The following is a 57,671-nucleotide window of genomic DNA, read 5'->3' on the forward strand; positions in this document are numbered from 1 at the left end:
AGTCGCCATTATTGCCTGTATAAGAAAGCTCGTAGTGATCATAAATTCGATGGTGAGAGATGGTGTCATGTGGAACCCTAAAATGGTTTAACATTAGGAATTGACACCATAGTCACTTGTTATGTAACTATTGCACCGCAATATGGATTTCTATTTCATTGTCGTTTGGGTAATATTCAAAGTCTGTTGAAAACAACCTTTGATGCTCACAGCTTTCATTAGAGAAATATTCCCAAACCTCTGTCCATGCATCGATGGCGATTTGAGGCATTTCCCCTTTATGTATGAACACTAGGTACTTACCTTTAGGAATGGTTATTTGCTCAATATCTACATTTGACGGATATGACTGACCATCAAAACCTGCGAGAACCGTAAACATCCCGTTATGGTCTGATTCGTAGTTGTAGTAAGCGCCGTAAACACGTTCACCATTTTTATAGTCAACAGGAATACTTTCATAGAAAGATTGCCACAATGCGGGTATTTTTCCATTTGGACTCATTTCTGCCGCATTATTTGTTCTAGTCGATATTCCGTTAATAGTTTTTTCTGAAACGAGCCTTAATTCCATCACAATACTCCTGTAGTTACATAACATTCTAATAATGCTCATGCGCGTTTAGACAATTTGAAAAACTTCTTAAAAACCTTATAAGCAACTGAAATATAATATTTTTATCAGTCTATCCACAAATCCAAAACAGGAAAAGCGAGCGTGCGCGTTTTTACATATTTATCCACGGCTTGTTATTTCTGCTGAGGAGGTTGCTATCCATTGATACTAAAAGATCTTTTGCTTCCTTTCCAGCACAAACATGCAACATTGTGATTGTTTTTTAGACAAAACGAGCCAATTATTGGCAACGTAAAAAACAAACTGCTCGATAAATCATTGGGAGATTTAGGGGTTCAGTATGCTCAGCAAGGTAGGCGATTACCTATTATTTTAGACGCTAATGAAAAAAAGTTCAGAAAAAAGTTCAGGACACCCAAGAAAAAAATTCAGGACACCCAATAATATACAGTCAAAAAAGCCTCCCACATTTAATCAATTACACAGAGGCAGATACAAAAAAATAAGCAGATAACAGACATGATCATACTCTAATTTCAATAAAATCATGTTTTTTAAACGATCAAGGTTGCTTACGACGTGATAAGAAAGGGGTTTTCAATATAAGATTAAATGAAACTTAGATTACGAGAGTAATGCGCAACAGCGTTTATTTGGTCTTGCTCTTGGTTGGCTGTTTTTGTAACGCTCCATACTCTGGGTTTGACCGACGACACCATGCGTATTCATTTCAAATTTCGTAGCAATTTCCATCCAGTTTTCTGAATCGATGCCAAGCCGTTGAAGTATTGGAGACAAAGACAGATCAATCGCACCACGTTTATCATGTCGGACAATACGCCCTGTCAGATAAACCAGTTGCAGATAATCTGTTAGTTTAAATACAATGCCTTTTGGCGTGTTTTTTGAAGAGTCTTTTACATTGTCTTTGCGCTCGTTACCAACAAACGGATACAAGGTTTTGGGTTGCCTGCCTTTTTCAGCCGACTCCACCCTCTTTTTGATACTGGTGAATTCTGACGTTTCAGGTGTAGCCGCAATACCTGCTCGGATAGGATTCAAATCCACATACGCCATACAAGCCAGAATCGAGGCTTCGTCTAACAAGGCTTGAGATTTAAAACGCCCTTCCCAAAATCGACCAGTACAGTCATCCTCAAAATTGGCTTGTCTCGCAATCGGCTCGTTCAGCTCTCTCATAAACCAACTGATATCAGACAATCTCTGGCGGTAAGCCTCCGCAGACCTTTCAGCCAACTCAACCGCATACGCAGGCATGGTTTCGCCACGAGAATACTGTTGAGTAAATAACGTGCCTTTATGAAGAGAATGCCAGCGCTTCAATACTTCGTGTGTAAACCAAATTTTGGCTTGTTTATCATCAACATGCAACACGATATGAAGGTGATTGCTCATCACGGCATAGGCACAAACATCAATAGAGAAGATTTGAGATAGACACAGCAAACGCGCTTCAATCCAACCACGACGGTGTTCGAAACTTTTTCCTGTAACGACATCTTCGCCACATAGAAAAGCACGACGAACGCATCGGCTGATGCAATGATAATACGGAGTATCAGACAAACTGACTTGCTGACTTCTGGCCCTTGGCATAATTCTCACCTCATCCTTGAGTTTGTTTTCTTAGTTTAAACAGTGATTAGAAAAATATCCATCAAGTAATGGATGTCTCGTATCGCCTCAGGAGTTGTCCGCAGGGATTGGATAAGCCTAAATACTATGGCCGAGTCACTTGGATTAGCACAAGACGACTTAGATAACCTGTTTATTTTAGGAGGGACTCTTTGATGCCTAACGGATGTGGCCCAAGCTGGATACCACGCTGGCTGACTTGGCTATTCTTCGGCTGGTTCTTCGAAGCATCATGTGACAAACACGACGAAGGCTATCAAGAGGGTGGTGACGAAATCCGCCGCTTTGAATGCGACTGGAAATTTCTGCAAGCAATGCGCCGCGACGTCAAACGTCTCACATGGTACTGGCGACCAGTTGCGTGGATAGTTTCTATTGTGTTTTTTGTACTTGTCAGGATGTTTGGATGGCTGTATTTTACGCGTTCAAAATCAACGACACAGGGGTAGAACATGAGTCTTATAGGAAATATTATTTGGTTTTTACTTGGCGGTTTCTTAATGGGACTGCTTTGGCTTTTCTTCGGTCTTTTAGCGGCGATAACGATAGTTGGTCTTCCATGGGCTAGAAGCTGCTTCATGATTGCCAAGCTCACTTTCTTTCCATTTGGGAAGCAAGTTATCTCACGTAAACTGCTAAATCAAAAAGATGATATTGGTACGGGTGGGTTAGGTTTGATTGGCAATATCATCTGGATCATTTTTGCTGGTCTATGGTTAGCCATCGGTCACGTCATCAGTGCAGTATTGTGCTGTATCACCATTATTGGTATTCCTTTCGGGATTCAGCATATCAAACTAGCAGCAGCGTCTCTTGTTCCCGTCGGTCAAACGGTTGTAACAAATGAACTCGCAACAGCAGTCAAAAGAGACCAAGCAGAAAGCCAACTATCTTCACTAAGATCTAAGTAGCATCAAGCAATAAAATGGGGGGCAACGCCTCCCATTTTATTGGAATATCATTTCAACATCTTAACCAATTTTAACCTGCCATTTATCGCGCAAAGCTGTGCCAAAAATCGCGCCGCGTTACAAAATTCGATATTTGCTTCATCAACGATTAATATATAATCGTCGCTGTATAGATTGTTAATGATTGACTCTGGAGAGAGATATTCCCCAGTTGGATTGTTTGGGTTACAAAGATAAACGATCTTAGTATTTGCTCTAATAACGTGCTTGAATTGCTTTAGATTAAGGTATATTTCATTTTCCATAGAGACATAACTAATAGCTGCACCACATAATTTTGCTGTAAACATCATATTTGGAAACGTTACTTGCGGTAAGACGACATGACTTGAAATAGTTAATACTGCTCTACTTATTTCTGCAATTAGTCCATCAATTCCATTCCCTAATAAAACATTGTCTTCATCTAAATTTAATTTTTCTGCAATTTTCTTTTGTAATTTTTTTGGTTTGTTCAAAAGGATATGAAGAAATGTTCTTGTCTGCTGGCTCTGTTTCGATAGTCGGGCTAGACCCATAAGGGTTAGTCGTTAACGTCATACTGATTGGCATGGCCTTTTTTGATGCGTAGACGCCATCACCAGACTCATCAAACTTTACTAAATAGGGGCAGAAAAAACGTTTAAAGTCAAGTTTTTTCTTAAGAGAATAGTCCATTTGAGCTCCATGTTTCCTTTGAAAACGACAGTTAATCTGTATTTTCTTTAATTAAGGGATAGAAGGCTATCTTAAAGTTATGAGTTTTATGACCGCTACACACAACCAAAAACAAGGATGCGGGTTATATCGTTTATCCACAAAGCGTTATTTATGAAAAAGAACAGTCCATGAATTTTTATTCATTGATACTAAAACACTTTCCATACATCTGCTAATACAATTTGAGCACATATACGGTTATTGTTTAGACAAGACGCGCAGCGTAAGACGATCAAATTGATGGCTTTGTTAGGCAATTTTTTGCGCCACTATATATGTGTGCAGCTCTGGGTACTGGTCAAACTGTAAGTGTTTGATGGTACAGTCATTATCGAGAAACACTTGTATGAAGCCATTTGTTCCTAGAGATGAGTAATACATCATTGGCCCCATAGCATCATCAGTATGATCTCCCTTTTCGTTAACCCCACCAAACGAAAATATCATGACGCCATTGGGGTTTAACGCACTTACCAGTTTTGATATCACACTAACTTGCTCATCTAATGGTATATGCCAAATGCTATCCCAAGCAGTTATGAAGTCATATTTTTCTGATAAAGGATAGGAACAGATATCCTCTTGATAGAAATTCCATTCTGGATTACGGCTTCGAGCTAGCGCGATCATTTTCTCTGAGATATCTAAGCCTTCAGGCTTAAAGCCTTCTTTGGCCAGCAAATCCATTATTCTCCCAGTTCTTCCGCAACCAACATCAAGGGCCTTGCCTTTCGACTTTACAAAGGATATCGCTCTTTTGTGTTGATCGATTCCGTTTTTCATATTGAATCGATCATCAGACCAAAGGTCTGTAATTGTGTCGTAGTTTTTGCCTATTTGTGCAGGATTCATAGTGTGTTGCCTAACATTTTAATAATGCCCATGCGCGTTTTTTACACATTTATCCACGGCCTGTTATTTCTGCTGAGGAGATTGCTATCCATTGATACTAAAAGATCTTTTGCTTCCTTTCCAACACAAACATGCAACATTGTGATTATTTTTTTTAGACAAAACAAGCCAATTATTGGCAACTTAAAAAACAAACTGCTCGATAAATCATTGGGAGATTTAGGATTTCAGTATGCTCAGCAAGGTAGGCGATTATCTATTGTTTTAGACGCTAATGAAATTCAAAAAAGACTAAGCTGTTTGAATGACCGAGATCATTTAATATTTTCATTGCTTTATGGATTGGGGCTTAGGATTAGTGAATGTTTACGAGTTCGTATTCAAGACATTAATTTGGAGCGAGGCAGCTTGTCGGTAAGATGCAGTAAAGGTAATAAAGAGAGAACGACTATTCTAATTCGGAAACTAACCGAGGCTTTAAATAGGCTGAAAAGACGAAGGCCTTTTGTGTGTTCCAAAATAATGAAAAGGGGTTAGATCGTATGACAGAGTTTAAAACTGGCGACTTTCCCCCCGATGACACTTTTTTTATAGGTGGGATTCCGCCTATTTTCCAAATAGAAACAAACTCTATTTATTTTTAGTTTTTTAAAATCAATACGTTATTATTTTTTAACAAAGTGGCATTGATTGTGCTGTTACTATCACAGCCAATGTCTTTTGACTTGCCTTATCGTTTTCAAAAAACACAATAATAATGATCGAACTCGGAGCTATAAAACAATGAAAAAAATTAGCCTTGCACTTTCTACTCTTGCCCTAACACTTGCAGCGGGTACAGCATCCGCTAGCTGTGAACCAGGTGAAACCGTTGCCAAGCTGAGTCATGTAACAGGCGGTACAACACACCCAAAAGTGGTTGCAGCAAATAACTTAGCAGAACGAGTCAATACCGAAATGAACGGTAAATTGTGTATTGAAGTGTACCCAAATTCCACATTATTTGGTGATTCAAAAGAATTGGAAGCACTGTTATTAGGCGATGTTCAGTTACTGGCACCGTCACTGTCTAAATTTGGTTCTTATACTGAAAAATTTGGCGTGTTCGATCTGCCTTTTATCTTTAAGGACATGGATGCGGCCATTCGTTTTACTAAATCGCCAGCAGGCAAAGGCCTACTAAACGAAATGGAAGAGTCCATTGGGTTTGTTGGTTTAGGTTACTGGATGTCTGGAATGAAATACTTCTCTGCTAAAAAAGCATTGATCGTGCCGAGTGATGCTGAAGGCATGAAGTTCCGAGTGCAAACATCTGATGTCGCGAAGAAGATGATCAGCGCGATGGGGGCATCACCACAAGCAATGTCGTTTTCTGAAGTATACGGTGCCTTACAAACAGGTGTTGTTGATGGTCAAGAAAATACCTGGTCTAACATCTACACCAAGAAATTCTTTGAAGTGCAAGACAGCGTAACAGAAACTAACCACCAGCTATTGGCGTATTTGTTTATGACGTCTTCTGAATTCCTTGATGGTCTAGACGACGATGTTCGTACGCAATTTCTTCAAATCGCAGACGAAGTGACTCAAGCAGCCAATGAGTCGGTTAAAGCAGCCGAAGCGGCAAACAGAGCCAACATCTTGAAAGCAGGCGGTAAAATCAACGAACTGACACCCGCTCAACGTCAAGAATGGGTCGACACAATGAAACCTGTTTGGTCTGAATTTGAAAGAGACATTGGTAAAAAATTGATTCAATCCGCAGCAGAAGCGTAATCAATTGTTAATCAGTTCCTTCTCTCATGAATAAATGGACTGAATGTGTTATCGCATTCAGTCCATCTAACCCTATGATTTATATGACTTACATTATCTAATTTAAGTTAGAGACCCCATTACTCTCTATTTATCTGGTTAACGATCAATATTCGTCATTACGTGCGAATGCGGATTCGTTTAGGAGACTGTCACATGCCATACTGGCCGCATTTTTATCTGCTTATTTTAATTGCCATCATTTGGGGATTAGAAAAAGCTTACCCTCAAAAAATGGAACGTTTTGAAGAAAATTTCATGGTGATCATACTTGCCTCTATTATGGCGGTTTCATTTGGTCAAGTCATTGCTCGCTATGGTTTCAATACAGGTTGGTCTGCGGCATTAGAGTTTAATACCTTAGCGTTCTCTTGGCTGATTCTTTTAGGCATGAGTTACGGTATAAAAACCGGCATTCACCTTGGTGTGGACATTGTCTTAAACGCCGTTCCCGCACGCATCAGCAAGGCACTGTCTTTATTTGGCGCTGCCTGCGCTTGCTTGTACGGATTGATCCTTTTGGATTCCACATGGATTGCCTTATTAGGCGTAGAAATTCGTGGTGGTGCCATCGAGTACTGGGTAAAAATGTTCAAAATAGGCATTGGCACCGAAGAGTTACGCTACCCTATTTTCATTCAAGATATGTTTGATATCCGACCTCGTGTTCAACGTTGGCTTGTCTTAGTCATCTTACCAATCAGCTTAGCACTATTGTCATACCGCTCTATACAGGCATTTTACGATATTTGGACAGGCAAACGCACTATGCTGATCAGTGGTCATGAAGCACAAGACCTTGTCGAAGAAAACAAAAACATTCTTAAAGATTAGCCCTGTTAGGAGAGCCTCGTGGAATCCATTATTTTATTCACTCTAGTATTGGCTTTGCTCTTTATCGGATTACCCGTTGGTATATCCCTAGGGCTATCATCCATTCTATTTATTACTTTCTTTTCGAATGATTCATTGTCATCCGTTGCTATTTCATTGTTTGGTGTTGGCACACACTACACCCTTCTAGCCATTCCTTTCTTTATTGTGGCCTCGTCCTATATGTCGACAGGCGGTGTGGCGAAACGATTAATTAACTTTGCTATTGCTAGTGTCGGTCACTTTAGAGGTGGCCTTGCAATGGCGTCTGTACTTGCTTGTATGATGTTCGCGGCTCTATCTGGTTCATCACCTGCCACAGTGGTTGCCATTGGTACCATCGCCATTGCAGGTATGCGACAAGTTGGTTATTCGAAAGAGTTTGCGGCTGGCATCATTGCAAATGCGGGTACATTAGGCATATTGATTCCTCCTTCTATCGTGATGGTCGTTTATGCGGCGGCAACCGATGTGTCTGTTGGCCGTATGTTTTTAGCGGGGGTTATTCCTGGTTTAATGGCTGGCGGTATGTTGATGTTGGCGATCTATGTTGTTGCCCGTATCAAAGGGCTGCCTTCAGAAGAATGGAAAGGCTTTGGGGCCATTGTCCAAGGTGGTAAAGAAGCTGGGTGGGGGCTGTTCCTCATCGTCATCATCATGGGCGGGATTTATGGTGGTGTTTTCACGCCGACGGAAGCGGCCGTCGTTGCGGCCATCTATTCCATGTTTATTGCACTGTTTGTTTATCGAGACATGGGGCCACTGAAAGACACACCTTGGGTCATTGAATCCGATTCTAAGGTTGCCAAGATTGGCTTTAACGGCCTGGTCTACGGCGTGTCTTTCTTCTTAGTGTGGGAGATTCTGTCTTTCTTTGCGCTTTCTGATAATGAAACCATTACTGGGGGAGACCGTGCTATTTGGGGATTAATCATGTCCATTGGCATTGCTGTTTTCTATGTGTTCGTACGCGGCAAGCAGGTTTCTGAATCCATTCTTACTTGTCTGCTTTCAGGCATTCCAATATGGGGACGTAATTTGAGCCTTATGGGGCGCTGCTTCTTCCCTGCATTGCTTGGAGAAGAGTCGCGTAAAGTCATGTTTGAAGGCACAAAAACAACCATCATGTTGATGTTTATTATTGCCAATGCCTTCTTATTTGCACACACCTTATCCTCAGAACGTATCCCTCAAATGATCACTGAATGGATGTTAGGAGCTGGGTTTAACTGGTTCACGTTCTTGATTGCCGTGAACATCTTGCTGTTGATTGGTGGGCAATTTATGGAGCCTTCCGGCTTATTAGTGATTGTTGCACCTGTTGTGTTCCCAATCGCAATGCAACTGGGTGTCGATCCCATTCACTTGGGTATCATTATGGTGGTTAACATGGAGATTGGTATGATCACGCCACCGATAGGTCTCAACTTGTTTGTCACATCCGGCATCACTGGAATGAGTTTAGCGAAAGTGGTTAAAGCGGCCATGCCTTTTGTCGCCGTGCTAATGGTATTTTTAGTCCTTGTCACCTATATTCCTGCGATCTCAACCTTCTTGCCTTATGCGGTGATGGGACCTGAGATCATTAATTAAGTAGAGTACATTCCAAGAGCATTAGCCCCGAGTAGATTACCTTGTCTGCTTAGGGTTGCTTTTGAACTCAATGCTCACTAGATATGCGCACTAAATATTCAGCTAACTCCGCAAAGACCTTCTCTAACCTCTGCTTTATATCACGTTCAAACTCTCCCTCAAAAATCCTATTCTCATGATGTTTTAGGCACTACCGAAAGCGTATCAATTAGTGTTGAACATTAACCAAATCAGCAAAACGAATCAGATGTATTGGGGGATACAAATCGATTAATTTTGCAGTAGACATATTAATTGAAATAGAGAACTGGCTTAATGAGGCCACTTCTAAGTCCCCAGGAGTATCACCATCCACCAGTATTTTCTTCGCTTGACTACCTGCAAAACGCCCTACTCGGTAGTACTTATTAGAGACTGAAATTAATGCATTGGAGTTGGTAACCATAGAATCATAAGCACTTGCAACAGGTATTTTGTACTTTAATGCCGCACTGGTGAACTCATCAGCATGATCCAAGTTATAAGAACTGGAACCAACATACACAACGTCAACATTCTTCTCCGATAAAGAAGACATTAAAGTATCAAACTGATTAGGATACGGCTTTCCTTTGTCGTCTAATTTGTATAGCTCTTTAAAAAGCTCAAACTTCATCGTTTTAGACAGCTTTTGTAAGTTATCAGTGTTTAACGTTGAATTTAACTCCGCTTCCGAATAAATAACGCCTATACGCTCGACGGGAAAATATTCTCTCATTGCTCGAATCTGCACTTCATCAGGAACCCTGTTACGAATTCCCGTCACCGTTTTGCGCCCGCTGTGTTCATAAGAATCCACTATATTTGCGCCAATAGGGTCTGCTACGATCATAAACAAAACTGGAATATCGCCCAACTTTGTTGTTTCCCCAAATTCTTCAATAGTACCAATAACGCCTTTACTAACAGTCGTTCCCCAAGTGACAACAAGATCTGGATTTAAAGCCTTTGCTTCTTCAACAAACCCACTTAGATTACTTTTACTTCGATTAGCATTACGCACAATCACATTTGCAGCAACGCCTGATTCTTTTAAATAGCTTTGAAAACCTTTACAAGCATCTTCGCATCCTCGCCATACAACCATATAAACAGTTTGAGGCGACGCATCTTGTTGAAGAGAATCGTTATTAACCACGTCATCAGCAAACGTAGAAATTGATACTATGCTACCAAAAAGCCAAGCAAGACATAAAATTAGTTGTTTCATGGTGCGACCTCTTCTACAGCGTTTTCAGACTTCCTTAAGAATAGCATCATCATGACACCAGAAAGCACTATTCCAATACCAATAACCATCATAGTTTCACCAAAGTCATAAAATGCCAATAAAACCGCCACAATAACAGGCCCAAGAACACCTCCAATACGTTCTGATGTTCTAAGAGTACTGAGCACTGTTGTCTTTCCTACTTCTGGTGTGTCTTCGGCAGCTTCAAGAGCAGACGCAATCAAAGGTGCTTTCAGTATAGAGTGAGCAACCCCCATCAAAGCAACAGCAAGCAATACTTTAAAGAAAGACGCCTCACCATAAAGAGAAATTAATATACCGCCTGATAATAGAGTTCCTAATACAACAAGCTCTTTCATTTTCTTAGTTCTATCTGCGATACCAGATGCAATAGGGCTTAACGGAATAATGATTAATGAATAAATCATCATAATACGGCCTATTTCTGACTGGCTCGCTTCTAAAGAGACCAAATACAGAGGAACCATGAAATATAAGAAACCTGTTAATACGATTTTTGCCGGAATCGCACAACAAATAACAAGCGAGACAAATTTCACATTTTTCGCTAGTGACCATAAACCCGACTCGCCATTTGCAGACACTTTCTTTGGCTCAACGCTAACGGATCCAGAAAACATTCTCCACGCAAGAAGCCCTGAGAACGAGGCTAATACAGCAGATATTAAAAATACCGGTTGATAGCCTATTCGATCGGCGATGATTGCACCTAATGCCGTACCACACATGGTTGCCGTCATTAGTACACCAACAAATATTGCCATGCCTTTTGCCCTGTTTTCAGACGAAACAACCGCCGCTATATAGCTCTGGCAACTAATGGTAATTAATGCATAACCAAAGGCGGTAATACCACGAGAGATAACAATGCCCATACTGTCTTGAGCAAATGCACAACCTAGATAACCAGCGATAGCAGGAATAAGCCCCATTAAGAACAAAGGCTTTTGCCCAAACTTATCGACCCATTTAGCAAAAAAAGGCGTAGATACCGCAATGACTAACATAAAAACAGATATAGGTAAGCCAAGCATGACATCACGAGAGATCCATTGATTCGGCTCATAGAACTCTGAGACAAACAAAGGCATAAAGGACTTTTGTAATTCTTCCGCAAACGAGAAAACAAACAAAGGAATTCGAGCATCTAGAATGTCTCCATTCTTCATACCCAATTTTGTTTGCAAATTAAAACGTTCAGCAATTTTTTGCAGGCGTGTTTTTTTTTCCTCTATTTTAACTTCGTCCGTATTCTCTTCAGAAACGCTAATACATGTTTTTACGAACTTCCCTTGTAGGTCTTTCGAATCATCATTTAATTTGGCTATAAAATGCCCTATTGACCCTCGACTAGGTACCGAATCTTTAATCGAAAAGTCACCATCCACTTGCCTTTTAAGAATGGATTTAGACTCTTCCAAAGGCCCTGAGATGTAAAACATTACCACGACCATCACGACTTCAAAACACACAAGTAAAACCGCAACGAGTACAATAACAATATCAAAAAACATGTCCGCTAACTGGCTGCGTATAAAGTTAGAATTCAATCCAACAAACACACCTCCCACTCGGCTGTCTTGATAATTGATGTTCATTTCATAAACATCTTTACTTTGAGACTCATTCGAAAAAGCAGGAATAAAGCCAAACAACTCCTCTTTAATTAACTCTAACCGATCAAAAAGAGACGCGCTAAAATAAGAGATGGTTTCCGCCCCTTTTCCCATATCTTGAGCACTATTCAAACTCAATAATTCACCCGCAGAATACAGCGGCTTATTGTCTTTCGACACAACGGCTATAAAGGTCAACTCAGGGTATTTCTCCAGCGTCTCAGAAAGGTATGCATCCATACCTCGAATACGATCTAAGGGCACTCCTGAAATAATGGCCAACTCCACATCATCATGAATAACTTGAGAAACAGCATTTGTTTTTTTCAGTATTTCTGGCTTTATTGAAAAATTGAACTCAGCCAGTGTGTACATTGCGCTTAAAATAGAAGCCAACAGCGAACTCGTTATCGTCACCAAAATAAGACGACGATTAATCAAGCTAGCCATACTTTTTTCTTTATTCATTACTTCTTCCCTTTAAGTATCGACGATTCTTCTGATAAGCTCTGAGCCTCTTCCAGTTCTTGAACGACTTTACTTCTCATCTTTTTACTTTGCTCTATTTGATCCGCAAATACAGATGAAATACTTCCTTTTACTACTAGGGGAGTTTCTTCTTCACGTCCATCAGAATGAACTTGAATAAGCTTTATGATATTAGTGACATCACTAAATCCAAATTGAATAATTAATAAAACAATCACAGCAAAAAATAAGAAAATAAAAATGGCCATTTCTAATAGATGTAATTGAACGTACGAGTAAACACCATAAAAAGACGCTTTGTCATAGGTAATAATGATACTGCCAATCAAACTCTCGGAGCCGTCAAATAACTGCATACCACTATAGAGATAAACCTCCGTACTTAAATTCCAGTTTTTATCAGACGACTTCAAGGCTCGGCGAGTTACCTCTCCATTTGGAAAAAGAGACGATGAAACATGATCGGTAGAAAAAATCATCTTACCTTGCAGATCAATTACATCGATACTGGTTACATTTTTATCCCTTTGTTTGGCTTTCTCCATCAAATCAGATACATTTGTCGCCGATTTAAGAGGGATGCCGAGACGGTCAGCTTTTAAAATGGAAGTCTCTAGAGAGGAAGAAATCACATCCAGTTTGGACGAAACGACATTCGACATCAAACTGTCGAATTTCATAACATTCATTAAATAGTGAAGGCTTAGAACGGCAATTAAAATCATCCATACTGTAATCACTAACCTGAGATGAACTTCAAAAAGTGCTTTCATGTTTACAGTCCTTATACAGCCTACAAAACTCACACACTATCGTGTGTAATAAACGTACTCAAAACAGCGAGCAACACAAAAAAATAAGCAATAAATGAATACGGCGCCATGACCATAATTTATTTGAGGTATCCCGATAAGACATGGCAAAACGAATAAGGATAAAATAATTTACCTTTTTTATATTTATAGCGTTTAAAGTCACACATCTTGTGCTGAGAACGACCAAAATAGCAAACCTTTTATTAAGAATAGAAGACTTACTTCAGATTGCACTTTCTATAGTCAATAAAGAAATAAAGGTACAAAGCATTACCATCTTTCACTCAAGTACGCTGTTAAGTTACTTATAAATGTCTTTATCCAAATTGTATTTACGCATTTTGTCATAAAGTGTTTTTCTAGGCAGACCCAATGCTTCCATTGTGCCCTTAATTGAGCCTTTTTGGCGCAGCAACTCTTGTTCTAATAACGTTTTTTCAAAACGTTCGACTTGATCTGGCAATGTCATAACGCCTGGATTTGCCTCATTACTAATGATTTCGTCAAACTCGAATGAACCACTTTCTCCCATTAGAATGTATCGCTCTGCTAGATTTCTTAGCTCACGGACATTACCAGGCCAATCATAAGTTAATAAGCTGTGCATTCTGGAGGCAGACAAAGGTTGTGACTCCCTTTTGTACTGAGCCGTTGCAACCAAACAAAAATGCTGCCACAGCAGGGAAATATCACTCGTACGTTCGCGCAAAGGGGGAATATCAACACGCACGACATTCAGCCTATAATACAAATCTTCTCGAAACGCTCCCGTTTCACTAAGCTGTTTTAAATCCACTTTTGTGGCCGCCAGGATTCTTAAATTTAGATCGATGATCTTATTCGAGCCTAGACGTTCAATTTTTCGATCTTCTAACACTCGCAACAAACGAATTTGCATACTCATTGGCATACTTTCAATTTCATCTAAAAAGAGTGTGCCATTGTTTGCATGCTCAAGCTTGCCTATACGCTGCTGTTTTGCATCAGTAAAAGCCCCTTTCTCATGGCCAAATAACTCACTTTCCATCATCGATTCAGGTACGGCACCACAATTAATCGCCACGAACTGAGCCGTTCGACGCACGCTATGCTCATGTATATAACGGGCAACCAACTCTTTCCCTGTCCCTGTCTCACCAAAAATCATAATATCTGCCGCCGTGTCGGCCACATGCACCAGCACACTTCTTAGCGTATGAATACTTGGCGTATTACCTATGATTCTTGGGCCGGGGGCATTTTGAGCAGCAAGCTCTAATCGTAAGTGTCTATTTTCGAGTAATAATTTTCGCTTCTCCATGGCTCTGCGAACCACTTCAAGAAACTCGGCATTAGAGAAAGGTTTTTCAATAAAGTCATACACGCCTTTGCGGATGGCATTTACTGCCATGCTGATGTCGCCGTGCCCAGTAATCAAAATCACGGGGATTTCAGAATCAACCAATTTAATATCATCAAACAATGCTAGGCCACTTTGCCCTGGCAAATTAATATCACTGACGATGATTCCTGAATAATCTATTGAAATTGTTTTTATTACGCCTTCTGTATTAGAAAATTCATGCACCTCAAAATCGTCTAACTCTAATGTCTGCGCAATGGCCATGCGCACCGAATGTTCATCATCAATCAGTATCACTTCACCAGAACTAGACATTATGCATTTCCTTTATTTGAATATCGTAAACATAAGTAGATCGATGCAATGCATTTATTCATCCTCAACACTGGAGTAAAGCAATAGTTCAATAGAAAATTCCGCCCCACTCTCTGTATTTGTATTTGCATAAATTTTCCCATTCATCGATTCAATAATACGCTGACTAATGGATAGACCCAGTCCTAACCCTGCACCATGGGGCTTAGAGGTATAAAACGGTTCAAATAAATGTTTACGCGCTTCAGCCGTTAATCCATGACCAGAATCCGATACCTTTACCACAATGCGTTGACGGTCTACTGGATACACACTAATCATAATAGAAGGCTCAACCTCTTTATTTTCCGTCACTGCATCCACTGCATTTGACAATAAATTAACCAGCACTTGTTCCAAAAAAACCCTATCAGCCTTCACAGAGACCGCATGATCCTCAGGAACTATTAATGCAATGCCTCTGTCTTTTAAGCGTGATTCGATAATACTCACCGCCGCTAGAATCGTTTGCTGCAATGGAACGGCCCCCTGTTGCACCTCTCCTTTTCGAGCAAATACTTTAAGGCGAGCCACAATATCGCCCATGTGCTGGCTTAATGAATTAATCTGTAGCAAGTTTTTTTCAACAGACGGTAAATTATTACGCTTTAAAAAGGTCAGTGCATTTTCCGAGAATGCTCGCATAGCGGTGAGAGGTTGATTCAACTCATGATTGATACCCGCACTCAATTGTCCTAATACCGCTAACTTTGCGGTTTGAATAAGCTCTCTTTGCGTTTCTTTATGTTTATCAATTTCTTTTCGAAGACGATGATTGGCCTCTTCTAATTCAAATGTTCTTTCCTTAACTCGTACTTCTAACGCGGTACGTGATTGGGTAATTTCTCGCTCATAACGCTTACGCTCGGTCATATCATGAAAAGTAACCAGATACTTCCGCTGATGGGGCAATTCTATTAGGCATAAATTCATTTCAACGGCTTTAGGCGTATCTCCTTCACAACGCAAAACGCCCTCCGTCGTAGTGAAATTTAATTCATCCTTATCGGAAGTAAACTGGATGCTCTTTTCTATCTCGGATGACACATCCTTTTGATAAAGGCTATCCAACTTTTGGCCGATAAAAGGCAATAAAGAATGCCCTGCAAGGGATTCTATGGCAGGGTTAAACGATTCAATACGCTTATCTTGATCAAGAGTAACTAAACCTGCCTGTGTATTTTGAATAATGGCACGAATATAGGCGTCATTATGGCGACTCATTTCGTTCGCTACTAAACGCTCTTTTAACATTCGACGCCGTGAAAACGCCAACCCTGTAATCAACACAATGATGGTAACACTACCAATAACAAACATACGCCACAGAAAAACACTGTCATTAATAGGGTTTAACGGTGACAAAGACGCAATTTGGAAGCCCAATAAGCGAATGGGGCGACGCATTTCTAAATACCCCACACGCTCAAAACGATCTTCATGCTTAGAAGAGATAGACGCTTTTAGAAACTCAACGACACGGGATTGTTTATCAAATTCTTTAACATTAAGAATAGGGAGTTTGAACAACTGCTGATCTTTATAACGCTTACTGTTTGCGATTCGCTCCAGCTCTTTATGTGAAAGTGGCTCCATGGTTTTATAAAGCCATTCTGGACGTGAACTGCCGAATACAACTTGATCCGGATCAAGCAATAGAAATTCGTACCCTTGATTGGAAAACCGCTCTTCAAAAGGCTCTAATTCAATTTTCACGACCGCCACACCAACAATGGCATTCCCATCATAGACAGGGTAAGAAAAGAAATAGCCACGACGGTTGGATGTGGTTCCAAGAGCATAATACCGACCAAGACTTCCCTCTATAGCCTGTTTAAAGTAGGGCCTAAAGGCGAAGTTCTTGCCGACAAAACTCCCTTGCATCGCATAGTTTGATGCGGCAATGGTATAACCATGTTTATCTAAAATATAACTGTTCGACGCTTCAGTAATTCGGTTTATTTGATCTAATTCTCGATTTAGCTGATTGATGTCTGAGACAAGTCCCTCTCTTAGCGCTTTTCGAACTCGATCCTTGGATGCCAACAAGGCTGGCATGTGTTGATATTTGGTAATGGCATTTTCTAGCACTTCACCCAATTGATCTAGTTGTATGGAAGCGTCTTGTTGCAATGCTTGTAGCTTTTGCTGCTTTAGAAAATCACCGCCTCGCCAAATAATCATCACCAAAACAAATAACGAGGCAATCACAAACCAAGTGAGACGTAACTTAGCATCTTGTGTTTTCGACACTCTCTCCAACTCCTTTCTCTTTATCGTGCCCTATCACTTTCTAGTGCGGATTACGCTCTGTCATCAGCGAATGGAATCACCTGATTAATATGATCTATCTGACAAAGCAACATCAATAAACGATCAATACCAAGCGCCACACCAGCACAACTGGGCATCCCCTCCTCTAACGCTGAAACCAATCGTTCATCAACCTGACGAGGCGCCAATGTAAGTAAAGATCGTTGAGCCATTTCCTCAGCAAAGCGTTCGGCCTGTTCATCGGCGTCCGTTAATTCAAAATAACCATTCGCCAATTCCATTCCTTGCCAATAAAGCTCGAAGCGTGCCGCAATATCATCACCATCCACCTGAATTTTTTTCGCCAATGCTGCTTGAGAGGCCGGGTAGCTATGGATAAAACACGGTTGTTGCCAGCCTATTTTTGGTTCAATTACATGACTAAACAACAATTCCAATAAGGTATCACGGTCTGTTTCTGCTAAACCATATTCGGTGTGTTGATAAGACACGGTTTGCAGTGTTTTTAAGCCTACCGCATAAGGATTAAACCCTAAAACCGTTTCAAACGTCTCTTTATAACTCATGCGTTCACACACAAGCCGTTCATTGTTGGCAACACGCTTTAATAACTGCTCAATTTCATCCATCAATTGCCAATGATCAAAACCAACGCGATACCATTCAAGCATGGTGAATTCCAATGCATGACGACGGCCTCGATCTTCTGCACGGAACACTTTTCCAAGTTGGTAAATACTGCCTGCACCAGCACAAAGCAATCGCTTCATGGCAAACTCAGGAGACGTTTGTAAATAATAGGTCGTCGGTTTGCCTTCTATCGCAGTTTGCAAACTTAAACTTTCAATATGAGGATCGGAGATGGACGCTAAAGAAAGCATTTGAGTGTCCACCTCCATCACATTTCTCTCATAAAAAAAGTGACGTACTTGAGAAAACAATTCCGCTCGTTTGCGTAAAGTCGCTATTTCAGTACTGGGCTGCCATTGCTGTTTTTGATACATCGTAAATTCGTTATCGCTCTGACGTGTGAATAATAGAAGGCAAAAGTATGAATAAAAAATACGAGATAACGTCTCTATGCCTGTGACGACTCCAAGCTCCTAACAATGTTGCGCTGATCCTCTAGTACCGCTCGGCAATGCATCACCGTAGTTAACGGGTTTGCGATAACCACTCTCAACCCCACAACAGATTGCTCAGAATCAATCTTAAAAAGCGTTCGTGATACAAATGTTGCCCCCCGACTTAATTGCAATTCCTGCAGCTGGATATTATAACGATCTATCTCCTGATTATCGTCCACTGAATATTGAGTCAGACCACGGTACGCTTCAGGAATAAAGCGATACAGAAAGATATTCGCTTGCGGTTCATTCAATAATTCAAAATCAAGAGAAGACTGAATATCACTGGCCATTTGATGAGCTGTCTTAATGCTGTTATCAAGCAAGTGAGCGTAGCCTTTTTTACCGATCAAACACAGAGCCGCTTGCAAATAACACACATTCGCAGGTCTCGAGCCTTCCACTCCCATTCGTCCTAAATCTGGGGAAGCGGCTCGAATAATATAATTGGCCTCATTCGTAATCAATCTGCCTGTCTCATGGTTTTTAAACAGCACAATCCCAATTCCCATTGGTAAATACAGTTGCTTGTGTCCATCAATGGTCACTGAATCAGCACGCTCAACACCAGACAATAAATTACGATGTTGATCAGAAAAAACCAATGGCCCACCCCATGCAGCATCTACATGGAAGTACACACCAAACTCCTCAGCCAAATCGGCCATTTCGGATAACGGATCAAAAGATCCACATTCAGTGGAGCCAGCAACACCGACAATCGCACTCACATGAATACGTTGATTTGCACAATTAACCAGCGTCTCGCGTAAAGCCATTAAGTCTATTTTTTGATTCTTGTCAACAGGAATAGACAACAGATTTTGCTTACCTAAACCCAATAACCCCATGCTTTTTTCAATCGAATAATGCGCCAAAGACGAGCCAATCACCACACTTTGTGTAAAGCCTGCTTTATTAAGAGCCGCAAAAAAACCTTCCTGTTCAATATCTGCAAAAGGCGCTAATGAGTGGTTTCGCGCGCACTGCAACGCGGCGATGTTCGCCAGAGTGCCCCCTGATGTAATTAAACCAAGAGGGCTACTGTGATCTGAAAGGACTGTTTTATAATAATCGTCATTCTGATTGTAAACCGCCTTATGCAACATCGCTAACGCTTGTTTTTCATAAAAAGTCAGCGACTTTGACGTTTCTACCTTCACCACATTCTGATTCATGGTAGCGATTAATTTCGAAATTGGACGCATAAAGCTCGGCAACAAGGTCGTCATATGACCGATAAAATAAGGAGACCCCGTATTAATTGTATGACCGATGACATGTTCCGTCATACCTTGTAAGTAATCCGACTCTTCAAGCCCCTCTTCAGGAATAGAAACCTGTGAGAATATCTTATTCAACTCATCGTTATTCAACTCGGATGTGATTCGATCCGTTGATAAGAACTCATGAATCAGTGCCTCAATACGCTCAGAAAAAGTCGCGTTTGTTTTGTTCTCAAAATGCGTCATCACAGACTCGTGATACGCTTTCTCTACGGTACCTAAGTTGCTCATATCACTTCCTACATAAACTGAATGCATTTTAATGTAGGTGAACGCAACTTGAAATGATTTACTAACAATACACTAAGTAACACTTTGGTTGGATTCAATCTCTCGGCTTGCCAAATCAATACCCACGAAAAAATCGCCCCTAAAAAAGACTGCACTCTGGATAAAGCAAAACGGCAGGGTCTCGACCGACAAAGATGTCACGCATTAACCCGCTATTGCAAAAAATACCGCACAAACAAAAAAATCATGTCTTTATAAAGTGATGGCAAAATGGCATCTCCCTAAATGACATGATTTTTTCTCGATAACAAACACACAATGAAAGAACCAATGTGCTCGTACCTCATTCTTTTTAAACTGGCTTTATTTACCTGTTGCTCGTGACACGTAATCACCCGTACGAGTATCAATTCGTAACACTTCACCAATATTGATGAAAAGCGGCACACGTACAACCGCGCCCGTCGATAACGTTGCTGGCTTGGAGCCGCCATTTGCCGTGTCACCTTTTAAACCAGGGTCTGTTTCAGTGACTTCTAATTCAATAAAGTTCGGCGGCGTTACGGACAACGGTGCACCGTTGTAAAGCGTAATCATGTATGTTTCTTGCTCTTTAAGCCATTTAACCGTATCCGCTACTGCCGTTGCATCCGCACCATGTTGTTCAAAGGTGCCGTCTGTTGCCATAAAGTGGTAGAATTCACCATCGGTATACAGGTACTCCATGTCTGTTTCCATGACATCAGCCGCCTCAAGAGAATCACCAGACTTGAACGTACGCTCCCAAACACGACCTGTTTTTAAGTTACGTAGTTTGAGACGGTTGAACGCTTGTCCTTTACCTGGACGAACGTGTTCATTTTCCAAAACCGTACATGGATCATTATCGACCATAACTTTAGTACCAGTACGCATATCGCTGGTTGAATGATTTGCCATAATTCCTCACCGTGTTTTCATTGAGATAAACGCTCTTTGCTAACTCGTCGTATAAAGGAGGTCAGCAAAAGTAAAGCAAGCACAACGCTTTGCGGGACTTTTACAGAGCGAGTGATCAAAGCGATCACTTAATTTGCCGCAATAATAACCCATATTCATCTTATTTTGCAGACATTTGACGTGAACAGAATCAAAACACAAACTGAACCCGCTATTTCTTGGCAGCAAGAACTTTCTAATGCCATCACTTCGATTCCAGAACTCTTAGATTATCTTCACTTACCTCAATATTTATCAAGCGCCAGTGAAGACGCCACACATCCATTTAAACTCTTAGCACCCAAACCGTATTTGGATAGAATCGAAAAAAACAATCCAAATGATCCGCTATTGTTACAAATACTCCCTGTGCATTCTGAAAATTTAACAATCGAAGGCTATGGTAAAGACCCATTAGAAGAAGCAGAACACACACCCCAAAAAGCGATAGTACACAAATACAAAAACCGCTTGTTAATCATTACAACGGGCACTTGCGCGGTAAATTGCCGTTATTGTTTCAGACGACACTTCCCTTACGGTGACAACCAGCTCGCCCAAGATGAATGGCAATCTGTGTTAGAGTACATTGAGCAGCACCCTTCTATTAATGAAGTCATTTTAAGTGGTGGCGACCCATTAATTATGAAAGACAGCCAACTTAGTAAACGCATTCAATCACTTGAGTCTTTACCTCAAGTAACACGCGTAAGAATCCACAGTCGCTTGCCTGTAGTGATTCCTCAGCGAGTGACGCCTGATATGCTCCAATGGATTGAACAGACGCCCTTAGATGTGGTGATGGTGCTTCATATTAATCACGCCAATGAAATTGCGACCGACGTAGCTTTAGCGGTTCAACGTTTAAAAAACGCTGGTGCACTAGTGCTCAACCAAGGTGTGATATTAAAAGGCATTAACGACACTCTTGAAAGCCAAGTTAACCTTAGTGAAGCTCTATTCAAACACGGTATATTACCCTACTACATGTTTCTCTTTGATCCCGTTGAAGGCGCTGCACATTTTGATTTCCCTTTAGAACAGGCGCAAAAACTCATGGGGGAGGTTGCCGCAGAATTACCCGGATACCTTGTACCTCGCCTCGCCAAGGAAATTCCAGGAAAAACCGCTAAAACACTCTTCGCACCCATTTTATAGACATTGGAATTTCTTTAAATACTCAAATTCAATACAAAAAAGCCATAAAAAATTTCTCTATGGCCTTCCTAAAAATAAAAAGGAGTCCATGCACTAAATGCACAGGCTCTAAGAGGAAATTCTCTCCCAAGCATCAACCACTTTGCTGACCACATAAGGTGCACTAACTTTATTAAAATCAATAAAGTGAGTGCTGTTTAAATGTGCTTTAAAATCGGATTCAGTATCGTACAGTTCATACAAAAAAAACGGCACAATGCCCTCTTTACTCTCACCGATAGCAACATCAAAGACACGACAAGCTAACTCTTTCGTTAATGAATCTTGAGCTTGATTTAGTATCAAGGTTCTAAAGCGATCGACATCTTCGTTTTTTACCGTAAAAGTCACAGTAATCGTAAACATAATTAAATTCCTTACATCACATCGGCCTAACACACGGCTTACTTAGAAGCACGAGACAACGCTTTTAGAAAAAAATCTCTGGAGCCAAAATTGCCAGATTTTAATGCTATTCCTACTTTTTTCTCGCCTTGTAACACCGTCCACGGCACACCGGGTTCAATTGGGTCGCCAATCAACAATGTCTTAGCCTGTAATGCGGAAACCACAGCACCCGAGGTTTCCCCTCCCGCGACAACCACCTTCGTCACACTAAAATGCTCTGTTGCTTCTAACGCCAAACGAGCGAGACACGACTCAACCAATTTACCAGCAATATCTTGACCTAATTCTTGCTGAATCGCCGTTACATTTTCCGGTGTATCACTGGCGTATATTAAAACAGGCGTATTTCCAACATGTTCTTTCACAAATTGCAGTAGCCTCGTGTATTCTTGTTCATCTTTAGACAAAGCTAATGGATCAACAGAGAGACCGGGGTAATGCTCTAAAAAACATTCAACCTGCCCTCTGGTTGCTGTTGAACAACTGCCAGCCAATACCAATGAATGGCCTTTTGGTAAGAACATACTGTTTTGCGCACTCTCTTCTTTCATCCAGCCTTTTTTACGATATAAAGCCGGCAACCCTTGCGCAAGTGCTGCACCGCCTGTGAGCAACGTCATGTCTTCTGCGGCAAATGTTGATGTAATCAAATCATCATCGGTTAACGCATCCATCACCCATATCGTAGGTGTTTCCTCTTGTGCGGATTCAAACTCAGACTTTACCGTCTCTTCTCCTTGCTGCACTTGTTGCCACGTCACCTGTTTAATCTGTGCTTTTGTTTGCGTGGATAGCAAACGCATCAAATTAGAATCTTGCATTGGCGTTAATGGATGGTCTTTCATTGGTGACTCTGCTAGTGGTAGACCAAGAACAAATAAGTTAGCCCCATAAACCGTACGCCCATTCTCAGGATAGCCTGGGCTGACAAGGGTTTTAAATGTATTTAACCTTGTCATTAATGCGTCGATTACAGGGCCTATATTGCCTGTTGGTGTCGAATCAAATGTCGAACAATATTTAAAGAAAACCTGTACAACACCTTGCTCTAACAACCAGTCACACGCCTTCAATGACAAGTCAACAGCGTCGTTTACTGGCTCTGTACGAGACTTCAACGCTACAACGATGGCATCCACATAATCAGGGTAAATCATTCCCTCCGTTGGCAAACCATTAACCTGCAATACCTGCATACCTTCTCGACGTAATACCGATGCAATGTCTGTTGCTCCAGTAAAATCATCCGCAATACAGCCCAACAATACACTCATATTAAGCACCTTTTACCTTTGCAGGGCCGAAGCCCAGTTTTTTCATTATCCAACCTTTAAATATTGGGTATTGCGGCACTTTAGTCAGCAGCACAAGCACAATAACCAATAATAAAAGAATGGATACAGGACGCTCAATAAATGGCATTAAACTGCCTTCAGACACCATCAAAGCACGACGTAAGTTCTCGTCTGCCATAGGACCAAGAATGACACCAATCACAAGAGGAGAAATGGGATACTGCATTTCACCCAGGAAATAAGCAAAAATTCCAACCAGCACCATCATATAAAGATTAAAAACATTCAAACCCAAAGCGTACGAACCTAGAATGCACATGAGAGTCACAACAGGTAAGAAAATAGGCGCTGGAATACTCAGCACTTTAACTACCTGCTTGGCCAAGAACATGCCATTTGCCCACATGGCAACAGAGCACAATACAAGAATGGCCGTTACTTCAATTAGGAAAGCAGGATTTTCTATTACGATCATAGGCCCTGGCGTAATGCCGTGAAGCATCAGTGCTCCCAATAACATCGCCGCGGGTGGACTGCCCGGAATGCCCAGAGTCAACAAAGGAATCAGAGCGCCGCCGATACAGGCATTATTTGCCGTTTCTGATGCGATAATGCCTTCAGATTCACCCGTTCCAAATGTATCTGGGTGAGAAGACGTATTTTTTGCCGCCCCATAAGAAACCCAACCCGCAATGTCTTCTCCAATTCCAGGAACCGCACCAATACCGATGCCGATCATAGAGGAGCGGGTGATGTTTTTGCCATTTTTAAATAAGGTAGACCATTCTGGTAAGATACGCCCAAAGTCTTGCATTGCACCCAAGCTTTCTTTGTTACGCAATGCTTTAATAACTTGTGGAATGCCGAACGCGCCTATCAAAACAGGCACCACTTCTAAGCCTTGATCAAGGTTTGGCATATCAAACGTAAAACGAGGGAAAAACTGTAGGGGGTCACGCCCAATGGTTGAGATTGCCAAACCTAATAACCCAGCAATCCAGCCTTTAATAACCAAATCAGAGCTGGTTAACGTGCCACTAATCAAAATACCAAATAAAGCCAATAAGAAAAATTCAAATGAAGTGAACTGTAACGCCATTTTCGCTACCCATGGAGCAGCAATCACCAACACCAAAATTCCCATTAACGTACCGATTAACGATGCGGTCGTTGTTAAGCCTAACGCTCGTCCACCTTGCCCTTTTAAGGCTAACGGGTAGCCGTCTAACGAAGTAGCTGCCGCTGCGGCAGTGCCCGGTATATTAATCAAAATCGCAGGGTAGGAGCCTCCATAAATTGCGCCCACATACAAGCCAAGTAACGCAACCAAAGCCGTATTAACATCCATGCCATAGGTTAAAGTCGTTAACAACGCAACGCCTAAGGTCGCGGTCAGTCCTGGTAACGCACCAAAAATAATACCGGCAAACGATGCACCTAAAAGCAACAACAGGTTTGCTGGCGACGAAAGAAGTGATAACAAGGTGCCGCCAAACACACTAAAGGATGACATAATGTCCATGGTTATTTACCTCTCCACATATCTCGAATGACGTATTTCGCATCTACCATTTTTTCAATAACCAACCCTTCAGTTGGCAAAGGCACTAACATACCAAGTCGAAATACAGGACAAACAATAACAGTCACAATCAACGCAGCCTTCCAACTTGAACGCCATGCTTTGTTTGTATCCGTTTGATTCGCCCAGCGCTTACTCATAAAGAGAATCACACCGATCACGAGCACAACCACCCAATCTAGAAGAAAACGACCCTCTTCACTGGGGGTGAAAATCTGAGAAATAATGATGAAAATGATGGACAAAGTTGACCACAACACCAAGGTCTTTTTCTGAATAAGAACACTGTCTGCATAAAAAGAAAATATGAATAAAAACAAGAAAATAAAAGCCGCTAGCGCAAAATCTACAATAGGAACCCAGCCATATACCTGCCCAGCAATTAACGACACTAATAATACAAAACGTCCCCAACTTTCGGCGCTTTCTCTTGCAGGGGTCGTTCCAGCATTAGCTTTAACAAAAACCAAAGCTTTTAGAAAAAGTACGATGCCACACAACAGCAGAATGATGGCAATCAATATTGGAAATAATGCAGGAGACACGTACCAAGCATTCGTTACTCCAGCGTAACTGTCCGAAAGAGGGAAGTTAAAACTTTCAATAATCATGAGAGACGATAGAACAATCAAGACTATCGAGGTTTTTAGATCTGCACGGCGTAATGTCATGAGTTGTTCAGGTAGCATAGATCCCCCAGTGTGAATTTTGCTTTCAATCGAGACAAGCAAAGTAGGGAAAAGACAAGTACATCTTTTCCCTACTATACGCTTTTTGAATTACAGTTCAGATGGCTTTGGAATACCTAAAGCAGTTGGATCAACTTTTACAGAACCTAAATCTTTCAATGTCCAAGAGAACAAAGATTCTAGGAACGCAAATTCATTACTTGCTTCTTGTCCAGATAGGCCTGAAAGAACGTAATAATTGTCTTTTGCCCAAGCTTGCAATTTAGGACCTGAAATCGCACGATTAAACGCGTTCGTTAATTTTGCTTTCACAGAATCAGGAGCATCTTGTCTGACCGCAAAACCAATTGCTTGCATGATTGGCAAATGTTTAGTCAACGCAGGGAATGTCTCAAACGCAGATGGAATAACACCCACACCTTCTAGTGCTTGTGCGTTTTTAACTAACATTGCCAAAGGTTTCAACTGACCACCTTTAATGAGCTGTTGTTGCTCGGCCAAAGACGTGATAACCAGATCCACTTCACCTGTTAGCACGGCCGTTTGGGCTGGTGCAGAACCAGGATACGGAATGTAGTTAAACTCTGTATTGGTGCCATTAGCAACAGCAAGAAGATTCAAATGATGTATAGAACCCGCGCCACCAGCACTTGCTTTCACTGATTTAGGGTTTGCTTTCACATCCTTAATCAAATCTTCAAGTGTATTGTACTTCGAGTTTGCAGCAACCGAGATAAGATCAGGTGAACCTCCAACAATAAATGGATACCAAACGTCCATACGTTGGTTCCAACCACCTTGAACAGCAGAGGCAACCACGGATTCAGATAGACCTACTAAAGTGTACCCATCGGCTTTGATTTTATGAACATAGCTCATACCCAATGAACCAGCCACACCGCCAGGGCGGTTAGTTACGTTGATATTTACATCTAAGAAAGGCGCCATTTCAGATGAAATCATTCTATTAATTACATCTGTACCGCCACCTGCAGACCATACAACAACGTTTGTGATATCCCTTTCAGGATAACGGTCTTTTGCCATAACGCTGGTTGTTAAACTTACCGCTAAAACACCAGAAACTAAGGCTGTCACAATCTTCTTCATCTGTATTCTCCACTTTTTTTGTTTTTATTCTCACTAAGTGAGGTAACCTATTCTATTGAACAAACCATATAATGTATACATTAATAAATTTATTTTGCAATAAGTTTTAAAAGTCGTTATTGTAATTGCCAATGAATATTACAAAAATAAAAGGGGTTTACGAATGTTCAAACTAGACCAAATTCGCTTCCTTGGCGACAATTTACGTCGTCCAGAGTGCGTATTAACCACATCCAATGGCCGTATTTACTGCTCTAATTGGGATGGAGGCGTGTCTATTATTGAGAAGAACGGTCAACAATTTTCTATTTTGGCACAGACAACGGATTTCGAATTAAAACCAAACGGAATCTGTTTATTAGAAAATGGTGACTTCTTAATCGCGCATTTAGGAAACAAAGACGGCGGCGTATACCGCTTAGCCCCTGATGGTCTTTTAACGACATTTCTCATTGAACTTGATGGCGACCCTCTTCCTCCAACCAATTATGTTCACCTTGACTTCCAAGGCCGCATTTGGATAACCGTAAGCACTAGGACGAAACCCAGAGCGGACGCTTACCGCTCTAACATACAAGATGGCTTTATTATTTTATGGGAGAACGGTACAGCAAAAATTGTGGCGGATAACCTTGGCTATACCAACGAATGCATTGTGTCCCCTGATGGTCGCTTTCTTTATGTAAATGAAACCTTTTCTCGCCGTTTAAGCCGTTTCACGGTCTTAGAAAATGGCGATCTAACAGACAAAACCACCATTGCAACCTTTGGTAGGGGCATTTACCCAGATGGATTGGTATTTGATCAAGAGAATTCTTTCTGGATCACCAGTATTGTCAGCAACCAAGTTATTAAAGTCTCTGCTGATGGGAAAACACAAGAAACCATGCTCATTGATGTGGACACAGATCACCTTACTTGGGTTGAAGATGCCTTCCTAACACATTCAATGGGTAGACCTCATTTAGACAATGTTAAAAGCCAAGTATTGCAAAACATTTCCAGTCTCGCCTTTGGTGGGGACGATCATAAAACCTTATATCTAGGCTGTTTATTAGGTCATCAAGTAGCAACGCTATCTCAAGATAATGCGGGCCTTGCGCCTAGTCATTGGCATTTCACAGGGCCTTCAGCGCCCAATTTATAAATCGGAGAATAAAAAATGAGCTCTACGTTAAAAACATTTGATATTGCGGTGTTTTCAGGTGATGGCATTGGTCCAGAGATCACACCACCGTGTTTAGAATTGCTGAACGCAGCGTGTGAAAAAGCAGATGGAGTTAAACTTAACTTTACAGATGTCCCAGCAGGTGCAGCACTTTATAGAGATACGGGTGAATCTTTCCCTGCGACCTCTAAGAAAGTCGCAAAAGAAGCGGATGCAATTTTATTATCTTGTATGGGGCTACCTGCTGTTCGTTACCCTGACGGCACCGAAGTATCACCGCAAATTGATCTTCGTATGGAGTTGGGTCTTTATGCAGGTGTGCGCCCAGTACGCTTAGTACCGGGTTTGGATTTACCGCTTGCAAGCGAAAAAGCAAAAGACATTGATTTAGTGCTTATCCGTGAGTCAACAGAAGGGTTGTTCGCGTCTCACGGTAAAGGAACAGTAGAAAACGACTCTGTTGCAAAAGACACCATGGTTATTACGCGTGCTGTTTCTGAACGTTTATTTGATTTTGCGTTTAAACTTGCGTCTCATAGAAAGCAAAACGGCAGCGAAGGTAAAGTAACCTGCGTAGACAAAGCAAACGTTTTCCAATCCTTCGCTTTTTTCCGCAAAGTGTTTGATGAACAAGCCGCATTGAATACAAACATCACAGCGGATCACAGCTATGTTGATGCAATGGCATTGAACTTAGTACGTCATCCATGGCATTTTGACGTGTTAGTAACAGAGAATATGTTTGGTGATATCCTTTCAGACCTAGGTGCCGCATTGATGGGCGGCATGGGTATGGCACCATCAGCAGACATTGGCAATGAACATGCTGTGTTCCAACCATGCCACGGTAGTGCTCCTGACATTGTAGGCGAAGGCAAAGCAAACCCTACCGCGATGTTCCTATCTTCTGCAATGATGTTAGATTGGTTAGATCAAACTCATAATCTACCAGCGTGCTCAACAGCTGCGAACTTCATTCGTGAAGCGGTTGACAATGCCTTTATAGCGGGTGACTTAATCCCTTATGAATTAGGTGGATCTGCCGGTACTGACGCCATCACAACAGCAGTCATGGCTCAGCTTCAAAAATAAACGACGGGGGTGGTAAACGTGCAAAAAAAACTTCGAGTGGCGACAGTGGGAACCGGCTATTTTAGCCAATTCCATTACAATGCTTGGGCACGTATACAAGAAGTAGAATTAGTGGCACTATGCAATCGTAGCGCCACAGTCGCTTCCTCTGTTGCTCAAGAACATGCCATTCCTGCTATTTATACTGACTTTATTCAAATGCTAGATGAAGTAAAGCCAGATTTAGTAGACATCATTACACCACCACACACGCATGTGAATTACGTAACCGCATCGATAGAACGAGGCATTCCTTGTATTTGCCAAAAGCCTTTCACAACCTCTTTAGAAGAAGCTGAAACACTCACTCAGCTTATCCAAGAGAAAAATGCGACGGTTATTATCCACGAAAATTTTCGCTTCCAACCTTGGTATCAAGAAATTAAGAAAATCCTCCTAAGTGAACAGTTAGGTAATTTATACAATCTGACCTTTCGTTTACGACCAGGAGATGGCCAAGGCCAAGACGCCTATTTAGCAAGACAGCCTTATTTTCGTGATATGGAACGTTTTCTCATTCATGAAACCGGCATTCATTGGGTGGATGTTTTCCGCTATTTACTGGGCGAAGTTGATTCTGTTTATGCTGATTTACAACAATTAAACCCAGCAATTAAAGGAGAAGATGCAGGCATCGTTTTATTCCAATTCAATAATAATATTCGAGGCATCTTTGATGGCAACCGCTTAGCCGATCACGCTGCCGAAAATATGCGTTTAACCATGGGCGAAATGCACATAGAGGGAAGTAAAGGATCCCTTAAACTTGAAGGGAATGGTATTATATCCACCCGAAAAACGGGTGAAGCTCAGTGGATCCCACATGAATACGCTTTCACAACCTTAAACTTTGGCGGTGATTGTGTGTATAATTTGCAACAACATGTCGTTGAACATATTTTACATCAGTCTGAACTTCATAATTGCGCTCAAGATTATATGAGGAATATAAAAATAGAAGATTTAATCTACAAATCCTCTTCCTTGGAACAACGCATAAAGACCCGATAAATACGATTAAGGATAAAAAACATTCCATGGCATTAAAAGCGGTGAAAACAAAAGTATCTTTAGCAGACAAAGCCTATCGAGAACTTAAACGCAAAATTCTTGATAACGAACTCCACTCCAGTCAACAAATGACAGAAGCCGAGGTGTCGGTTCTTCTTAATATGAGCAGAACGCCTACTAGAGAAGCCATGTTGCAGCTTGCAAGCGAGGGGTTAATAGAACTGAAACCTCGCCATGGAATGCGCGTTAAGCCTATTTCTATCGATGACATGCAAGAAATCTATGAAATCCTTACCGGTTTAGAATCCACTGCAGCAGCATTATGTGCAACAAAAGGCTTAACAAAAGAACAGTTGTCTTTAATGCATGACGCTGTTGATACAATGAATAAAACATTAGACCAAGATAATTTGACAGAGTGGGCGCAGGCAGACGAGCAATTTCATCGCTATTTAGTCGAATTTGCTGACAACAACCGACTACAGTCTTTGGTCAGTAATTTTATTGAGCAGTCACATAGGTTTCGCATGTTGACTTTAAAAATGCGACCTAAACCAACGAATTCAAATAAAGATCATCTTGATGTGATCAGTGCAATCGAAAACAGAAATTCGGAAAAAGCACGTTTAATTCATCATCAACACCGAGAAAAAAGCGGTCGCATGTTAATCGCGTTAATAAAAGGCGTTGGCTTAAACCATATTTAACCCATCCGGTTTTACGTTGCATTTTTCTCAAAGAACATACAAAACATAAAAAAAGCCAGATAAAAATCATTTTTATCTGGCTTTTCAATTCTGGCTTCTCATCAGTAGCAAACGCAATTTAAACGTGGACGTTTATAGAATTACCCAGGTTACCTTGAGGAACCGTTGATTTCGCAGGAGCCGTTGCTCCCGCACTCTCTAGCAGTTTTAACGCAGCTTGACCTTCTTGCTTTTGCGCTGATTGTGCTAATCTTGCACTTAACACTTCAGTCCCATATGACGAGGATGCACCACTGATTGCGGACATAGTCATTCTCCTTATTGATATCAACAATAAAAATATTGCACAACGCTATCGGCCTAGAATGACAGATCATTAACGATTTTTCATTATTTCTATAATGTAGGCGACTCAACAAAATCATCCCACAAAGCAGATATGGTTTGCTGATTGGCCAACAAAGCCTCTTTAGGCACAACGCGTCCTTGTTTTTGCAAGGTTAATCGATGGACATAAGCGCGATACAGTTTGTAACTTTCCGCCAGTTGCTCAGCATTTTCTTGAGAAATCACCCCAACCTTTGCCGCCTCTTCAAGTTGACGAATATTATCTGAGAACACAACCAACTCTGAATGAGTATGAGAATGCAAAAGCACTAAATATTGAACCAAAAATTCAATATCAATAATACCACCCTTACCCTGCTTAATATCGAACTCTAAATTTTTTTTACTCGTGTCTAAATGCGCTCTCATTTTTTCACGCATTTTAACCACTTCTGCTTTTAGTTCTGTAGATTGACGTGATTTGGATAAGGTATCCGACCGCACCTTATTAAACTGAGCAACAAGCTCTTGGCTTCCTGCAAGTGGCCTTGCTCTTGTTAACGCTTGATGTTCCCAGACCCATGCTTCGTTTGCCTGATATTCACGAAAGGCGATTAAACTGGACACCAACAACCCAGAATTACCGGATGGCCTGAGCCTCATATCCACTTCATACAAACGACCACTGGCTGTATAACTGGTCAATAAGTGAATAATTCTCTGACCAAGTCGAGTATAAAACGTAAGGTTATCAACACTACGATTGCCGTTGGTAGACAATGTGTGATTCGAGTTGTGTAAGAAAACAAGATCAAGGTCCGAATCATAACCCAGTTCCCAGCCACCCGATTTACCATATCCAACAATCACCAATTGAGGCGTATAAACAGGGTTACCTTGTTCATCGGTTGGGTAGCCATGTCGTTGCGTTAGGTAATGCCATGCCTGTTGTAATACTTGCTCTAAAAGAATCTCGGCCAACCAAGTTAAGTGATCGCTCACTTTCATTAAAGGCAATACATCCGTTATATCACACGCCGCAATACGTAAGATGAGAGAATGTCTAAAACGCCTCATCGCATCCATTTTTGCTTCTTCATCTTCTTCCGGTAGGCGAAGCAAAGTTTGTCTTAACTCGGCTTCCATGGATGCTTTATTAGGAGGAGAGAATAATGTTTGCGCATCCAACAGTTCATCCAATAGCATTGGAGTGCTTGAAATGGCTTCGGAGAACCAAACACTTTCTCGACATAAACGAATCAAATGAGTAATCGCCGTTGGGTTTTCGCATAATAAAACCAAATACGATGTACGACGTAATACCGCCTCCAGGATAAGTAAAACACGCTCTAGCACGAGATCAGGGTTATTTTCTTCTATCAGTTTCAGAGCAAAACTAGCAAAAAAAGTGGCAAGCCGTTCTTGTCCGATAGGCTGCATAAATACCACGCCCCGTGAGGCCACGAAGCGCTGTATTTGTAGCACACTTGTTTCTGTATTTTTCCACTCAATACCATCAACCAACTCTTCAATAGCTTCTCTAGACGCCTCGTTTTTAAACAAAACGCGCCATGATTCTAAATGTGGCAAGGCATGATTCGTTTCTTGCTCTTCTGCAATGAGTTTTTCAAACTCCGCATGCACCCACTTTCTTTGTTGCCAAAGCAATGTATCAAGTGACGACCATGCGTCAAAACCCAACATTGCAGCCAGTAAGGCTCTTTCATTGTCTTCTGTTGGTAACAGTTGTGTCTGCTCATCTCGGATGCTTTGTAACCCATGCTCTACTCGGCGAAATAACGAATATGCCTTCCATAATGCATCGGTTTGAGCTGTTTCTAGATATTCCTGCTGGGAGAGATAAGGCAGTACTTGATACAAAGATTGGGCTTGCAAACACGTGTCTCGACCTCCGTGCAATATTTGAATCGCTTGCACAATAAACTCAATCTCCCTAATCCCGCCTTCACCCAGCTTAATATTGTGTTCAATACCTTTTCGCTGAACTTCCTTTTCGATCATATTTTTTAAATCGCGCAACGCAGAGATGGCCGAAAAATCTAAGTATTTCCGAAAAACAAAAGGGCGTCGTAACTGCTCAAAGGCCGTCACGTCTTGTGGGGTTCCTGCCATCACACGGGCCTTAATCATGGCATAACGTTCCCAGTCTCGACCCTGATCTTGATAGTAGTTTTCCAACGAATCTAAGTTGAGAACCAAAGCGCCACTTTGACCAAAAGGCCGTAAACGCATGTCCACACGGAACACAAAACCATCGGCGTTCACCACATCTAAATGTTGAATCAATTTTTGACCAATTTTCGTAAAATACTCTTGATGAGAAAGGGACTTTTTTCCTCCTTGAGTGTCACCATGCTCACGAAAAGCAAAGATCAAATCGATATCAGAAGACAGATTAAGCTCTCCTCCCCCCAATTTCCCCATGCCAACAACAATCAAAGAAAGGTCTTTACCATTTGAGTCAATTGCTCTTCCATAGAGTGTCGAATAATACTGCTCGATCCATTTAATGCTGGCATTGACGCACGCATCCGCGAGTAATGTTAGATAATTCGTTAGCGACTTCAAGCCAATGACTTGACGAATATCTAAAAAAATTAGGCAAACCATACAATACTGTCTAACCAATCTTAGGCGAGACATAAGCGCTTTTTCATCCATTTCTAACGGGTTGTCTAAAGAAATAAGAATGTCAGCAACGGAAGGTGTAGGCAACGTTTCGGGTGTAATACTAATCAGATTAATGATCCATTTAGGATGACGTAACAATTGTGTATACACATAGTCACTAACACAAATAACGCCATTAATGTCTTCCCAAACCGCGTCTGCTAAAGACGGTAAATTATGCATTTCATAGCGGTCTTGCAATTCACTTAAGCGCTTTGCGTCCCCTTTTTCTTTCGCATACGCGATCAAATAAGGGTTATTATTTTTTGTCATCACTTTATTAGAATCATCGCCTGAAAGTGCATCCATTATCTTGGTCATAAGCGCCTCAACCCATTTATGATTTATTGCTGTGAATTAAGCCAGTGCCCTATTTTTAACATACAGACGCCCATTTGGATTTGCAAAGGCAACTGTTGATATAAAGGCGAATCGTCTTCAGTTGTCGAATCTATTACATCCAGTAATGACTCTATTTCTTGAGAAAAGTCATTCGACACAAGACATTTCAACGACTGCAATGCGTGCTTTACTTCGTTAAACAATGCATCTTCTTTTCTATGGATCATGGCCTCCCAATATGTTAACCAGACTTCATACCAATAGACACTTTGCTCAGTATTGGAAGCCGACTCAGGAAGGATGTCAGGCAATTCAATAATAGGATTTTTTAATCGAACGCCTCTTTGCGCCTTACTCACAGTACAGACTTGTAACGGGACGGTATGCGCCATTAATAAAGCCATCTCATACAGATCTTTTTCCAGCCCTTGCTTTAGTTCAAACTCAATTTCACAAATGTCATCTTTACCATAAGGCGATACCACGTCCCCCCGATCACAAACCGCTTCAATGACTGCATTCGGGCTGTTGATTAACCAGACGTGTCGCTCAAAGTCGGTTCGATACACAATGTCCACGTTTGACTGCCATGGTACTTGCTTTAAATTACTTGGCAACATATCCGCTGTAATTAGCGTAAAATCGAGCGCATCATGGGGAACGTCCCATTCCCACTCACCACGAGCATGCATACCTACACGGCTCACACCCCGGGTTTTCAGTGTTTGAATGTGCCTTTGATTGACGGATCGGACTCTCAAAGCAATGCCCGAAGACATCAATAAGCCCTCTGATGTATCGTAATATGCGTTCATCAATTGCATGGTAGGCTGACGAACACCCCGACCTTCTTGAGAACAAAATGCATCTAAATAACGCACGGCCTGATCTAAACAGGTAGGATGAAGCATGAGTTTTAACTCGAGCTCAGTTGCCATAAAAGTTCCTCTAAAAAACCGTATCGAGACAATCAAAAAATAATTCGCAAAGTGTATCAGAATCGATGGCTTTCGCTGTTAATTAAGGCAAAATAAACATAACGAGGAGAAAACCATGCAAAAATGTCCGTCTTTGATCAGTATGATGACACAGCTAATTGCCAGCCCATCCATCAGTTGTAGCCAAGCCGAATGGGATCAATCTAATGAGGGTGTGATCACTCTGCTAGCATCTTGGTTATCTGAGCTGGGGTTCCGCTGTGAGATGCTCCCTTTGCCAAATCAGCCTAATAAATTTAATTTGGTGGCCACCCTTGGTGACGGTGACGGTGGGCTTGTTTTATCTGGGCATACCGATACCGTCCCTTACGATCAAGGAAAGTGGCAGTCTGACCCCTTTACTCTAGAAGAAAGAGACAACAAGCTTTTTGGTTTAGGCTCCTGTGATATGAAAGGTTTTTTTGCCATCGTCATTGATACAGTTTCTAAGATGGATTTACAAAACCTCAGACAACCGTTAATTATTCTGGCCACCGCTGATGAGGAAAGCTCCATGGCGGGCGCTCGGGCACTGGCCGAGCAAGGAACGTTAAAAGCACGTTATGCGCTTATTGGAGAACCAACCAAACTCACTCCAATTCACGCCCATAAAGGCATCATGATGGAACGAATTCGAGTCACTGGACAAAGTGGCCACTCCTCCAACCCAGCTTTAGGAAATAATGCATTAGATGCCATGCATGATGTGATGGGTGAACTCATGAATTATCGAAAGACATTAAGAGCACGTTTTAACGATGCAAACTTTGTCATCGATTACCCAACGATGAATTTTGGCTGTCTCCATGGTGGCGATAACCCGAACCGCATATGTGGCCGTTGCGAAATTGACTTTGATGTTCGTGCGTTACCTGGTATGAGCAATCAATCGTTAATGGATGAAATATCCAAATTACTGCCAGCCATTGAAGCGAAAACAGGCACACACATTCAAATTAACAGTTTGTTTCCTGATGTTCCTTCTTTTTCAACACCCATTAATTCTGACATTATCCGAGCCTGTGAAAAGCTCACCAGCAAACAAGCCGAAACTGTTGCGTTTGCCACAGAGGGCCCTTTTTTAAATCAAATGGGTATGCAAACACTCATTTTAGGCCCCGGTTCCATTGACCAAGCCCACCAGCCAAACGAATTTATGGCACTGGATCAGATTCGCCCAATGGCACACATCATTGAATCCTTGATCGGCTATTATTGTCTCGAAGAAAGCAAACCTCTCCAGTCGCTTTCTCAAACAAGTATTTTTCAGCCAAGCATTCCTCAAACAAAAGGAGACCTACTCTAATGAGGGAAGAAGCACATAACGATTTAAATTACGTTGACTGGTTCCGTCATTCATCGCCGTATATTAATTCTCACAGGAACAAAACCTTTGTGATTTTCATTCCAGGCGAAGCGGTAGAAAGCCCTTTATTTCCTAATATTATTAGTGACTTAGCATTAATGGACTCTCTTGGAGTGCGCTTAGTCTTAGTTCAGGGTGCTCGCCCTCAAATAGAACGCATTTTACAAAATCGTCATCTTGATTCTGATATCCATTGCGGTTTCAGAGTCACCCCTCATGATCATTTATTAGACATTATTCAGGCATCCGCAGGAGTCAGGGTGCAGATAGAAGCTCAGCTTTCCATGGGGTTGGCTAACACACCAATGGCTGGTGCTCGGCTAAAAGTGTGCAGTGGTAATTACGTCATTGCACGCCCATTAGGCATCGTCGATGGCATTGATTTCGGCCATTCAGGGGAAGTCAGACGCATTGATCGAGATGCCATTTTCCGCCTCCTTAAAGATAATAACATGGTGCTTCTCCCTCACCTTGGCTTCTCCCCTACTGGAGAAGTCTTTAACTTAAAAGGCGAAGACGTTGCGACTCAAGCAGCGATCCAATTACGTGCTGACAAGCTCATTATGTTTAATGAAGAAGAAGGCATTCTTAGCAGTGAAGGCCAGCTCCTGTCTGAGATACTGGCACGGGACGCTCAGTACATTGTGGAGAAAATGGACGATCAGAATGCCACAAAATCCGCATTAAAGGCCTGTGTCGATGCCGTTAGAGGTGGCATTCCTAGAGCACACCTTATTTCTTACAATGAGAATGGTGGCTTAATCAGAGAGCTTTTCACCCGTGAAGGAGCTGGCACCATGATTGATGAAGACAGCTACGAACAACTGCGATCCGCAAACATTGATGATGTCGGCGGCATGATGGCGTTGCTGGCCCCACTGGAAGACAAAGGAGTCTTAGTTCGACGCTCTCGTGAATTATTAGAAAATGAAATCGAACGTTTTCTTATTATAGAAAGAGACGGTGCCATTGTTGCCTGTGCCGCGCTCTACCCATTTGAAACAGAACGAACAGCAGAACTCGCTTGCCTCGCGGTAAATCCAGCGTATAGAGGGGAAAATCGAGGAGAGCGGCTGCTTAAAGGCATCGAAAAGGAAGCCCGTCGTCAAGGCTTAACCCGCCTTTTCTTATTGACCACCCGCACAGCTCATTGGTTTATTGAACGAGGTTTTGTAGAAGGCGATGTTAATGCATTACCGTCTCAGAAAAAGACCTTGTATAACTACCAGCGTAACTCAAAAATCTTTGTAAGAGATTTAACCAAGAGCTAACCCCTCCTACAATCAGACCTGAACGAAACCTAATAATTAAGCTCCAATTATTAGGTTTTCTTTTTATACTCAATGCTAAGAAACCGTGTTCTGTGGTAAACAACTCTTAGATTTCCATAGTCACTATTCAGTCACTCTAAATACTTGGATTTTGTTTCGTATATGTATTTTTGCAGCACTTGATCTTGCTCAATCGCTTTATAAAGCCAATTTGAGAAGAAGAGCGCTTTTGAGTTATCTAAGGAAGAATTAGGGTAAACAATGTACCAGTTTCCCATTTCTGGCGCGCTTTTTTCGATAGGTACGATAAGTTTACCACTGGCAATATCGCCACATGCAAAAAACGAGGGGACAATGGCCACGCCTTGACCTGAGATGGCGGCCTCCAGTGCCAGCTGATGGTTGTCATACCCTTCCTTAATCGCAATATCACTGCAATTTATAACGCCTTGATAGTTGAGCCAATAGGCCACGTTATTAGGGGATTCAGACACATGCAGTAACGGTTGCATCAGCAAATCATCCAATGAGTTACAGCATCCTTCTGCGAATAATAAAGGGCTGCATACAGGAATAAGAGCGCCTTTAAACAAGTGATGGTAAGTTAAATTTTTATCAAGTTCTTCGGTGTATATAATGCCTAAATCCGCAGAGTCACGTTCATATAGCCACCCAAAATAGGGGCTAAATAACTCTATGTGTATCCCTGGATATTGCTGTAAAAAGCCACCTAATCGTGACACCAGCCATCTTGATGCAATTCCCATATAAAACTGTACGATTAACTCACCTTGATCAGGCTCACCAAAGATCTCTATCGTACTGCGCTCTATTCTTTGCAGTGAGGCGTGGATGTCAACATAATACCGACGCCCCAAATCCGTTAGCACCACTCTCCGCCCTAAACGAGAAAACAGTTCAGCGCCTAAGTCTTGTTCAAGTTTTTTGATTTGATGGCTAACAGCAGAATGCGTCACATTTAATTCGTCTGCGGCTTTTTGAAAACTCAAAAAACGTGCCGTGGCTTCAAACGCACGTAAAGCATTTAATGGCGGAAAGCGTCTCTTCATAGGTAATATCTCATACGTTAAAGACTTGAACGGGATTCTTTCAGTATCCAGTCACAAAAAGCCTGAGATGCTAGAGAGAGAGTTTGATCACTTCGATAGCATAAATAATAGCTGCCTTCTGTTTCAATACTGTCTATAAATGGCGCAACCAGTTGCTTCGCCAATACCCCTTTTTGCATCATTTCATCGTACATCAAACAAATGCCAAACCCGTTGGAGGCCATACTCACAGCAGAAGCATAATTGTCCATATAATGGCGAGGTTGATCCATCAAAGAGGATAAATTCATGTTACCTAACCAGCTGTCCCACCCTTGCTTTGTTCCAATAACATCCAATAAGGGTAATTGCCCTAAATCCGCAGGAGAACGTAGGTATTTTGCATTATGAGGCGTGCAATAAGGCCTCAACCTCGGCGTAATCAAAAGGTGAGATTCAAAACCCGACCAATTCCCAGCACCGTATCGTATTTCTAATTCAGTGGTTGATATATCAAAATCACCCTCCCAATTCGTACCTCTTTGACGCACAGAAACCTGAGGATAAATGGCATTGAACAGTGAAATGTGGGGGGATAACCAAAGCACACCAAACGAGGTATTGACATTAACGTCCACCACAGAGACGTTGAGTGGGCTAAAAATTTGCGCCGCACCAGTATTCAATAAGCGCATCGAATCTTGAACTAAAGGAAGAAATGCTCGCCCTGCATCTGACAGCTGAATCGACCTATTAGCCCTCACAAACAGTTTCTGATCCAAGTGGTGCTCTAGCAATTGAATTTGCTGACTCACGGCCGATTGGCTCATATTGAGTTCTTCAGATGCCAGCGTAAAACTCAGTTGCCGTGCCGCTGCTTCAAATGTCCTTAACCAATTTAACTGTATATTGCTTGTGAGTTCTTTATTCATTTCAAGCCTCATATGAATAAGTCTAGCTTATCCAAAAAGAAATATTTTATCGCTTGTAGTAATGCTTACTGTTTTATAGCATCAGTGTATATCAACACACAAGCTCCAATTTACGAGCATTAACATGAGAATATAAAGATGAAAAATAAAACTGACGTTCTTATCATTGGTGGCGGCATTGCAGGCGTGAGTACACTTTACCATTTAACAAAAATGGGACTGAGAGATGTAATGTTAACTGAAAAGTTAGAACTAACGTCTGGATCAACGTGGCACGCAGCGGGGAACCTACCTCACTTTAGCAACAGCTACAATATTATGAAGCTTCAACAATACAGTATCGATCTTTATAGCCGATTACAGGCTGAAACAGGCCAACCTGTTGATCACCATCAAACAGGTGCAGTTCGTCTTGCTCACACTCAAGACCGCATGGATGAATTTAAACGCGTCGCTGCAATGTCTGACCTAGCAGGTTTAGACTTAGAAATTATCGATAACGATAGACTCAAAGAAATTTACCCATTCCTTGATACAACAGGATTAATTGGTGGCTTGTGGGATCCAGCCGATGGTCATATAGACCCAACAAGTGTGACGAATGCAATGGCGGCAGGTGCCCGAGCAGCAGGGGCAACCATTGTACGCCACAACCCAGTGGAATCGATCGAGCAGCAAGCAAATGGCCGCTGGAAGGTAACGACTGAAAAAGGGGTCATTGATGCAGGTATCATCGTAAATGCCGCAGGTTTCCGCTGTAACGAAGTCGCAGAGATGATTGGCCATCGTTTGCCTGTCTGTTCAATGGAACATCAATTTGTCGTGACGGATAATGTTCCTGAGCTAGAAGAAAGAGACACCATGCTACCGATGCTGCGAGACCCTGATGTGTCTTATTATCTTCGCCAAGAAGGCAAAGGACTGATCTTAGGTCCTTATGAAAAAGGCGGCATTCCTTGGGCCATTGATGGAGTACCTGCCGCATTCGGCCAAGAGTTACTGCAACCGTCTTTAGATCGAATTGAAGAAATCATGTGCACAGCGATGGAACAAGTGAGCATTATTGGCAATGCGGGTATTAAAACAACCGTAAATGGCCCAATCACCTACACTCCAGATGGCCACCCCTTGATTGGCCCTGTGCACGGCTATGATAATTATTTTGTTTGTACTGGATTCAACTTTGGCATTGTTCAAGGTGGTGGCGCAGGGCATTTTATGGCGCAATGGATTGTGGATGGTCATCCTGAGTTAGATTTATTTGAATTGGACCCACGTCGTTTTGGTAGTTATGCAGACCACGAATTCAGTGTTGCAAAAGGCACGGAAGTGTATGCTAACGAATATCAATTAGGCTTCCCGAATGAATACGCCATGCGACCTGCCAAACGAGGTCAAAAACAATCCCCTATTTACTCTCGGCAAGCTGAGAAAAATGCCGTTTTTGGCGCTTATTTCGGATGGGAGCGTGCGAGCTGGTTTGCACCAAAAGGCAGTGAGCCAATGGAGCAACACAGCTTCCGTCGTGGTAATTGGTTTGATGCGGTTGCCGCAGAATGCAAAAACGTTCAAAACAATGTGGGTGTTCTCGACCTCTCTCCTTTCACAAAATTTGAAATTGAAGGTGAAGACGCTCATAGATGGCTAGAGTCCTTCTCGCCAAACCGTATCCCAACAGAAGCTGGAAACATCGCTCTTGCACATCCTTTAACAAAAGACGGTGGCATCGCTTGGGAGTTTTCAGTAACAAAACTTAATGACGGTCGCTACTATATGATGGCACCAGCAGCGGGCGAGCTGTTAATTGAAGACAAACTACGTACTCGTTTACCGAAAGACGGCTCCATTAAGCTAACCAACATCACTCAGGATTACGGCACACTGGTCTTAGCAGGGCCAAATTCACGTAAAGTACTTGCCAAGCTAACAGACTCCAGTCTCAACAACAGCGATTTCCCATGGTTTACAGGCCAAGAAATCACCATTGCAGGAGTTCCAGTAAGAGCACTTCGTATGAATTTTGTTGGGGAACTGGGCTGGGAGTTACACCATCCAATCGAACATCAAGTTGCACTTTACGATGCGCTCATGGAAGCAGGTAAAGATGTCAACATCCGTGACTTTGGCTTGAGAGCCATGGATTCTATGCGTCTTGAAAAAGGCTATTCCATGTGGGGGCATGATCTAAACGTTGAGTTCAGTATTTTAGAATCCAACCTAAGCTTCTTTGTGAAAATGGACAAGGGAGAATTTGAAGGAAAAAGCGCGCTTGTTAAAGAAAAGTCTGCGGGTGTAAAACAGAAAATGGTTCTGATAGAAGTGCATTCAAATGACGTTGATGCAGCATCCGGTATGGAGCCTGTTTACCATAACGGTAAAGCGGTAGGGCAAGTAAGTTCGGGTGGTTACGGCCATCGTTGTCAGAAGAGCTTAGCTCTGGCCTACATTCAGACAGAATATTTAGATAAAGAGCTAACTGTACAAATTTTAGGAACGCATTATCCTGTTACACCTCTTAAAGGCGCGCCTTATGATGCAAAAGGAGCTTTGTTAAAGTCCGATAACTAATCAAGTTTTACTTATTTTTCCACTAGACCGGGGATCATTCTCCGGTCTGTTTTTTTCTATACACAGACTAAAATAGTGAAATATCAGCGTTTTAATAAAATAAATTAATAACCATCAACCAATGTCCACATGACAACCGCATCTTGTTTTTTCGAAGGATTCCGTACCCAATGAGGTTCATTGCCCGTTAAAATAAAGCTGTCCCCTTCATTTAATAAAAAGCTTTGATCACCAATTCCAAGCTCTAATGTACCGGATTGCAGCAAACCGCCTTCCTCTCCTTTTCTCTCACGGGATTCCGTACCGGATCCAGGAGAAAACGTTGTCAAAATCATTTGTAATTGCCCTGACAATCTTGGTGATAATAATTCTTCTCTAATACCCGTTCCTGAAAAATTTAAACTGCGTCGAGCACTTCGTCTTACAATGTGGTTCATTTCATCCATTGGCGTTTCCAAATCCGTATGAAAAAACCAACTCACCTGAACATCCAATACTTTGCTAATGGATTGCAAAACAGGAATAGGCAACGCTGACACGCCTCTTTCAACTTGGCTAACATACCCTACCGAACGACTAATTCGTTCTGCCATTTCAATCAACGTGATGCCTTTAGCCTTACGTAAATCGCGTATTTGACGACCTATTTTTAGGTTTTCGTAATCCGTACCATCGTTTATTTGTTTTTTCATAACGGTCTATAATACCAAGAATGTAAATTTTGCAGTGTAACGTCAAAGAAAGTGTTAATGGAAACGGTGATATCCATTAAAAATAGATAAGAATAACCGATAATATCAAAAAACGTTACTTTAAGATTATTCGGATTCTAGGGGCAAGCGTTACTCAATACAGTAACGCTATTAAAGAAAAGAAACAGAGAAGAGACGCAAATACATGAGCTTATTGCATTAAGCCTCATCTCTTTATACTTCTATATACAAACAACACAACGATTACTCTAAAGCTATTCTAGCCGACGACAATGTTTGACTAATAAGCGCATTGATCGTCATTGGGCCAACCCCACCAGGTACAGGCGTCAACGCTGCCACTCTTTGCTCAAGCCCCGTTTTATCAATGTCGCCTATTCCACCAGGGTGATAACCCGCATCCACAACAACCGCCCCATCTTTAATCCATGCGGCTTTAATAAGCTCTGGTTTACCAACGGCACCAATAACAATATCCGCCTGAGATACAAAGCTTGCGAGGTTTTCTGTTCTAGAATGGCACACAGTCACCGTCGCATTTGCATTCAACAACATAGCCGCCATCGGTTTACCCAAAATCGGACTGCGTCCCACTATTACGGCATGTTTCCCTGCTAAAGGCACATCAAAATGTTGCAATAGCGTCATAATGCCCGCAGGTGTCGCTGAACCAAACGCATGCTCCCCCATCGACATTAAACCAAAGCCTGTTGTTGTAACACCATCTACATCTTTCTCAATAGCAATGGCGTCAAAGCAAGAGCGTTCATCAATTTGCGCAGGCACGGGGTGCTGCAATAAAATCCCATTTATTTTAGGATCTTGATTCAATTGATCAATCTGTTCCAATAATTCTTTCGTTGTTGTGTTTTCTGGAAGCTCAATTTTAACGGAGTCCATCCCCACACGGCGGCAGGCATTTTGCTTCATTTGTACATACGTTGCCGAAGCAGGATCGCCTCCTACCAGAATAGTCGCCAATACAGGGATGTCAGCTCCAGACTGAACCAACTCCTCTACAGCCTCACTAAGTTGTTGCTCTCTACTCATTGCCAACGCTTTTCCATCCAAAATTAATGCAGCCATTAATCTTTCCTCTTACCTATGATGATTAATAAAAATATGAGTGAAAACAGGTAAACTTGAGCATTAAGAGAATGTGATCAACATTCTCTTAATTTCCCCCAAGATTAACATTTAATTTTTTCCATAGACGGATCATAAAACGATCTAAACGATGGCGTTACTTTGTATCGTACGCACTCTACTTCAATTTCGAATGACGATGCTTCTAACCAGTCTTTAGTAACACCGTTATCATGCTTAACATAACCCATGGCAATCGTTGCCCCAACAGAATGCCCAAACATGCCCGCCGTAGTATGACCCACGATTTGACCGTTGGCATAAATAGGCTCTTCGTGATAACACAGCGGGCCATCGTCTTCAAACAAAAAGGCAACAAAGCGTTTACTAAGCGGCCCTTTTGATTTTTGTGCAAGTACGGCTTCTTTACCGATAAAGCCACCGTCTTTATTGAAATCACATGTAAAGCCAAGCCCCGCTTCTAATACTGTATCTTCGTCCGTAATATCATGCCCCCAGTGACGGTAGCATTTTTCCATACGCAGCGAGTTCATCGTGTGATAGCCGTATGGACGGATACCAAATTCCTCACCCGCTTCAAAGATCAAATCATAAATACTCGGCGCGTACTCTGTTGGAATGTACAGCTCCCAACCCAATTCACCAACATAAGTAATACGAGACGCTCGCGCAATTGAGTAACCCATTTCAATTTCACGTGATGTTGCAAAAGGAAATGCTTCATTCGATAAGTCTTCACGCGTAAGTTTGGACAAGGTATCACGGGATTTTGGACCCATTACGGTAATCACTGCGTACGCAGAAGTCATATCCGTCAGGGTTACCATCATATTTGGCGACTTATGACGTTTCAACCAATCCATATCTCGTGTTTGGCAAGCTACGCCAGACACGACTAAATACGAATCGTTACTGAAACGTGTCACCGTCACATCAGCCTCGATTCCACCGCGTTCATTGAGCCATTGGGTGTAAACCATTTTGCCTATGGCAACAGACACATTGTTGCAACAAATTTCATTTAAGAACGTTTCCGCATCAGGGCCTTCAATTTTGTACTTACAAAAAGAGCTTTGATCAATAACACCTACCGCATTCCTGACGGCATGATGCTCTTCCTGATTGTTTTCAAACCAGTTTTGTCTTCCAAAAGAATACTCGTACTCTGGTTTTTGACCTTCTTTTGCAAACCAATTTGCGCGTTCCCAACCGTTCTCACTCCCAAATACAGCACCTTGAGCCTTGAGTTGCTCATGTAAAACGGAACGTCGTACACCACGAGATGTTTTAAACTGCTTAAATGGATAATGCGTTTCATACAATAAGCCTAGAGACTCCGTTGTACGTTCTTGCAAATATTTTTGTGTTCCTTGGAAAGGCATATTTCGGCGAATATCCACGTCCCATAAATCTCTCGGTGCATGTCCTTTATGAATCCACTCCGCCAGCATTTTACCTGCACCACCAGCAGACTGAATACCAACTGAATTGAAGCCCGCTGCGATATAGTAGTTACGTAATTCTGGCGCTTCACCTAAATGGTAACGATCATCGGGAGTAAAGGATTCAGGGCCATTAAAAAACAGTTGTAGGCCGGTTTGTTCTAGAATAGGCAGTCGATGCATCGCCGCTTCTAAATAAGGCTCTAGGTGATCAAAATCTTCAGGCAATTCATCAAAAAAGAAATTTTCAGGTATGCCGTTCATGCCCCATGGCTTGGCATTGGGTTCAAACATGCCTACCAATAATTTACCTGCGTCTTCTTTGTAATAACAAAAGCCATCCATGTCTCTCATTGTGGGTAAGCCATGCTGAAGATCCAGCATATTTTCAGTAACAACATAAAAGTGTTCAGCTGCATGCAAAGGGACATTAACCCCTGCTTTTTTACCAAATTCACGCGCCCACATCCCAGAGCAATTCACCACAAATTCTGCGTCGATGTCTCCTTGTTCAGTAACAACACCTACCGCTTTGCCGTCTTTCACCTTCATGTCTAAGACTTTTACGCCTTCGATGATTTGAGCGCCGCCCATACGAGCACCTTTGGCCAGCGCTTGAGTCACATCGACTGGGCTTGCCATGCCATCCATTGGTAAATGAATCGCCCCAATAACATCATCAACGTTCATTAGAGGCCACAAAGATTTTGCTTCATCAGGGGAAATGACATTACATGGAAAGCCCGCCACTTTTGCCATGGATGCACCACGTTTCAATTCAGCAAGGCGCTCTTTATTAGTCGCTATGGTTAGTGAGCCATTACGAACAAAGCCCGTTGCTTGGCCTGTTTCTGCTTCGAGTTGCTCATACAAAGTAGCACTGTAATTCGCCAGCATTGACATGTTGTAATTTGCACGTAGCGTTGGCACCAATCCCGCTGCGTGCCACGTTGTACCACATGTCAGCTGCCTTCTTTCCAACAAAACAACATCAGTAAAGCCAAGTTTTGTTAAATGGTATGCCACGCTGCAACCAATAACGCCGCCTCCAACGATAACAACTTGAGCAGAAGTGGGTAATGTTTTGGTCATCATTTCTCTCCGAGCGCTTTGCTGGTTTTTTACAAAGCGCGTAATTAATAAATTCGCTTAATTGAATACCACTGTTTTATTTCCATGCACTAGCACTCGATCTTCTAAATGCGCACGCAGCCCTCGCGCCAATACATTTTTCTCAACGTCTTTACCCCGTCTGACTAGGTCTTCTACTTTGTCGCTGTGGCTTACTCGCACAACATCTTGATCAATGATAGGGCCTTCATCAAGTTGCTCAGTAACATAATGACACGTCGCACCAATGAGCTTAACACCACGTCGAGAAGCCTGATGGTATGGCTTTGCTCCAATGAAAGAAGGAAGGAAACTATGATGAATATTGATCACCTTATGTCGCAATTTTTCACACAAAGCCTGAGGTAAAATTTGCATATAACGGGCTAATACAACGCAATCAGCTTGATGATCAAGTACCAAACGCTCCACTTCATCAAAACCAACCTGCTTGTTCTCTGGGTTAATTGGCACACAAAAATAAGGAATACCGTACCATTCAACCAAACTTCTCATGTCTTCATGGTTAGATATAACACATGGAATGTCACAAAGAAGGTCGCCACTTTTCCAGCGGTCTAATAAATCAGAAAGGCAATGACTACCTTTACTTGCCATGATGACAACACGCTTAGGTTTGTCTGTATCCAACACTTGTAAGTTCATGTTGTATTCTTCACGCAACGCGGCAAATTTTTGCGCCAACTCATCCAATCCAAAGGGAAGTGTGTCGGCTTTAATCTCAAAACGAGAAAAGAACCATTCATTTTCCTCATCCGAATGATGGGCCGCTTCATTAATCCAGCCTCCGTTATTCGTGATAACTTCACCAATGCGAGTTACGATACCGATACGGTCTGGACAATCTAAAAGAATACGATAAGTACGGTTAGTCATGTAAGTCGTTCTCCAAGCAAGGCTACCGCTGTTATTAAGTAACCTTGTATTAATAGGGTTATCTACTAAAGTAGGGCTTCAAGCTGAGGCAGCACATCGAAAAGGTCAGCCTGCAAGCTGTAATCCGCAATATTAAATATCGGTGCTTCATCATCTTTGTTGATCGCTACTATCACTTTTGAATCTTTCATGCCAGCCAAATGCTGTATGGCACCCGATATACCAACTGCGATATATAAATCCGGTGCAACAATTTTCCCTGTTTGACCCACTTGCATATCATTCGACACAAAACCAGAGTCAACCGCTGCTCGCGAAGCACCCACCGCAGCGCCAATTTTATCTGCTACTCGTTCAAGCAAGACAAAGTTGTCACCATTCTGCATGCCACGACCACCCGAGATGATGGTTTTTGCAGACGTCAACTCTGGGCGGTCAGACTCAATCACTTCTTCACTGATAAAATGTGATAACCCTTTATCTTCCGCGGCACCTAACGTCACGATTTCAGCTACGCCGCCAGACAATTCAGCCGCAGAAAACGCAGTACCTCGAATAGTAATGACTTTAATTGCATCACTGCTTTTGATGGTAACTAATGCATTGCCCGCATAAATAGGACGAATAAACGTATCTGCATCAATCACATCAGTGATTTCTGAAATTTGAGCCACATCCAGCAAGGCCGCTGTACAAGGAGACACATTTTTACCCTGTGTCGTCGCCGCAAACATTACGTGACTAACATCATTTTGTTTAACAAACTCCGCCAGCATTGGTGCTAAATTTTCAGGTAACTGATGAGCTAGTGCATCGCAATCAGATACAAACACCTTAGAGATACCTTGAATTTTCGCTGCCTCATTTGTAACGGTTTGACAGTTTTTTCCTGCTACAAAAAGCGCCACGTCTGTGCCAACTTTTTCAGCCAGCGTAATGGCTGCGGTTACGATGTTTGCCGTCGCAATTTTTAGTTGATTATTATCATGTTCAGCGATTACTAAAATAGTCATTACAATACTCCTTCCAGTTTCAACTTCTCTACCAGCTCAGATACATCAGACACTCTCTGACCTTCCGCACGAACTGGTGGAGTATTTACTACAACAGTGGCTAATCTAGGTGTGACATCAACCCCTAATTCTTCTGGAGTAATTTGAGTTAATGGTTTGCGTTTCGCTTTCATAATATTGGGTAGCGATGCATATCTTGGTTCATTCAAGCGAAGATCCGTGGTAATAACAGCAGGTAATTTCAAACCAATCGTTTGCAGCCCCCCATCCACTTCACGAGTAACAATCGCTTCTTCACCTTCTATTTTCACACTGGATGCGAACGTGCCTTGAGGCATTCCCGCCAGAGCAGCTAACATTTGACCGGTTTGATTATTATCACCATCTATAGATTGCTTGCCTAAAATCACTAAACCAATCTCTTCCTTTTCAACCACTTTGTGCAAGAGCTTTGCAATAGCCAATGGCTGAAGTTCTGCATCTGTCTTCACTTGAATGGCTCTGTCGGCACCTAAAGCCAGCGCTGTTCTCAGCTGCTCTTGGCAAACATCGCTACCAGCGCTAACAACGATCACTTCCGTTGCTGCGCCAGATTCTTTTAGTCGAATGGCTTCTTCAATCGCTATTTCACAAAAAGGATTAATAGCCATTTTTACATTAGATAGATCAACAGCAGATTGATCAGACTTGATTCGAACCTGAACATTTGCATCCACAACGCGCTTTACGGCGACCAGTACTTTCATTTTGCACTCCAACATAGAATGAATAAAATCATTTAAATGAAATTTCAAGTATTAATTTCATTTAAATGATCATTTATTCATTTTTTTATGTCAATGTATTTTTTATCTTTGCACAAAAAATCGGCCGTATTGAATAGGATAAAGACACGCAGCAGTCTGACTTCTTCTTTCAAAGGAAAAAAAGCCGTTGTATACACGGCTTCATTGAACATTGGTTTCTTTAAATTACATATTCGGATAATTTGGACCACCACCGCCTTCAGGTGCTTTCCATGTGATGTTTTGAGCAGGGTCTTTAATGTCACATGTTTTACAGTGAACACAGTTTTGCGAGTTTATTTGAAAACGTTTCTTGCCATCTTCTTCATCCAACACTTCATACACGCCAGCGGGACAATAACGTTGCGCAGGTTCATTAAACAGAGGGAAGTTTTTCGATAAAGGGATGGTTGGGTCTTTTAAATGCAAATGACAAGGCTGGTTTTCTTCATGATTGGTACTGGATAAAAAGACAGAGGAGGCTTTATCAAAACTCAGCACACCATCGGGTTTTGGATATAGGATAACTGCGCACTCTTTGGCAGGTTTCAAACTGAGGTAATCTGGCTGATGATCTCGTACGGTAAACGGGAACCTCATAATATTCTGTTCAACCACATTTAGCGCACCGCCTACCAAGGTTCCGTACTTATGCAGTAATGGCCCAAAATTACGGCTCTTGTGCAATTCTTCATACAACCATGAGGCTTTAAATTCATCTTGATATTGCAGTAAATCATCACCTCCTGCGTTGTCTTTTATAACTTCAGAAAATAACACCTCTGCCGCTAACATGCCAGATTTCATGGCTGTGTGCGTACCCTTAATTTTTGAAAAATTGAGTGTGCCTGCATCACACCCTAATAGAAACGCTCCGGGCATAGTCATTTTAGGCAATGAATTTAATCCACCTTTTGCAATCGCTCTGGCACCATACGAAACACGTTTCCCACCCTGTAGATGCTCGGAAATCAAGGGATGGTGTTTCATTCTTTGAAATTCGTCGTATGGGCTTAAATGAGGATTATCATAATTGAGGTCGGTAATGAGACCAACAACGACTTGATTATTGTCTGTATGGTATAAAAAGAAGCCGCCATTTGCTTTCGCTTCGGATAGAGGCCAACCCGTACCATGTAGAACTAAACCCGCTTGATGCTTACCTGAAGGAATGTCCCATAGTTCTTTTATACCAATACCATAATGCTGAACATCTGACTCTTTATCTAACGAAAATTTGTTAATTAACTCTTTACCCAAATGTCCACGACAACCTTCGGTAAAAACTGTGTATTTGGCTAACAAATCCATGCCCGGCATATAGGTGTCTTTTTGATTTCCTTGTTCATCCAATCCCATATCACCCGTACCGACACCAGCAACACGCCCATCATCTCCATAGATAATATGCGACGCGGGGAAGCCAGGGAAAATTTCCACGCCAAGGCTTTCCGCTTGTTCCGCAAGCCAACGACATAAATTACCAACACTTGCGATGTAGTTGCCATGATTGTGCATGGATTTTGGCGCTAGCCCATTCGGGATTTTGATCTTATTGTTTACGTCTTTAAGAAAATAAATTTGATCCTCAACAACAGGCGTTGTTAAGGGAGCACCACGTTCTTTCCAATCGGGAAAAAGCTCGTCCAATGCTCGTGGTTCAACAACCGCTCCAGAGACAATATGGGCTCCCACTTCAGAGCCTTTTTCAACAACACAAACCATTAATTCTTTATCAGCATCATTCGCTTGTTGCATCAACCGACAAGCCGTTGAAAGACCGGCAGGGCCTGCACCAACAATCACCACATCAAACTCCATCATTTCACGTTCCATAAACGCCTCATTTTATTTATCGAGTTAACTTTTCTTAAATGAATAAATCAAAAATGGAAACTACATACACAAAAATGAAATTACAATAAATAATTTCATTAAAACGTAACAATAAATTTCTTCATTTCGACAAGCTCGAGCATTCTTATTCGTCTAAAAGAAGCAAAAAGAAGCAAAAAAAACTTTTAGCGTATTTTTTATTCTTCGCCTATTTAAAATACAACGCTAATCACGACATAAAACACACCATATTGATTTTTCTCTGCACCAAAAAAACACCATTAGAGCGATTACATCCATGCTCACCACAAAAAAAGTCGAATAATTCTCTTTGATACGATAGGCATTGCTCAACAATGCAGCAGAAACTAGAACAAACGTTTTTTTTGCACAAAAATCAATCAACTTAATAAGTTAGTTTTTCTAACAATTAAAGATTTTTTCTCAATTGTGAAACTGTTTTTTAAACGGCAGTATCGTTACAAGGTCATCTTTTAGAAGACTCAAAGTCGACGAAACTTCAAGATGATATATGGAAGCAATATTACATTCATACACTTTCCAAAGAGGTTTTTATGAAGAAAACATTATCCATTGCGCTAAACACACTAGCTTGTACTGCCATTGTATCTTCAGCCACATTCGCTCAAGCTGCCGACAAACCCGACACAGTGTCTATTGGTTACTTCTTAGAATGGCCTACGGCAAACCAAGTAGCCCAAGTAAATGAAACTTACAATAAAGAAATGGGAGTCAACGTTGAATGGCATGCATTTGACTCAGGTACTGCTATGTCCGCCGCAATGGCATCAGGTGGTGTCGACATTGCTTACTCTCAAGGTTTGGTGCCTTTCACAATCGCTGTGTCACAAGGTTTACCCATCACAATGGTCGGCGTGGCCGTGTCTTATTCAAAAAATGACAATTGCATTGTGGGTTCAAATACAAACATTACAATCAATAATGCAAACGATTTAGAAGGCAAGAATGTTGCAGTTCCCTTCGGAACAGTTTCCCATTATAAGATGCTAAAAATCATGGAGCATCTAGATATCGACATTAAAAAATTACGTATGTTAGACATGCCACCAGCAGATGGTGCTGCTGCGTTAGCTCGTGGTGATGTGGCAATGTCCTGCGGTTGGGGTGGCGCATTACGTAGGATGAAGGAATATGGCTCTGAACTAATGAGTGCCGAAGCCCAAGAAGACATTGGTATTCGTGTGTTCGACGTTATCTCTGCCAGTAATTCATTTGCTGAAGAATACCCAGAGCTGGTCACGCAGTTCTTGAAAGTCACCGATGATGCGAATAAAAATTATCAAATGGATCCTGCGGCCGTTCAGCCGATTATTGCTAAAGCCTCAGGTCTATCGCTCAATGACTCAAATCAAGTTCTGGGTCTATTTGATTTCCCTTTAAAAGAAGAACAAATTTCAGAAAAGTGGATGGGAGGCTCAGTACAAAAATTCACTAAAGAAGTCGCAGACTTCTTCGTCTTACAAAAACAAATGCCAAGATCACTCGATGATTATAGTCAAACAATCAATGCTAGCTTTTATACAAAAGTAAACTAAGGACAAGCGATAGTGAGTACTCAATACATTCAAGTATCGAGTGCTCATTGTTCATTGAATAGGGGTATTAGTAATGTCTGAATTGGAAGTAAACGATGTTTCAATGATCTTTGACACTCCAGATGGTGGCACGGTTGAAGCCCTACAGAATGTTAGTTTCAATCTCAAACAGGGTGAGCTACTGGCGATTCTTGGTCCATCTGGCTGCGGGAAAAGCACTCTCTTAAACATTATCGCTGGTTTTTTGTCTTCAACCTCAGGCAGTGTTTCTAATGGATCAAAGAGGCTACATGGATCAGGCCCAGATAGGGGCATGGTATTTCAACAAGGTGCTCTGTTTGAATGGATGACAGTGGCAGAAAACATTGGTTTTGGCCCGCAAATGCAGGGTACGCCTCCTGAAGAAATAAAAAAAATTGTCGATGACCTACTCGAAACAGTCGGCCTACAAGACTTTGGGCACAAGGCCATTTATGAGCTCTCTGGCGGCATGCAGCAACGTGTGGCTCTGGCTCGTTGCTTAGCAAATAATCCTGACATTATTCTAATGGATGAACCTTTAGGTGCATTAGATGCATTAACAAGAGAGAAGATGCAGAGTCTTGTTCTGAAACTTTGGAAAGAGACCGGAAAAACCATTATTTTAATTACACACAGTGTCGAAGAAGCCCTCTTTTTAGGTGAGAGACTGTTCGTAATGGCGCCACGCCCCGGAAGAGTTAAACAACAATATACCTTGCCATTCGCAGAAGCTGGGCTTACCCAAGACCCTCGAGAAATTAAAGCCTCCCCTGAGTTTATTGCAAAACGCGAAGAGATTCTCTCCATGATTTGGGAAATGGAAGAAGAAATCATGGGTAATAATCAAGCTGTCGGAATGTAACTATGACTTTATATGAATCATTTAAAAGCTATACAGGCCTCACAAAAACAGGTCTTGATAAAAGAAAAATATCTACCTTTGGTGATACATCTGCCGTTGGCAAAGGCCGATTTTGGAGTGTTCTCTCCGTATTAACACTCGCCATTATTTGGTATTTAGGAAGCGCCTTTGGCTTAATTAACCCTATATTTTGGCCTTCTCCAAGTGCAGTTTGGCAACAATTTTCATTAATATCTGAGGAAGGATATCGTAACTTCTCACTTTGGGAACACATCTGGGCAAGCTTATATCGTATTCTTGTCGGTTTCACATTAGGTTGCTTAATCGGTATTCCACTTGGCTTTGCTATGGGGTTATCGCAAATCATTCGAGGTTGGTTTGATCCAATTGTTGAATTCTTTCGACCTATTCCACCTCTGGCTTTTATCCCATTAGTAATTATCTGGTCAGGAATTGGGGAACGCTCAAAAATTCTACTGCTCTTTTTTGCGGCCCTTTGGATAATGGTCATTGCAGCACGAGCGGGTGTCAGCAGTGTGAAGCTCAATAAGATTCATGCCGCACATTCATTGGGTGCCAATAAGAGGCAAATTTTACGGTATGTGATTCTGCCCAATTCCTTACCTGAGATTTTCACAGGAATGAGAGTCGCCATGGGCGTCTGTTGGGGCACCGTTGTGGCCGCGGAACTGGTGGCAGCAGAATCAGGTGTTGGTTTTATGATTATGGTTGCCAGTAAATTTTTAGCCACTGACATTGTCGTTCTAGGCGTTATCATCGTCGGGTTAATTGGTTACGGCATTGATATCATGATGAGAAAAATTGAAGCCAAATTAATACCATGGAAAGGGAAAGCTTAAGTCACTTTTGCAGAAAAGCCATAACAAGCTATGGCTTTTCTCTACCGTCCCTTATCCTGTTTTTTATACATTGCCAAAAACATGTTCACCGCCGAATCGACGACCAACAATAGACTGCTGTCATCAAGCGTATTTTTTCTATAAATAATTTGAGGCCAATAAGCGGCGCCTTTTAGCAACCCCAGAAACTGGGTCGTCGCTAAGTCAATATTATCTAATGCTAATGCACCATCTTGTTTTGCGCTTTTTATCCAACGTTTTAAACCACTTTCTAATGTCACCACTTTGGATAATGCTTCTATACCAATCTCTGGTGTAATCATATTCTCCGCCATTAACATACGAGAAATGTTAAGATATCGATCAGAGGTAATAAGCGCTAATTCTTGTTTCGCAATGTCAGTTAACTGCACATTAAGAGGGATAGACGAGCTGTACTCATACTCTGTTGCCTTTAATGTTTCACTCCAAATACTTTCGGTTATTTCTGAAAATAAATTCTCTTTGCTAATAAAATGTTTATAAACAGTACGTTTTGATACATCTGCTCTGGATGAAATTTTATCCATGCTGGCTTTACGAAAACCACACGCAATAAACTCTTCTATCGCCGCTTCGATAATTGCACTCTTCTTTTGAGCACTGACACTTTCGTTCAAAGACATTTTCACTCTCATTTTAGACAACAAACAAAAGTAGACTTGTGAGTTTACTTTTGAAGAAATAAAGGTAAACTCACAAGTCTACTTTTTATATTTCCAACTGGATAATACGGACTTTTATGAATCATATACGAAAAACACTGTCGGCTATAATTATCGCCTCCTCTTTGATGGGATCGACTTCTGCATTAAGTGACGAAGAAACACATTTTAATGCGACAAAAACCACACAGTCGCATTTAGTCAAAGCGCAATTTTATCGTTGGTATCAATTGTATGAACGACCAATGAATAAGACAAGAATCGAAAACCAAATGGATATTTTAGCGAAAGGTATCATGATCACCTCCGCGGCAGGTCAAGTAAAAGGCAAAGAAAACTACCATGAACGTGTAAAAGTTTTTACAGGCTGGAAGAATGCTCATCATGTTCAGGCAGTGAATGTTATCGAAACCTCCCCTACTGAGTACCAACTCACCGCCAGCATTCAATATCAGAACATAAAACCAGATGGCGAAAAAAGCAGCTACAGTATTGATTATGACACACGCTTGATTGCTAGCAACTCGCTACTGCCAACATTTGCCGAAATCAACATTAAACCAACAGGAACAACAATGCTTGATTTTGAGGACGCCTATCCAGAAAACCGTATGTTATCTCTGGTACATTATTGGGCAGCATTAATGGAACAACTCGATGGCAATGTGGAGCCATTTAAAGAACTTCTAACGCCGAACTTCACATTAAACTTTTCATCTGTAAATAATAAAATTAACAGCATTGACGCCTTATCTAAATGGCTCAATGGCGCACCACTGCAACTCAAGCAAAGTAGCCATCATCTAGAAAATTTCTCAGTGGTGGAAACTGAAGAAAACCATTTTACAGTTAATGTAGATTTTGACTGGTATGGAATAACGAAAACAGATCAAAAAATGGTCGCTAAAACGCGTCATACATGGGCTGTCATCGACAACCCAGACGAACGTTTTGCTAGAGTTCAAAACATCCATGTTGAGACATTAGAAGCATTTAGGCTACTTAAGTAAACGCTCTATTTTTATCTTTGTATTCTTCATAAAAAAACGCCAATCTAGAGAGCCAGATTGGCGTTTATCTTTATCTATTAAAACTATTCAGTAATTTTAAACGGTATAAACATCGGATAGCTATCACGAATCACTCTCATAGGCACTGAACGATTGCTCGGTAAATCGGCGATAATGCTTGAAAAACTGTTCACATTATCAACGTTTTGACTATTTAACATCGTGATAATATCGCCTTTCTGCAAACCGTTTCGAGACGCATTACCTCCGATTACTTGAGTAATCACCACACCGCCGTCGATATTCAGCTTGTCTGCTTCTTCTGCCGCTAGGTTTTCGACCGTCATACCCAATCGATTTTGCTCTTGCTGAGTTTGTGCAAACAGTGGTGGATCATCCGGTCTAGATTCCAACATTAATGCCAGTTCTTTTTTACGTCCATCACGATAAATCAATGTTTTAACTTTATCTCCAGCTTTCATGCCACCCACTCGATAAGGTAATTCAGCAGAGTGCTCAATTACTTCATTACCAAATTCCAGAATAATGTCACCGGCTTTTAAGCCTGACTTCTCAGCTGGAGAGTCTGGTAATACACGACTAATCAGTGCGCCAGCAGGTCTATCTAACCCAAAAGATTCTGCCAAGTCATTATTAATGTCTTGGATAATAACGCCTAACCAAGCGCGAGACACTTTGCCATCTGATTTCAATTGATCTACAACAGACATAACAAGATTAGACGGAATAGCAAAAGACACGCCCATAAACCCACCAGAACGCGTGTAGATTTGTGAGTTAATACCAATCACTTCACCTTCTAAGTTAAATAAGGGTCCACCAGAGTTACCCGGATTGATAGCAACATCGGTTTGAATAAAAGGCACGTAATTATCAGAAGGTAGATTACGACCTAATGCACTGACAATACCCGCTGTGACCGTGTAATCAAAGCCAAATGGAGAGCCGATGGCTAGTACCCATTGCCCTGCTTTCAGACCATCTGAATCCCCCATTTCAACAGTAGGCAAGTCCGTTGCTTCTATTTTTAATAATGCCAAATCGGTTCTTGGA

At 41.7% G+C, this 57,671-nt stretch carries 49 protein-coding genes (1 of these 49 running past the window's edge); 18 read left to right on the top strand and 31 right to left on the bottom strand.

The genetic code is table 11. The features are described from left to right. Positions 1 to 127: 127 nt before the first annotated feature. Positions 128 to 574: a GyrI-like domain-containing protein gene (locus tag ACMUMJ_RS11435; RefSeq protein ID WP_414678972.1), complete on the bottom strand. Its 447-nt coding sequence runs from the start codon at positions 572 to 574 to the stop codon at positions 128 to 130. A 627-nt stretch (positions 575 to 1,201) separates the two neighbouring features. Beyond that, positions 1,202 to 2,194 carry a transposase gene (locus ACMUMJ_RS11440; RefSeq protein WP_414678973.1) on the bottom strand — a complete coding sequence of 331 codons (993 nt, stop codon included), beginning with the start codon at positions 2,192 to 2,194 and terminating at the stop codon, positions 1,202 to 1,204. 191 nt (positions 2,195 to 2,385) lie between these two features. Between ACMUMJ_RS11440 and ACMUMJ_RS11445 the strand changes: the two genes are divergently transcribed. Both ACMUMJ_RS11445 and ACMUMJ_RS11450 read left to right on the top strand, forming a co-directional pair. Further along, entirely contained in the window at positions 2,386 to 2,682 is a 297-nt protein-coding gene (locus ACMUMJ_RS11445) for a hypothetical protein (RefSeq protein WP_414678974.1), read from the top strand. A 3-nt stretch (positions 2,683 to 2,685) separates the two neighbouring features. Next, a complete protein-coding gene (locus ACMUMJ_RS11450; RefSeq protein WP_414678975.1) occupies positions 2,686 to 3,144 on the top strand; it encodes a YccF domain-containing protein in 459 nt (152 codons plus the stop codon). A gap of 47 nt (positions 3,145 to 3,191) precedes the next feature. On the opposite strand, the gene ACMUMJ_RS11455 is transcribed toward ACMUMJ_RS11450, so the two are convergent. Next, complete coding sequence (locus ACMUMJ_RS11455; RefSeq protein ID WP_414678976.1) at positions 3,192 to 3,722, bottom strand: aminotransferase class I/II-fold pyridoxal phosphate-dependent enzyme; 531 nt, start codon at positions 3,720 to 3,722, stop codon at positions 3,192 to 3,194. A gap of 430 nt (positions 3,723 to 4,152) precedes the next feature. Next, on the bottom strand, positions 4,153 to 4,755 hold the full coding sequence (locus ACMUMJ_RS11460; RefSeq protein ID WP_414678977.1) for a class I SAM-dependent methyltransferase: 603 nt from the start codon (positions 4,753 to 4,755) through the stop codon (positions 4,153 to 4,155). Between the two features lie 30 nt (positions 4,756 to 4,785). On the opposite strand from ACMUMJ_RS11460, the gene ACMUMJ_RS11465 reads away from it, so the two are divergent. From ACMUMJ_RS11465 to ACMUMJ_RS11480, 4 genes are all read left to right on the top strand, one after another. Then, positions 4,786 to 5,292, top strand: a complete 507-nt coding sequence (locus ACMUMJ_RS11465) for a tyrosine-type recombinase/integrase (protein WP_414679043.1) — start codon at positions 4,786 to 4,788, stop codon at positions 5,290 to 5,292. A gap of 246 nt (positions 5,293 to 5,538) precedes the next feature. Next, positions 5,539 to 6,531: a TRAP transporter substrate-binding protein gene (locus ACMUMJ_RS11470; RefSeq protein ID WP_414678978.1), complete on the top strand. Its 993-nt coding sequence runs from the start codon at positions 5,539 to 5,541 to the stop codon at positions 6,529 to 6,531. A 195-nt stretch (positions 6,532 to 6,726) separates the two neighbouring features. Then, positions 6,727 to 7,404: a TRAP transporter small permease gene (locus ACMUMJ_RS11475; protein WP_414678979.1), complete on the top strand. Its 678-nt coding sequence runs from the start codon at positions 6,727 to 6,729 to the stop codon at positions 7,402 to 7,404. 18 nt (positions 7,405 to 7,422) lie between these two features. Beyond that, the gene (locus ACMUMJ_RS11480) at positions 7,423 to 9,036 is read left to right on the top strand and encodes a TRAP transporter large permease (protein ID WP_414678980.1); all 1,614 of its coding nucleotides are present in this window, start codon (positions 7,423 to 7,425) and stop codon (positions 9,034 to 9,036) included. Positions 9,037 to 9,244: 208 nt separating this feature from the next. Here the strand turns inward: ACMUMJ_RS11480 and ACMUMJ_RS11485 are convergent, their stop codons facing one another. The 8 genes from ACMUMJ_RS11485 to efp form a co-directional block, all read right to left on the bottom strand. Then, positions 9,245 to 10,285: an ABC transporter substrate-binding protein gene (locus tag ACMUMJ_RS11485; protein ID WP_414678981.1), complete on the bottom strand. Its 1,041-nt coding sequence runs from the start codon at positions 10,283 to 10,285 to the stop codon at positions 9,245 to 9,247. Beyond that, the gene (locus ACMUMJ_RS11490; protein WP_414678982.1) at positions 10,282 to 12,411 is read right to left on the bottom strand and encodes an MFS transporter; all 2,130 of its coding nucleotides are present in this window, start codon (positions 12,409 to 12,411) and stop codon (positions 10,282 to 10,284) included. Before ACMUMJ_RS11490 ends, ACMUMJ_RS11485 begins: the two co-directional genes overlap by 4 nt. Beyond that, entirely contained in the window at positions 12,411 to 13,205 is a 795-nt protein-coding gene (locus tag ACMUMJ_RS11495) for a hypothetical protein (RefSeq protein ID WP_414678983.1), read from the bottom strand. Before ACMUMJ_RS11495 ends, ACMUMJ_RS11490 begins: the two co-directional genes overlap by 1 nt. Positions 13,206 to 13,548: 343 nt before the next feature. Then, positions 13,549 to 14,904, bottom strand: coding sequence for a sigma-54-dependent transcriptional regulator (locus tag ACMUMJ_RS11500; RefSeq protein WP_414678984.1), 1,356 nt, complete (start codon positions 14,902 to 14,904; stop codon positions 13,549 to 13,551). A gap of 54 nt (positions 14,905 to 14,958) precedes the next feature. Continuing rightward, the gene (locus ACMUMJ_RS11505; RefSeq protein WP_414678985.1) at positions 14,959 to 17,196 is read right to left on the bottom strand and encodes an ATP-binding protein; all 2,238 of its coding nucleotides are present in this window, start codon (positions 17,194 to 17,196) and stop codon (positions 14,959 to 14,961) included. A gap of 50 nt (positions 17,197 to 17,246) precedes the next feature. Further along, entirely contained in the window at positions 17,247 to 18,221 is a 975-nt protein-coding gene (epmA, locus tag ACMUMJ_RS11510) for an EF-P lysine aminoacylase EpmA (RefSeq protein ID WP_414678986.1), read from the bottom strand. Between the two features lie 74 nt (positions 18,222 to 18,295). Further along, positions 18,296 to 19,861, bottom strand: a complete 1,566-nt coding sequence (locus ACMUMJ_RS11515; protein ID WP_414678987.1) for an aminotransferase class V-fold PLP-dependent enzyme — start codon at positions 19,859 to 19,861, stop codon at positions 18,296 to 18,298. A 363-nt stretch (positions 19,862 to 20,224) separates the two neighbouring features. Further along, positions 20,225 to 20,800 (bottom strand): elongation factor P, encoded by a 576-nt coding sequence (gene efp / locus ACMUMJ_RS11520; protein ID WP_414678988.1) that lies wholly within the window; start codon positions 20,798 to 20,800, stop codon positions 20,225 to 20,227. A 180-nt stretch (positions 20,801 to 20,980) separates the two neighbouring features. On the opposite strand from efp, the gene epmB reads away from it, so the two are divergent. Continuing rightward, positions 20,981 to 21,997 (top strand): EF-P beta-lysylation protein EpmB, encoded by a 1,017-nt coding sequence (epmB, locus tag ACMUMJ_RS11525; RefSeq protein ID WP_414678989.1) that lies wholly within the window; start codon positions 20,981 to 20,983, stop codon positions 21,995 to 21,997. 108 nt (positions 21,998 to 22,105) lie between these two features. On the opposite strand, the gene ACMUMJ_RS11530 is transcribed toward epmB, so the two are convergent. From ACMUMJ_RS11530 to ACMUMJ_RS11550, 5 genes are all read right to left on the bottom strand, one after another. After that, the gene (locus ACMUMJ_RS11530; protein ID WP_414678990.1) at positions 22,106 to 22,402 is read right to left on the bottom strand and encodes a putative quinol monooxygenase; all 297 of its coding nucleotides are present in this window, start codon (positions 22,400 to 22,402) and stop codon (positions 22,106 to 22,108) included. Between the two features lie 38 nt (positions 22,403 to 22,440). Then, positions 22,441 to 23,718 carry a 3-oxo-tetronate kinase gene (gene otnK / locus ACMUMJ_RS11535; RefSeq protein WP_414678991.1) on the bottom strand — a complete coding sequence of 426 codons (1,278 nt, stop codon included), beginning with the start codon at positions 23,716 to 23,718 and terminating at the stop codon, positions 22,441 to 22,443. Between the two features lies 1 nt (position 23,719). Continuing rightward, positions 23,720 to 25,261: a tripartite tricarboxylate transporter permease gene (locus ACMUMJ_RS11540; RefSeq protein ID WP_414678992.1), complete on the bottom strand. Its 1,542-nt coding sequence runs from the start codon at positions 25,259 to 25,261 to the stop codon at positions 23,720 to 23,722. Between the two features lie 2 nt (positions 25,262 to 25,263). Further along, on the bottom strand, positions 25,264 to 26,010 hold the full coding sequence (locus ACMUMJ_RS11545) for a tripartite tricarboxylate transporter TctB family protein (RefSeq protein ID WP_414678993.1): 747 nt from the start codon (positions 26,008 to 26,010) through the stop codon (positions 25,264 to 25,266). A 90-nt stretch (positions 26,011 to 26,100) separates the two neighbouring features. Continuing rightward, entirely contained in the window at positions 26,101 to 27,120 is a 1,020-nt protein-coding gene (locus tag ACMUMJ_RS11550; protein WP_414678994.1) for a tripartite tricarboxylate transporter substrate binding protein, read from the bottom strand. 163 nt (positions 27,121 to 27,283) lie between these two features. Here ACMUMJ_RS11550 and ACMUMJ_RS11555 point away from each other — a divergent pair, with 163 nt between their 5' ends. From ACMUMJ_RS11555 to ACMUMJ_RS11570, 4 genes are read left to right on the top strand one after another with little or no spacing between them, the layout of a single operon-like run. Continuing rightward, positions 27,284 to 28,267: an SMP-30/gluconolactonase/LRE family protein gene (locus ACMUMJ_RS11555; RefSeq protein WP_414678995.1), complete on the top strand. Its 984-nt coding sequence runs from the start codon at positions 27,284 to 27,286 to the stop codon at positions 28,265 to 28,267. A gap of 15 nt (positions 28,268 to 28,282) precedes the next feature. Further along, positions 28,283 to 29,380: an isocitrate/isopropylmalate dehydrogenase family protein gene (locus ACMUMJ_RS11560; protein WP_414678996.1), complete on the top strand. Its 1,098-nt coding sequence runs from the start codon at positions 28,283 to 28,285 to the stop codon at positions 29,378 to 29,380. Between the two features lie 18 nt (positions 29,381 to 29,398). Next, positions 29,399 to 30,430: a Gfo/Idh/MocA family protein gene (locus ACMUMJ_RS11565; RefSeq protein WP_414678997.1), complete on the top strand. Its 1,032-nt coding sequence runs from the start codon at positions 29,399 to 29,401 to the stop codon at positions 30,428 to 30,430. Between the two features lie 26 nt (positions 30,431 to 30,456). After that, a complete protein-coding gene (locus tag ACMUMJ_RS11570) occupies positions 30,457 to 31,137 on the top strand; it encodes a GntR family transcriptional regulator (protein ID WP_414678998.1) in 681 nt (226 codons plus the stop codon). A 118-nt stretch (positions 31,138 to 31,255) separates the two neighbouring features. Here ACMUMJ_RS11570 and ACMUMJ_RS11575 read toward each other — a convergent pair whose 3' ends face one another. The 3 genes from ACMUMJ_RS11575 to ACMUMJ_RS11585 form a co-directional block, all read right to left on the bottom strand. After that, positions 31,256 to 31,444: a hypothetical protein gene (locus ACMUMJ_RS11575; protein ID WP_414678999.1), complete on the bottom strand. Its 189-nt coding sequence runs from the start codon at positions 31,442 to 31,444 to the stop codon at positions 31,256 to 31,258. Between the two features lie 89 nt (positions 31,445 to 31,533). Beyond that, positions 31,534 to 34,476, bottom strand: coding sequence for a bifunctional [glutamate--ammonia ligase]-adenylyl-L-tyrosine phosphorylase/[glutamate--ammonia-ligase] adenylyltransferase (gene glnE / locus ACMUMJ_RS11580; protein ID WP_414679000.1), 2,943 nt, complete (start codon positions 34,474 to 34,476; stop codon positions 31,534 to 31,536). Between the two features lie 23 nt (positions 34,477 to 34,499). Then, the gene (locus tag ACMUMJ_RS11585) at positions 34,500 to 35,435 is read right to left on the bottom strand and encodes a CYTH domain-containing protein (protein ID WP_414679001.1); all 936 of its coding nucleotides are present in this window, start codon (positions 35,433 to 35,435) and stop codon (positions 34,500 to 34,502) included. Between the two features lie 115 nt (positions 35,436 to 35,550). Here ACMUMJ_RS11585 and argE point away from each other — a divergent pair, with 115 nt between their 5' ends. Next, the gene (gene argE, locus ACMUMJ_RS11590) at positions 35,551 to 36,780 is read left to right on the top strand and encodes an acetylornithine deacetylase (protein ID WP_414679003.1); all 1,230 of its coding nucleotides are present in this window, start codon (positions 35,551 to 35,553) and stop codon (positions 36,778 to 36,780) included. Continuing rightward, positions 36,780 to 38,111, top strand: a complete 1,332-nt coding sequence (gene argA / locus ACMUMJ_RS11595; RefSeq protein WP_414679004.1) for an amino-acid N-acetyltransferase — start codon at positions 36,780 to 36,782, stop codon at positions 38,109 to 38,111. The genes argE and argA overlap by 1 nt, the downstream gene beginning before the upstream one ends. A gap of 131 nt (positions 38,112 to 38,242) precedes the next feature. On the opposite strand, the gene ACMUMJ_RS11600 is transcribed toward argA, so the two are convergent. Both ACMUMJ_RS11600 and ACMUMJ_RS11605 read right to left on the bottom strand, forming a co-directional pair. After that, on the bottom strand, positions 38,243 to 39,181 hold the full coding sequence (locus tag ACMUMJ_RS11600; protein WP_414679005.1) for a LysR substrate-binding domain-containing protein: 939 nt from the start codon (positions 39,179 to 39,181) through the stop codon (positions 38,243 to 38,245). A 17-nt stretch (positions 39,182 to 39,198) separates the two neighbouring features. Beyond that, the gene (locus ACMUMJ_RS11605) at positions 39,199 to 40,092 is read right to left on the bottom strand and encodes a LysR family transcriptional regulator (RefSeq protein WP_414679006.1); all 894 of its coding nucleotides are present in this window, start codon (positions 40,090 to 40,092) and stop codon (positions 39,199 to 39,201) included. Between the two features lie 138 nt (positions 40,093 to 40,230). Between ACMUMJ_RS11605 and ACMUMJ_RS11610 the strand changes: the two genes are divergently transcribed. Then, on the top strand, positions 40,231 to 42,660 hold the full coding sequence (locus tag ACMUMJ_RS11610; RefSeq protein WP_414679007.1) for a GcvT family protein: 2,430 nt from the start codon (positions 40,231 to 40,233) through the stop codon (positions 42,658 to 42,660). Between the two features lie 104 nt (positions 42,661 to 42,764). Here the strand turns inward: ACMUMJ_RS11610 and ACMUMJ_RS11615 are convergent, their stop codons facing one another. The 7 genes from ACMUMJ_RS11615 to ACMUMJ_RS11645 form a co-directional block, all read right to left on the bottom strand. After that, complete coding sequence (locus ACMUMJ_RS11615; RefSeq protein WP_414679008.1) at positions 42,765 to 43,352, bottom strand: helix-turn-helix domain-containing protein; 588 nt, start codon at positions 43,350 to 43,352, stop codon at positions 42,765 to 42,767. Positions 43,353 to 43,616: 264 nt separating this feature from the next. Beyond that, on the bottom strand, positions 43,617 to 44,459 hold the full coding sequence (folD, locus tag ACMUMJ_RS11620; RefSeq protein WP_414679009.1) for a bifunctional methylenetetrahydrofolate dehydrogenase/methenyltetrahydrofolate cyclohydrolase FolD: 843 nt from the start codon (positions 44,457 to 44,459) through the stop codon (positions 43,617 to 43,619). Positions 44,460 to 44,563: 104 nt separating this feature from the next. After that, positions 44,564 to 47,017 carry a GcvT family protein gene (locus tag ACMUMJ_RS11625; RefSeq protein WP_414679010.1) on the bottom strand — a complete coding sequence of 818 codons (2,454 nt, stop codon included), beginning with the start codon at positions 47,015 to 47,017 and terminating at the stop codon, positions 44,564 to 44,566. Between the two features lie 54 nt (positions 47,018 to 47,071). Further along, positions 47,072 to 47,929, bottom strand: coding sequence for a formyltetrahydrofolate deformylase (purU, locus tag ACMUMJ_RS11630; RefSeq protein ID WP_414679011.1), 858 nt, complete (start codon positions 47,927 to 47,929; stop codon positions 47,072 to 47,074). Positions 47,930 to 47,994: 65 nt separating this feature from the next. Beyond that, positions 47,995 to 48,942 (bottom strand): electron transfer flavoprotein subunit alpha/FixB family protein, encoded by a 948-nt coding sequence (locus tag ACMUMJ_RS11635; RefSeq protein WP_414679012.1) that lies wholly within the window; start codon positions 48,940 to 48,942, stop codon positions 47,995 to 47,997. Next, the gene (locus ACMUMJ_RS11640) at positions 48,942 to 49,688 is read right to left on the bottom strand and encodes an electron transfer flavoprotein subunit beta/FixA family protein (RefSeq protein WP_414679013.1); all 747 of its coding nucleotides are present in this window, start codon (positions 49,686 to 49,688) and stop codon (positions 48,942 to 48,944) included. Before ACMUMJ_RS11640 ends, ACMUMJ_RS11635 begins: the two co-directional genes overlap by 1 nt. Before the next feature lie 225 nt (positions 49,689 to 49,913). Then, positions 49,914 to 51,563, bottom strand: a complete 1,650-nt coding sequence (locus tag ACMUMJ_RS11645) for an electron transfer flavoprotein-ubiquinone oxidoreductase (RefSeq protein WP_414679014.1) — start codon at positions 51,561 to 51,563, stop codon at positions 49,914 to 49,916. Positions 51,564 to 52,138: 575 nt separating this feature from the next. Between ACMUMJ_RS11645 and ACMUMJ_RS11650 the strand changes: the two genes are divergently transcribed. From ACMUMJ_RS11650 to ACMUMJ_RS11660, 3 genes are all read left to right on the top strand, one after another. Beyond that, positions 52,139 to 53,140, top strand: coding sequence for a taurine ABC transporter substrate-binding protein (locus ACMUMJ_RS11650; RefSeq protein ID WP_414679015.1), 1,002 nt, complete (start codon positions 52,139 to 52,141; stop codon positions 53,138 to 53,140). A gap of 73 nt (positions 53,141 to 53,213) precedes the next feature. Then, on the top strand, positions 53,214 to 54,023 hold the full coding sequence (locus ACMUMJ_RS11655; RefSeq protein ID WP_414679016.1) for an ABC transporter ATP-binding protein: 810 nt from the start codon (positions 53,214 to 53,216) through the stop codon (positions 54,021 to 54,023). A gap of 2 nt (positions 54,024 to 54,025) precedes the next feature. Then, positions 54,026 to 54,883 carry an ABC transporter permease gene (locus tag ACMUMJ_RS11660; protein WP_414679017.1) on the top strand — a complete coding sequence of 286 codons (858 nt, stop codon included), beginning with the start codon at positions 54,026 to 54,028 and terminating at the stop codon, positions 54,881 to 54,883. A gap of 41 nt (positions 54,884 to 54,924) precedes the next feature. Here ACMUMJ_RS11660 and ACMUMJ_RS11665 read toward each other — a convergent pair whose 3' ends face one another. Beyond that, on the bottom strand, positions 54,925 to 55,548 hold the full coding sequence (locus tag ACMUMJ_RS11665) for a TetR/AcrR family transcriptional regulator (RefSeq protein WP_414679018.1): 624 nt from the start codon (positions 55,546 to 55,548) through the stop codon (positions 54,925 to 54,927). A gap of 116 nt (positions 55,549 to 55,664) precedes the next feature. On the opposite strand from ACMUMJ_RS11665, the gene ACMUMJ_RS11670 reads away from it, so the two are divergent. Then, complete coding sequence (locus ACMUMJ_RS11670) at positions 55,665 to 56,597, top strand: hypothetical protein (protein WP_414679019.1); 933 nt, start codon at positions 55,665 to 55,667, stop codon at positions 56,595 to 56,597. A gap of 83 nt (positions 56,598 to 56,680) precedes the next feature. Here ACMUMJ_RS11670 and ACMUMJ_RS11675 read toward each other — a convergent pair whose 3' ends face one another. Next, positions 56,681 to 57,671, bottom strand: partial view of a DegQ family serine endoprotease gene (locus ACMUMJ_RS11675; RefSeq protein ID WP_414679020.1) — the 3' portion only. The gene runs 419 nt beyond the window's last position; only the last 991 of its 1,410 coding nucleotides appear in the window; its start codon lies beyond the right edge, outside the window; the stop codon is at positions 56,681 to 56,683.

Origin of the sequence: Marinomonas phycocola (genome assembly GCF_047525455.1) — a bacterium.
In the GTDB taxonomy this organism is placed as follows: Bacteria; Pseudomonadota; Gammaproteobacteria; order Pseudomonadales; family Marinomonadaceae; genus Marinomonas.

Bases quoted from the DNA above. Each gene is read 5' to 3' on its own strand.
- otnK (WP_414678991.1), bottom strand. From the start codon at position 23,718: ATGAGTGTATTGTTGGGCTGTATTGCGGATGATTTTACTGGAGCAACA.
- ACMUMJ_RS11435 (WP_414678972.1), bottom strand. From the start codon at position 574: ATGGAATTAAGGCTCGTTTCAGAAAAAACTATTAACGGAATATCGACT.
- efp (WP_414678988.1), bottom strand. From the start codon at position 20,800: ATGGCAAATCATTCAACCAGCGATATGCGTACTGGTACTAAAGTTATG.
- ACMUMJ_RS11555 (WP_414678995.1), top strand. From the start codon at position 27,284: ATGTTCAAACTAGACCAAATTCGCTTCCTTGGCGACAATTTACGTCGT.
- ACMUMJ_RS11655 (WP_414679016.1), top strand. From the start codon at position 53,214: ATGTCTGAATTGGAAGTAAACGATGTTTCAATGATCTTTGACACTCCA.
- ACMUMJ_RS11485 (WP_414678981.1), bottom strand. From the start codon at position 10,285: ATGAAACAACTAATTTTATGTCTTGCTTGGCTTTTTGGTAGCATAGTA.
- ACMUMJ_RS11615 (WP_414679008.1), bottom strand. From the start codon at position 43,352: ATGAAAAAACAAATAAACGATGGTACGGATTACGAAAACCTAAAAATA.
- ACMUMJ_RS11600 (WP_414679005.1), bottom strand. From the start codon at position 39,181: ATGAAGAGACGCTTTCCGCCATTAAATGCTTTACGTGCGTTTGAAGCC.
- ACMUMJ_RS11470 (WP_414678978.1), top strand. From the start codon at position 5,539: ATGAAAAAAATTAGCCTTGCACTTTCTACTCTTGCCCTAACACTTGCA.
- ACMUMJ_RS11540 (WP_414678992.1), bottom strand. From the start codon at position 25,261: ATGGACATTATGTCATCCTTTAGTGTGTTTGGCGGCACCTTGTTATCA.
- ACMUMJ_RS11550 (WP_414678994.1), bottom strand. From the start codon at position 27,120: ATGAAGAAGATTGTGACAGCCTTAGTTTCTGGTGTTTTAGCGGTAAGT.
- ACMUMJ_RS11585 (WP_414679001.1), bottom strand. From the start codon at position 35,435: ATGGCAACTGAGCTCGAGTTAAAACTCATGCTTCATCCTACCTGTTTA.
- ACMUMJ_RS11645 (WP_414679014.1), bottom strand. From the start codon at position 51,563: ATGGAACGTGAAATGATGGAGTTTGATGTGGTGATTGTTGGTGCAGGC.
- argA (WP_414679004.1), top strand. From the start codon at position 36,780: ATGAGGGAAGAAGCACATAACGATTTAAATTACGTTGACTGGTTCCGT.
- folD (WP_414679009.1), bottom strand. From the start codon at position 44,459: ATGGCTGCATTAATTTTGGATGGAAAAGCGTTGGCAATGAGTAGAGAG.
- ACMUMJ_RS11605 (WP_414679006.1), bottom strand. From the start codon at position 40,092: ATGAATAAAGAACTCACAAGCAATATACAGTTAAATTGGTTAAGGACA.
- ACMUMJ_RS11500 (WP_414678984.1), bottom strand. From the start codon at position 14,904: ATGTCTAGTTCTGGTGAAGTGATACTGATTGATGATGAACATTCGGTG.
- ACMUMJ_RS11440 (WP_414678973.1), bottom strand. From the start codon at position 2,194: ATGCCAAGGGCCAGAAGTCAGCAAGTCAGTTTGTCTGATACTCCGTAT.
- ACMUMJ_RS11640 (WP_414679013.1), bottom strand. From the start codon at position 49,688: ATGAAAGTACTGGTCGCCGTAAAGCGCGTTGTGGATGCAAATGTTCAG.
- ACMUMJ_RS11460 (WP_414678977.1), bottom strand. From the start codon at position 4,755: ATGAATCCTGCACAAATAGGCAAAAACTACGACACAATTACAGACCTT.
- ACMUMJ_RS11575 (WP_414678999.1), bottom strand. From the start codon at position 31,444: ATGTCCGCAATCAGTGGTGCATCCTCGTCATATGGGACTGAAGTGTTA.
- ACMUMJ_RS11450 (WP_414678975.1), top strand. From the start codon at position 2,686: ATGAGTCTTATAGGAAATATTATTTGGTTTTTACTTGGCGGTTTCTTA.
- ACMUMJ_RS11455 (WP_414678976.1), bottom strand. From the start codon at position 3,722: ATGGGTCTAGCCCGACTATCGAAACAGAGCCAGCAGACAAGAACATTT.
- ACMUMJ_RS11475 (WP_414678979.1), top strand. From the start codon at position 6,727: ATGCCATACTGGCCGCATTTTTATCTGCTTATTTTAATTGCCATCATT.
- glnE (WP_414679000.1), bottom strand. From the start codon at position 34,476: ATGACCAAGATAATGGATGCACTTTCAGGCGATGATTCTAATAAAGTG.
- epmA (WP_414678986.1), bottom strand. From the start codon at position 18,221: ATGTATCAAAAACAGCAATGGCAGCCCAGTACTGAAATAGCGACTTTA.
- argE (WP_414679003.1), top strand. From the start codon at position 35,551: ATGCAAAAATGTCCGTCTTTGATCAGTATGATGACACAGCTAATTGCC.
- ACMUMJ_RS11610 (WP_414679007.1), top strand. From the start codon at position 40,231: ATGAAAAATAAAACTGACGTTCTTATCATTGGTGGCGGCATTGCAGGC.
- ACMUMJ_RS11560 (WP_414678996.1), top strand. From the start codon at position 28,283: ATGAGCTCTACGTTAAAAACATTTGATATTGCGGTGTTTTCAGGTGAT.
- ACMUMJ_RS11530 (WP_414678990.1), bottom strand. From the start codon at position 22,402: ATGTTTACGATTACTGTGACTTTTACGGTAAAAAACGAAGATGTCGAT.
- ACMUMJ_RS11665 (WP_414679018.1), bottom strand. From the start codon at position 55,548: ATGTCTTTGAACGAAAGTGTCAGTGCTCAAAAGAAGAGTGCAATTATC.
- ACMUMJ_RS11635 (WP_414679012.1), bottom strand. From the start codon at position 48,942: ATGACTATTTTAGTAATCGCTGAACATGATAATAATCAACTAAAAATT.
- ACMUMJ_RS11545 (WP_414678993.1), bottom strand. From the start codon at position 26,010: ATGCTACCTGAACAACTCATGACATTACGCCGTGCAGATCTAAAAACC.
- ACMUMJ_RS11670 (WP_414679019.1), top strand. From the start codon at position 55,665: ATGAATCATATACGAAAAACACTGTCGGCTATAATTATCGCCTCCTCT.
- purU (WP_414679011.1), bottom strand. From the start codon at position 47,929: ATGACTAACCGTACTTATCGTATTCTTTTAGATTGTCCAGACCGTATC.
- ACMUMJ_RS11625 (WP_414679010.1), bottom strand. From the start codon at position 47,017: ATGATGACCAAAACATTACCCACTTCTGCTCAAGTTGTTATCGTTGGA.
- ACMUMJ_RS11570 (WP_414678998.1), top strand. From the start codon at position 30,457: ATGGCATTAAAAGCGGTGAAAACAAAAGTATCTTTAGCAGACAAAGCC.
- ACMUMJ_RS11660 (WP_414679017.1), top strand. From the start codon at position 54,026: ATGACTTTATATGAATCATTTAAAAGCTATACAGGCCTCACAAAAACA.
- ACMUMJ_RS11495 (WP_414678983.1), bottom strand. From the start codon at position 13,205: ATGAAAGCACTTTTTGAAGTTCATCTCAGGTTAGTGATTACAGTATGG.
- ACMUMJ_RS11515 (WP_414678987.1), bottom strand. From the start codon at position 19,861: ATGAGCAACTTAGGTACCGTAGAGAAAGCGTATCACGAGTCTGTGATG.
- ACMUMJ_RS11650 (WP_414679015.1), top strand. From the start codon at position 52,139: ATGAAGAAAACATTATCCATTGCGCTAAACACACTAGCTTGTACTGCC.
- ACMUMJ_RS11490 (WP_414678982.1), bottom strand. From the start codon at position 12,411: ATGAATAAAGAAAAAAGTATGGCTAGCTTGATTAATCGTCGTCTTATT.
- ACMUMJ_RS11465 (WP_414679043.1), top strand. From the start codon at position 4,786: ATGCGCGTTTTTTACACATTTATCCACGGCCTGTTATTTCTGCTGAGG.